Here is a 57,671-nt window from a genome sequence, read left to right as displayed (position 1 = left end):
CCAGGTCACCACAGCAGCAATGGGGCCTTGAGGCTCTGTTTGATCTTCAGCCTGCACGTCTCTGGGCATCCGCCACATGAATTCCCGCTGCTGCATGACTTCATCTATCGAACGATCCAAAGCCGCTGGCGCGACTTTCTGCTGCGCGTCGGTTACAGCGCGTGAAGGGCTGGCAATCAACAGTCCAAGCACAATCAAGCCGATGATGGCCAGCGACCGCCCGATCACCAATGCCTTTAATCCCAATTTTAAATCATCACCGGAATGAATAGCGGTCCCATAAAAACATCGCAAGGCGTAAACAGTTTTAACTAACGGATTCAGACATAAATAGGATATGCCGATTGTCACCACCCAGAAAGTGGTATTGATCACGTGAAATCCGCTGAGCGTAAACAAGGATTCGATTCCAAGATATTTTTTGACCAGATGTGGCACCATGTAAATGGCACTGGCGACATTTAGTAAAACGACGATACCAAAGACGAAGAAAATGGACATCAATATATGGTTCTGCCGCGGCCACAATTTGGCTTGCGACCAGGCCTTTTGGCATAGCGCTTTTGGTTTATACTCCTCGTTTGCCGCTTCGACGGTCACGTTTTGATAAAACGCATAGCACCAGCCAAACGGCAAAGCGACCACAGCGGCCAGCGGCAACACAATAAAAGCTGTCGCGTGAATCAGCGTTTGGGTTGTTACCAGCGACAGGACGCGTTGCTGAGACCATTTTTGTGGTGGTTCGCCGCTCAATGTCTTTTTTATTCGTGCGGCAAAAACCACATGCCAGCATTTCATCCATATATAGAGAAGCGCCATCCCCAGAGAGGCCACCGCATGATATTGGTGGGCATCAGCACTGCGGCTCATATCGGCCCAATAATAAAATAGCGCCAATACAAATGGCAGTGTTCCGATGGCGTAAGCAGAGAGTAAAGACAAGGGCGCTTTTCGCAAGAGATGGACGGCTTCTTCCACAAGCAGAATCGCACTTCGGCGATGTTCTTTGACCCTGGGCTTCATAGCTAATCCCACCACCCCTTTTCCCATAAGGTCCCTTCGTGAAACGCTGAGGGAAGAGAAAGTAAAATTTGTCCAAGGTAATAAAAAAACACCCACAGCACTGTTGTTCCGATTAAAAACTGCATCAAACGCATCATACTGCCAAAGCGGCTTTGATCTGAACTTTTGGCATCGGCATCTGTGCTCAAGCAAGTGGCGCACAATACCTGATCATCATGTTCTGTCACGCATTCACGGCAAAAATAACGCTGGCATTGGGGACAACGAGCAACGGCTTCCCGCAACATATGATTGAAGCAGCGTTGGTGCAGTAAATCTTCCATTAAGAAATCCTTTTGGGTGTAGCGTCAACAACTGGGGCGGCCGAATCGCCTGCAGCCGTTAAATTGGCACGCAGCGATTTTCGTAATAAGCAAAGTCCTGGTATACCGATGGCCACCGCACCGCTTAAAGCGATAATGTTAAGGGTCATCATCAAAGAGCTGTCCCAAGGCGTCATTTTGGAAAACAATTTGATCATTTCCCATTGATTGTGGACAATGTCGGGATTCTTGAAAGCCAGTCCCATACTAATGATATAGCTGCTGATAAACGAAAAACAGACATATCCCAATGCCGCCCATGTCATCGTGCGGACGGGGTGCTGTAAGTTGCTTTCATACTGTTTGACCAAGGCGATGACAACGCAGATTCCCATCATTAGCATTACGGCGATTCCCACAAAGGTCAAACCAACATGCGTTAGCATAAAACCGACCGCCACTATCAGGCCATGGAAACTCAACAGAACGAACAGCATCAGATGCACCCGCCCGCTTTCGTTTTTGCGGGCTTTCGAGGCTCTTTGCTCCAGACGCGTTGGAGGCCTCTGCTGCCCAGCGTTTGAAAGTTGTGCACTCTGTTGGATAAGGGTCTCATGCTGCAGAGGCCCCTGAAAACGTTCGATGATCGGTTTAACCTGATTCATGACCGCTTGCGCCGTGGATAAACGATTGAGCGAGTGTAGTTTTTCAGTTTGAACAGCTGTCAACAGATGGGTTTCACAGGTGGGCCCTTTGATGGCATTGACCAACAAAATAACGAGCATAACGAACGCTATAATGCCATTGAAAGGAATCCAGGCACTTGCCGAAGTCGCCGCCAGAAGAACGAAAAGACCTGTCAAAGCACCCATCACAAAGTTTTGAATTTTTCCGGTTTCGGTTCGGCGCGTGATGATCGCTTGAATGTCGTTGAAGTAATAGCGTTTATAATCTTCAGAACCCCAGCGCGCATAAATCTGAAGCAAGTGATCTTTGCCCCGCCATAGGGTGTGCTGCCCCATAACAAAGCCTTTTTTCTTGCCGGGCAGTCGATGGTAAGTTGGTGGTGGTGGTACAGCCATTTTTTCCCATTCACAACCTATCTCTTATACAGTCATTGCTAATATAGAGATTGGTTTGTTCCGAGTTTAATTAATCATTTTCGCGCAAAGCCCAATTGGACCACAAAGAAAAAAAAGCGTGTATCTTCTTTACGCTTTAGCGTCTTTGCGTAAGGCTATAATTCATCTTATTTAAAATAACCGCTTGCTTAGGCGGCCATCAATCCGCCGAAAAACAGAAGCCACCCTGCCAGTTGCAACCCGGCAATCAAAAATGCCATGACAAAACGAATTTTTGTGCGGGGGATAATGCTGCTGGGGGCGTTCCAGTATCGAATGACCATAAAAATAACGATCGGTGCAGAAAGGATGGTCGGCCATATAAACAGTGTTGAAATCAGCGCAATCGATAATGCCACCGTGTCATAACATACCCGATGATTCTCCAAATTTTTAATCTTGCGTTTGGTTTTACCGGTCTCGAGACACGCCGGACAAAGGTGCCGATCATTAAAGTCAACATCACACAACGCGCACAGGAAGCGACCGCAGGCCGAACAGGCCACAGCCGCTTTTTTGGCCGGATGATAAAAGCAACTGGCTTCTTCTTCATCCTGCAGCGGCGCACCGCCCTGGCCGGAAGGCAGCTTGCGAAATAATGCCGGATAAACATCTGCTCGAAAGGACTCATTGCAAGCCTTACACGAGTTCAACGCATACGTGTTGAGGGCTTGTGCATCAAGTGGTGTTTTGCACCGGGTGCAGGCAATCACGGATCGCTCCTTCAATTGCTAATTATGTCAACAACGGTAGTTCAAACTATAGAACCCGTGGCATATTCAACCGGAGTAATGGAGTAGCCTACTCCGCCGAAGTAGCCTCGGCTACGAAGGCCGGACTGGAGTGCTGGAGTATTGGGAAAACCTGAATTTTCAAAAATCCATTAATCCACTACTCCATTACGCCAACACTCCATAGTGCGCCTATATCTCCCCTGACTTGATCACACGGGTGTCACATATTCGGTCATGCAGCGAGCGCTTTTGGTCATCAAACCCGGCCATGATATAGCCGATTCCAAGAATCAACCCGCTGATATATTTAGCAAAATGTCTGCCGACAGATCTGCCATAACTGATCATCTGTCCGTCGGCGGTGACCACTTTTATTTTACAGGCCATTTTCCCCGGTGTCGCACCATATTTGCCCACAAACCAAATCTCATAGGCAGCCGGGAGGACAAAATTGAGAATTGTTGAAATGACTTGAAAGGTGACGAATACAGCCGGTTGATCAAAAGAAAAGGCACCCAATAGGGTTATCGGAAGATAAATTACCATGCTGATAATGCCCAAGATGATATAATCAATAAACCAGGCCCCAAAACGGAGCCAAAACCCGGCATAATCCATAGCACCGGAAATGGCGACACCCTCTTTGATCTTTTGAACAATAATCGGTTTACAGCCAGAGCACACCCAGACATCTGAAAACCGGATCATGTCATCTTCGGCAAACGCTTGACCGCATTCAGAACACAATGATTGTTGGGCCGGCGGCGCCGGTTCCCTCGTTGCGGCCTCACCTTGGGTTTTACGGCGCACAAAAATACCCAAGGCTTGCCACTCCGTCATGCCGGGCTGCCAGACAAGGGTATTGGCATCTATTTTTTTGGTTCTGATCAGGGACTGCAGCTCAGTTTTGCCAATCGGTCCGACCTGCCGATCACCATCAGCGTAATACAAATTCATGCGACACTCCGGTCGATTTTCACCGGTCTATTTTGTGGCTAATTTAGTGCTATATCGGCCAGATACACCTCAAACTTAAACTAGATGCGCCTGATTGAGACGTTGCCCTCAATCAGGCGTTAATTGTTAGGGATTATCGGTCACTTCAATTTAGAACTAAGAAAGATTTTAGTTCTTATCAAACGCTTAACCGACAACTCCCGTCATGGGTCTTATTTTAGCATAAATTGACTGATTCGGCTGTAATTTTTGGGAAAAAGGGTGAGGTTAGTGTAATATCTGGCTGAGAAATAGTTTGGTGCGATCGTGCTGGGGATTTTCGAAAAACTCTTCGGGCGTGTTTCCTTCCACAATCTGCCCAAAATCCATAAATAGCACCCGGTGGGCCACGCTCTTGGCAAAACCCATCTCATGAGTCACCACAATCATGGTCATACCCTCCTGGGCAAGGTCTATCATAACATCCAGAACTTCTTTGATCATCTCGGGGTCCAAGGCAGAGGTGGGCTCATCAAATAGCATGATTTTCGGCGACATACACAGACTGCGGGCAATCGCCACCCGTTGCTGCTGCCCCCCGGATAGCTGTCCAGGAAATTTTTGGGCTTGCTCGGCAATATGGACCTTTTCCAGATAATGCATGGCGGTTTCAACAGCTTCTTTCTTGGGCACTTTTCTGACCCAAATCGGCCCCAGGGCCAGATTATCAACAATGGTCAAGTGCGGAAAAAGATTGAAGTGCTGAAAGACCATGCCGACTTCGGTTCTGATTTTTTCGATATTTTTGAGGTTATTCGTCAGCTCAATACCATCAACGATAATTTTGCCGCGTTGATGCTCTTCCAAACGATTAATGCAGCGAATCAGGGTTGATTTACCGGAACCTGACGGACCGCAAATGACGATACGCTCTTTTTGTTGAATGGTCAGATCAATACCTCGCAGCACATGGAATTCCCCAAACCACTTGTGCATATCAATAATTTCGATAATGGGTTCCGTCTCTCTCTGTGTATCGCTGTTTGCTGACTTTTCCTCGGTCATTGGGTCCTCTCGTTCCAAATTCGAATGAAACGTATTTGTTAGACTTCTTAGTGTTCTTCAGTAGACAATTCCTTTTCCAGCTTACGGCTGTAATTGGCCATCGAAAAACAGCCTAAAAAATAAAGTATGGCAACAAAAATATAAGCCTCGCGGCTGAAACCCATCCATTCGGGATTTGATAGTGTCGCTTGGGTGGTTTTCAACAGATCCCAGAGTGCGATGATGACCACCAGAGACGTATCTTTAAAGGCGGAAATGAGGATGCTTACGGTCGGCGGTATTACAATTTTCAGTGCCTGGGGCAGTATAATCAGCCGCATGGTCAGAAAATAGTTTAGCCCGATGGACTCAGCAGCCTCGTATTGTCCGCGCGGCATAGCCTGCAAACCGCCGCGAACGACTTCGGCAATATAGGCAGCTGTAAACAAAATAATGGCTACCTGGGCCCGCAAAATTTGATTGATGGTAATGCCTTCGGGCAAAAATAGTGGAAAGATTATGGAGCCCATAAACAGCAGACTGATCAGCGGGACGCCGCGGATGAGTTCAATGTACACGACGCACAGCATGCGAATTGCCGGCATCCGAGACTGACGACCCAATGCCAGGACAACCCCCAGAGGATAGGCCGCAGTGAGCCCGAAAACGGATAGCAGCAGCGTCAGCGGCAGCCCACCCCATTGAGAGGTTTCTACCCCGGGCAACCCAAAGAGCCCTCCGCGCATCAGAAACCCCATAACCACCAAGCCGATCAGCCAGGCATAAGCCAAGTATTTATGCCAATGATTTCGGTCACGGCTGTAAAACAGCAAGCCAAATAGGAGCAGCATGGCAATCAAAGGCCGCCACTGCTGGTCATACGGAAAGAAGCCAAAAATAATGAAGCGCAAATTGGTCGTAATAATCGACCAACAGGCGCCGTCTATGTCCCGGCACACGGCTCCGGTGGTATTCCAGACACTGTCAATAAAAGCCCAGCGGATAAACGGTGGAATGATCTCCCACAGAATATAAAGTGTTACGATCGTCAGCAGGGAGTTAAACCAGCCGTTGAACAGATTGGCTTTCACCCATCCAAGGACCCCCACACTCGAAACCGGTGGTTTTAACTCCTCTACCGGTGTTTCCTGAACATAAGCTTCCATGGGCTTTTTATCTTTCGACCAGTTTAACCTTTTTGTTGTACCAATTCATAAATGCCGAAGTGGACAAGCTGAAAAACAGATAAACCGCCATGATCAGGGCCACGCCTTCAATAGATTGGCCGGTTTGATTAATAGTGGTATTGGCGACCGAAACAAAATCCGGAAATCCAATGGCCACCGCAAGCGAGCTGTTTTTGGTCAGATTCAGCATCTGGCTGGTCAACGGCGGTATAATCACCCGCAACGCCTGAGGTAAAATCACCAGATTCAATACCTGCGTCGGTTTCAAAGCAATGGACATGGCGGCCTCGCGCTGGCCTTTGCTCACCGATTGAATGCCAGCCCGCACCACTTCCGCAACGAATGCGGCTGTATACAGCACCAGGCCCAACAGCAGGGCTATGAATTCGGGGCTGAGCGTCGTTCCGCCTTTAAAATTAAAACCCGTCAGCACAGGCACATCCATTTTCACCGGAGCACCAAAAATCAGCCAGGTTGTCAACGGCAGGCCAATGATGGTGGCGATAGAGATACGGAACACCGGAAGCGCCTGTCCGGTTGCATCCTGCCGTTTTTTGGCCCAGCGCCGGAAAAAGTAAATGCCGATGCAAGCTAATATTAAAGCCAGAAGCATATATTTATGCGCAGGATGGCTTTCGGGAACCGCAAAGATAACGCCGCGGTTGCAAAGAAAGAGTCCATGAAAAGGATTGAGCGCCTCGCGCGGCGATGGCAGGCTTTCGTAAAAAATCGCATACCAGAAAAACAGCTGCAACAGTACCGGGATATCCTGCATCACTTCAATGTAGATCCCGGCGATTTTTGAAACCAGCCAGTTACTCGACAGACGGGCAATCCCGAGAATGGTTCCCAAAATCAAGGTGATGACAATGCCGATAAAAGCGACTTTTAGAGTGTTGAGGGCCCCGACCACCAGCGCACGCCCATAGGTGTTGGCGGCTGAATACGGAATCAGGGTCTCACCGATCTCGAAGGATGATTCCTTGTTCAGGAAGCTGAATCCGGTGGCAATCGCTTGCTTTTCAAGATTGATCAGGGTGTTGGAGATAAGATAGTAGGCCAGTAGCCCGAACATGCACAGCACGCCAATCTGATAAACAATGGCACGCTTTTGAGGATCAAGCCAGAAAGGAACTTTTTCAGACAGATCGGTGTCTGCCGGGATTGCTTTTCCGTCCGTTACCATGGCCATCTCTACGCTAAACGCTACGCTAATTGGATTCCAGTCAAATTGCAGCGCTCTTTACAATTCACGCGATAATGATAAGGCGCCCCACTTGAAACGTGGGGCACCTTTCTGACCGATTATCTGAACGGAGCGGCATACATGATACCACCTTCGGTCCACAATGCATTCAGTCCCCGTTCAAGGCCTAACGGTGTATTCGGCCCGACGTTGCGTTCATAGATTTCGCCATAGTTTCCGACCATTTTGATGATATTGTAGGCCCATTTTTCATCCAGGCCCAGGGCTTTACCCATACCCGGTGATACGCCCAGAAAACGTTGGATTTCCGGATTTTTGCTTTTGAGCATATCATCGACGTTTTTAGAGGTAATCCCCATTTCCTCAGCATTGATCAGGGCCATGACGGTAAATTTAACGATGTCATACCACTGGTCGTCTCCATGCCGCACAACCGGCGCCAGAGGTTCCTTGGAAATAATTTCAGGCAGCAGTACATATTCTGCCGGATTCGGCGAAACCGATCGCTGCGCCGCCAATTGGGACATATCTGAGGTCAGCACGTCACAGCGCCCGGCAAAAAAGGCTTTATTTAATTCGGCGGTTTGCTCAATAACCACCGGCTTCCATTTCAGGTTGTTGGCGCGGAAAAAGTCGGCCGCATTCATCTCGGTGGTTGTGCCCGGCAACACACAAACCGTCGCACCCCCTAATTCTTTGGCGCTTTTAACCCCTAATTTCTTGGAGATCAAAAAGCCCTGACCATCGTAGTAATTGACGGGGGCAAAATTCAAACCGTTGACGGTTTCGCGCGTGAGGGTTTGGGTGGTGTTGCGGCACAGCACATCAATTTCCTTGGCCTGCAGCGCCGGCAGACGCTGTACTGCCGTTAGTGCACTAAATTTGACTTTATTGGGATCAGCGAATACGGCAGCGGAAATGGCCCTGGCGGTGTCAACATCCAGTCCTTTCCAGACGCCTTTGTCATCCGGCATACTGAAACCAAATACGCCGCCGTTGACACCGGCAATAATATGGCCTCTGGCGCGAACCTCTTCGAGTGTGCCGGCCAGCGCAATGCCTGAGGTCAGCACCACCGCCAAAAAGACAGCTACAAGTAGTTTGAAACGTTTCATCATTTTGCCTCCTTTTTCTGGAATTAAAGGTTTCCCCGTCGTCATCCCTCGAAAACATCATCCAGTTAAAAACACGTCATAGAGAAGCGCCGGGTCATCAAAAACGCCATTCAAATAAAAGGTTTCCCAGTCAAGAAAAAATGAATCCGCCTCATCAATTAAACAATTGAAATTAAATAAAATGGCTATAACAGAAAGAAGTTGGGTTTGGCAATAAAAATCTATTCGGGTCATGGCCTGCTTTTCAGATGACCACCAGCGCCTATCAAAACCGGCAGTAGCAATAAAGTTTAACTATGCTCAGTGCCAACTCTTTGGAATTTTTATCCATTTCATTCCTTGAGAATCAAGTTTACGATAAATTTTGCCGATAAGGCATATAGCGACTGAGCAAAAGCCTTGATTTGCACGTTCAGTGAAAAGAGCGGAGTTCCGCCAAATGTAGACTTTCAGGGAGTAAATAATGAATCCATCTGATACCGCTGTTGGCAAATACCCGATCATCGCGCGCTTATTTGAGCTGATAAACCATATCTCAGAAGACCAGTTCATCCTTATTTTAAAAGATCTATTAAAAGAGCAATTTAGCGCTCAATTATTCAAGCTGGTCATCGACATGTCCGATGAGCATCAAGCTGCTTTGCTGAAGCATTTGCAGACCAAGGTTGACACTATCATCAGCGAAGACCGACGTAGATACACGCGCAAACCCTGTTTGATACCATTGACCTACATCGTTCAGGGTCGCCAGTTTGACGGGTATATACTGGATATCAGCGATCATGGGGTATTTATCGAAACCAGCAACGCTCTCTTCAGCAGCCAGGAAATCATCATGACATTTTCGGCTCCCAGCTATCAGAAACCACTGACCATCACCGGTGAAATTGTCTGGAGCAGCCAAAATGGAATTGGCGTAAAATTCAGCCAGCTTAACGCACACCAACATAAAGCCATCACAGAATTTTCGGCAAACAAGTCAGAAGTGGTCAAAATCAAAAGTTAACGCATTCCTTCAATTATATCCGAATCGCACACAACGCAAAATTTGATTTCATCTGTCAGGCTACTGGCTACTGGCAGCTGGTCACTTTCGGCCGGCAATCTGGACCATGAAACTCGCGACCTGCAATCCGTAACGCGTTCAAGGAACGCGCAACTCGTAACCCGCAACTTGCAACCCGGAAACCTGAATTATTCATTGACATATTTTGTAATTTTTCTTATTAATTCAAACGAATATTGATCGAATTAAAAACCAAGCCTTCTAAAAATAACTGTTTGCGGCCATCGATGTTTGTATCGCTCTGAAGTTTATAGCGAAAATACATGTTGCAGCGTTGGAAATCAACTTTGCCAGATGATGACAATTTTAGCGCACCAACGGTAGATGCCAAATGGACCAGAAAAACGAAACCCGACAGCAAAAAGATAACAGGACAGAAATGGGCGCATGGCGGGAGCGTTCTCTGCTAGAAGGCCGCTCGGATCGAGACTGCCACCAAAAGCTGAGCGCGGCATATTTTGAAAAAGGCGGCCTGGAAAGAAGAACGGGTAAGGAACGCCGCCAGGCTGCCGAACGCAGAGAGCGATGGCTGCGGGTCGGAAAATGGCGCAGCGAGTTGGTTTTTGACGAATAGACATTGTTTGTCGTTTTAATTTATAACTAATTAGAAGCCAACGGGCAGAGCCTTCCTAACTCTGCCCTTTTTTGTAAGGAGAGCAATGCAATGCTGACAACTGAAAACAGCGCACTGGTTTTGGTCGATGTTCAGGGCAAACTGGCCCAGGCCATGCATGACAAAGAAGGATTTTTCGATACAATCATCAGACTGGTCAAAGGCGCAAGAATACTGGAGCTCCCCATCTTATGGAACGAGCAAAATCCCGCCGGACTGGGGCCCACTATAACCGAAATTGCCGAACTTTTGCCGAATCAAAAACCACTGAGCAAACTCAGTTTCAGTTGCTACGGTAATGAGAATTTTGTCAAAGAACTCAAAAAGCTGAATCGCCCAAACTTATTGGTTGCCGGCATTGAGACCCATGTCTGCGTTTATCAGACGGCAGCTGATTTAATTGCTCAGAATTACGCCGTCCAGGTGGTTGCTGATGCAGTTGCCTCCCGCACAGCTGAAAATAAGCAAATCGGCCTTGAAAAATGCAAACAGGCCGGCGCCGGTCTGACCAGTACTGAAACCGTCTTGTTTGAATTGCTTAGAATCGCCAAAGGTGACAAATTCAAAGAAATTATCAACGTAGTCAAGTAACATAAGCTGATCATTTTTCTACTCTCCACCTTTCCAACCGCTCAAGGAAATTCCCTGCCAGGTTGCGAGATCATCCAAAGATGATCCTTCGCAAATCATTTTTTCCAAGAAAATGGCCTCATACGGTTAGGTTTAATTGACAAAAACGGCAAATCGGATTAGGATTGCCCCTTTTTGGCTTCATCTGTACCATTGGCTCAATCAGTAGAACGTCTTAATGTGCTCAGATTCAGATCAACAAATTAACCAATGCCAAACGCAAATTTAAACTGGAACAGCATTTATGAATTTTTAACCGGGCCGGCCCTCTGGTTTACCTTTATCTTTTTTGTCGGCGGGCTGCTTATCCGAATGGCTTTCTTATTTCGCCTGAGTCGTAAAAAAGATCGCGTCATTTACAATCATTTCAATGCGGACTGGGGATTGCGATCCATTGTTCACTGGATCATCCCCTTTGCCAGCGCCTCTATGCGGCAGCAGCCGGTTTTTTCGATTGTCGCTTTTATCTTTCATCTGTCGCTGGTGGCTGTGCCGTTGTTTTTAAGCGCCCACATTTTTTTATGGGAGGAAGCTTTCGGCATCACCCTGTGGTCTCTGCCCGACGGGTGGGCCGACGGGTTGACCCTGGTTTTTATTGCTGCGGCCCTGTTTTTAATTGTGCGTCGTCGAATCAGACCTGAGGTCAGAATCTTAACCAGTGCCTGGGATTACACGCTGCTGGTGATCACCATGCTGCCGTTTATTTCTGGTTTCCTGGCCTATCATCAATGGGGGCCATATGAAGTGATGCTGATCTTGCATATTGTATTCAGTCAAATTCTGTTGATTCTGATCCCGATCACCAAGTTGGCACACATGATCCTTTTCTTTTTCACCCGGGCGTTTATCGGCTTTGAGATGGGTGGGCGGAGAGGAGCCCGATCATGGTAAAAACTCGAGTGTTCTTAATTTAATGTAGGCTTGATATAGGTTTTACGAAAATGGAAATAAAGATGTTACCTCACGCAAAGCCGCCAAGCTCGCAAAGGTAAATGATTTTTAAATAATCTTTGCGCCTTTGCGTCTTTGCGAGAGAACTTCTTAACTCTCTCATATATTTCGGAGTTTAAAAATGGCAGACATTGCCGAAAAGAAGTTTGAATACGAGGATGATACCGACAAACCGGTAGATGTCAACCAGGTGCGCGCCATATTGAAGGCCAACGATGGCGCCCGTATAAAAACCTGGCTGAGCATTTGCTCGCGCTGTGGTCTGTGCGCTGAAAGCTGTTTTGTTTACGTGGCCAATGAGCGGGACCCCCATCTAAGCCCCGCTTATAAGTTCAGACACACGCTAGGTGAGATGTACCGGCGCAAAGGCAAGGTGGACCGCGCTTTTTTGAAAAAATGCTACCAAATCGCCTGGCTGCAATGCACGATGTGCAAACGCTGCTCAATGTACTGCCCCTTTGGCATCGATGTGGCCACCATGATTACCATTACCCGCAGCATTTGCCACTCCCAGGGCATCACGCCCAAGCAATTGGCTTATTTTTCTGACCATTGCGACAAAACGGGAAATCATATGGGCATACCGGTTGAAGAACTCGTCGACACCTGTGAGTGGATGGTTGAAGAGGTCGAAGATGATTACAAAGGGGTGGACATTCCCATCGACCAGCCCGATACCAAATACATGTACACCGTCAACCCGCGCGAACCGGTTTATTACCCTCAGGACATTTCATATGCGGCAATCATTTTTGCGGCCGCCAAAGAAAGCTGGACCATGCCGACCTTTGGCTGGGATTGCACCAATCTGCCGATGTTTGCGGGCAACCGCAAGCTGGCCGGTAAACAAGTCAAAAATGTATATGACAAAGCCCAGGAGCTAAACGCCCAGTATGTTCTGATAACCGAATGCGGTCATGCCTACCGCTCGATGGCATTTGAAGGCCCCTATATGGCTGGTTACCCGGATGGTAAACCGCCGGTTAAAATTAAGCATTATGTGCAGTTGATGCATGAATATCTGCGCGACGGCCGCATCCAGATCGATCCCGACAAAAAAATAAAAGAACCGATCACCTACCAAGACCCCTGCAACGTGTCGCGCAACGGCGGCCTGTGGGAGCATGCCCGCAAGATCATTCCTTACATTGCCGAAGATTTCAGGGATATGGCCCCCAACCGGGAACACAATCATTGCTGCGGCGGCGGGGGTGGTATTATGCCCATGGGCCCGGACTATAAACCCTACCGCATGGCATCCGGCAAGTTAAAGGCCGATCAAATCAAAGAGACCGGCGCTAAAATCGTGATCACGCCCTGCCACAATTGCTTTGACCAGATTAATGATCTGGGTGAAGAATTTGAGCTGAACATCAAAGCCCTATCACTCAAGGAGATCATTGTCGAATCCATGATTGTGCCAGACCACCTCAAGCTGGATCCCGAAAACCAAGATTAATTTATTTCTGTGAGCTGGCAATCAAGGCCGCCCCGATGGTTCCTATGAGCCGGGTTTTTTTCAGATACCTCGATGGCATGCCCCATTTTTGTTTCCAGAACGCTGACCACCATTAGGTCGATTTCACCGCACCGGCCGGCAGCCAGCCGTCTTCGACCACCGCTGCTTGGGTGGTGATCGACTCCACTTCAATACCTAAGGTGATCTTACGATCGCCTTTTCGATGACAGATTTAAAAATTGACCGTGTCAGTACCAGTTAATTTTCATTATTTTTGCTTGACTCTGATACAATGTAGCTTTAATGTAGCTCTACTATGTATTTTATCAAAACGAAGTCTTAATATTAAAAATGTAATTTCAAGACCTTATGAGACCTTCTATTTGCAGGTGACCCATCGGGAGCCGTTCTGAAAACCCAACCAAACTTTTTGAAACAACCAGCTTGAAGAAAGAGGCCTTTCATCGTGGCAAACGCAAAAAACGAAAATAAGAAAAAAGTTGATGATCGAAATAAATCCGCCGCTGCGACGCCGGATAACAGGGTGAAGTTTGAAATATACGGCGAAGAAATGATCGAAAAGCGAGTCAAATCAAGCGGTAACAGTGGTCGAGTTTATCTCCCGCCCAATTGGGTCGGTCATAAGGTAAAAATCATCAGAACCGATTAACCCTTCCAGCGATAAGGATTTTGCCCGTGGAGAATTTTCAAGTCAGACGTTTACAAGTGGAAGATGCAGAAACGATTACCCAAATTTACGCCGCTATTACACGCCGTCCGGTAGAACCGGATTTTAAAAGAGTGGTGGAGGGGCATGCCCAAAATGGCGAGGAAGCGTGCTATGTGGCCGAACATCAAGGCAAAGTCGTGGGCTTTATGATCAGCTATATCCTGACAGCCGGTTTTGGTGAAACCAAAAGTGCCTGGATTGCGACCGTGGGAGTGGATCCCGAATTCATGGGCCAGGGTATCGGGGCTGAAATGGCCCAAAAAATATTTGAAATTTATAAGGCGGCGGGTATTGAAAAAGTTTATACCTCCGTCCGCTGGGATTCAACCGATCTGCTTTCCTTTTTCAAAACCCTTGGCTTTGACCGCAGCGCGTTTATCAATTTAAAGAAAGCTATCAATTAGGCATTGGCGGCTGGCAACCGGCTTATTCAATCGGCAGGCGAGTATTAAGCCCGCCCCTACACAAAAACGTTTAATCGAACTTGTAGGGGCGGGGTTTATCCCCGCCCGCAAAATGTGCCAGATGATCAATGGTCGGCAGCCAGAAGCCAGCGGCCAGTAGCCAGAAACGCATCGCTTTTCTACGATGCTAGGTCTTGGAGACCTTCTTCAACAGTATCTTTGATGGGGATCATGGCCGTGAAACCGCTGACCTCAAAAATTTCATAAACATACGGCTTTAGAGCGGCAAGTGCTACTTTACCTTCCCGGCGCCTGATTTCTTTAGCAGCCCCCAGAATAACGCGCAAGCCACCACTGCTTAGATACTCAAGCGCACTCAGATCAAACAGCAGTTGCTTGGTATCATCCGCCATTGTTTCTTTTATGGTGTCTTCTGCTGTTGATGCTGTTGCCGCATCCAGCCGTCCTTTGATGGCAAAAATCAGGATTTCATTTTCCACTCTGTGCTCGATTTCCATTTTTAATTCCTTTCCGGCTTTATCAAAAAAATTAGACCCTTTTTTTTAAGGTCAACTTATTTCTACTGTCTTTTCTTTCATAGTGAAGTTCATCCATTAATTTTCTGACAATATGTATTCCGAGGCCGCCAATTCTGACATCTTTCAGATCGTCGGGGATTTCCGGATCTTTTTTTTCAAGCGGATTGAAAGCCACCCCTTCGTCTTCAATGACTACCGTCAGCACATCTTTGCTCAGCTGCAGTAAAAATAGAGTGAGATGCTCTAACTTGTCTTTAAAACCATAACAGACGATATTGGTGAACAGTTCATCCAGGCAGATATTGATATCGGTGAGGCAGGCCTCCGATAGCCCGGTATCCTGGCCAAATTTATTCAAATGCTGGCATAGGGTTTCCAGTTCGGACAGGTCGTTTTTGAGCTCAAACGAATATTGGTGTGATTTCATATGGGTTCCATTTGGCAAAAACCGTGTGAGCGATAATCAATCGAAAAATCAGTATAGAAGTAAAAAAATAAAAATTCAACAGGCATCTAATGCATCCGCTAATTGTTGAACGCCATCGAGATCAAAGTCTTCCGCCAGTTGAAGTATCTGTTTACTAAGCGGCTCACAGGCATCTGAATGCGTCTTGATTTCCTCCGCAACGGCATTCAATGTCATAACATCCCCCATCTCTGCTGCATCACGAATGCGTTTGGCAATATCTTGAGCAAATTCAGCAGGAATAGCTGCAATCTCATCATCGGACAGCTCACAGACGGATTCTTGAGCAGATGCGCCAATACTCCGAGCCGATTCAAGGGCTTGATTGAGCGCATTCTCAAGATCCGAGAATTTTAGATTCAATTTTTCGGCCGATGGTGTTTTATTTCCAATACCCTTGACAAGGTTTTCCAGATTAACTGCAGCGGACTGCAGGTCCGTGGCGGCCAGATTACCGGCAAGCCCTTTAAGATTATGAACCAGGCTGTGCGCCTGATCAAAATCCTTTGCATCGAGTGCCTTGCGGATGTCATTTGCGACCGTGTTGTAATCGTTTCCAAAGTTGAGCAGCAATTTCCGATAGAGCGTTTTGTTGCCCTGCAGTCGCTTTAGTCCATCTGCTAGATCAAAGCCCGGCAAAGCCGCCGGAAGCTCATCTTTTACCTCGACCGCCTGATCCGGCTCAGGTTTCTCAGCACCAATATCCGCTTGTTGGAGCTGGACGCGTTTCTCACTCGGCTTTATCCATTCCTGCAGCGTGGCAAACAGTTGATCCGGATCAATCGGTTTGGTCACATGCCCGTTCATACCGGCCTGCAAACTCTTATCCTCATCACCGGCCATGGCATGTGCGGTCATGGCAATGATGGGTAGTTCTGTGGACTGAGGACTGAGGGCTGAGCCTCTTTCTCTGTCTTCTGACCTCTGACCTCTGACCTCTGTTTCCCACTCGCGTATTTTGCGAGTGGCGGTATACCCATCCATAACCGGCATCTGCACATCCATGAGCACCGCGTCATACGCATTCTCCTTGACCGCATCAACGGCCTCCTGGCCATTGGTGGCCAGGGTAATCTTTAAACCGGCACCTTCGAGAATTTCCTTGGCCACCTGTTGGTTGATTTCATTATCTTCGACCAACAACACATGGGCGCCTGGCAGATTATTCAGCGCCTCAGCATCCTGTTCATGTCTTTGGGCAATTCGCGAGGTTTCGGGCAGCGCTTCGCCAAACGCCTGCATAATGGCGTCAAAAAGCATCGAAGGGCTGATCGGCTTCAGGAGAAAGCCGTCGAGTCCGAGCTCCTCCGCCTGCTGCATGACCTCTTCGCGGCCGTAAGCGGTCACCATAATGATGGCTGGAATGTTACTCAAATCCCTGTGCTGTTTAATGCGCTTGGAGGCCTCAATACCGTCCATATCCGGCATCTTCCAATCCATGATCACCAGCTCAAATGGTTTATCTTTGTTGGCGGCTTCAATTTCAGCGATGCCCTCTGGCCCGGATGCAGCCACAGTGACATCGAAGGTAAAAGATACCAGCATATCCTGCAGAATATCCCTTGACGTGGCGTTGTCATCCACCGCCAGCACTTTCATGCCGCGCATCGTAGAAGCGGGCTTATACTGCTTTTTAGCCATCCCATCGCCCAGGCCGAAGTTGGCGGTAAAACTAAATGTGCTGCCCCGGCCCTGCTCACTTTCCACCCAGATTTCACCACCCATCATCTCGGCCAGCCGCTTGCTGATCGTCAACCCCAGACCGGTGCCGCCGTATTTACGGGTAGTAGAGGAATCAGCCTGCATAAACGGTTGAAAAAGCTTGGCCGCTTGTTCAGGGGTCATGCCAATGCCGGTATCTTGAACCGAAAATTTTAGGGTAACCTGCTCCTCGTCTTTTTCAACCAATTCACTGGAGACGACGATCTCCCCCTTATCGGTAAATTTGACAGCGTTGTTTGACAAGTTGATGAGAATTTGACTCAGGCGCAGGGGGTCGCCGACCAGCGCCGACGGTACGGAAGGGTCGGTCTTAAACAGCAGCTCCAACCCCTTTTCCTGGGTCTTGATACCCACCAGCGTGGAGATGTTGTCCAGTGTATCCTCCAGTTGGAAGTCCACGGACTCCATATCCAATTTGCCGGCTTCAATCTTGGAAAAATCCAGGATATCGTTGATAATTCCCAGCAGGGACTTGGCGGAGATATCTACTTTTTTCAAATAGTCGTATTGTTTGGGCGTCAAATCAGTTTTTAAAGCCAGATGCGCCATCCCCATAATGGCATTCATGGGCGTGCGGATTTCATGGCTCATGTTAGCCAGAAATTCGCTTTTGGCCTTAGTAGCATCTTCAGCTTCATTTCGGGCCTCATCGAGATCTTCCATCATGTTCAGCATGGCCAGACGGGCGTCATCCAACTCATTGACACGGTTTTCAAGCGCTTCATTGGCGGCTTGCGATTCGGTAAATAAGCGTGCATTCTCTAAGGCAATCCCCAGATTGGCGGCAATCGTGCTCACCAGGCGCACATCATCCTGACTGTACCGATTCGCGTCGGGATGCTGCACGCTGAGAACACCGATTGCCTCTTTGCCGATTAAAATGGGCACGCCCAGATACGTCTCACATTCGCCGGATGCAATGACGACACCCTGGTCGTTCTGTTCCTGGCAGGTTCCGCACAACAGGGGCTGCGCCGATTCTATGACCTTTGAGGTCAATCCCTGACCCAGGGACATCGATGGCTGTTGTCTTTGTTGGTTGCCGGCCTTGTAATAGGGAAAACTAATCGATTGGCTCTGCTTGTCATACAGTGCAATATATAGGGTGTGGGCCTTGAGCATTTCGTTAAGCGTCTGGCTGGCGAGCTCAATCATCTTTTGAAAATCCAGTTCTCCACTCAGGTCCTGCACCACACGATTGATAATTGACAGTTCTGTGAAGGAATTCTTTAGCTGCCGGGCCATACTGTTGAAGGCGGCTGAGAACTCTCCCATAAAATCGACTTCGCGATTGAAATCCCCCTTGGCGATCTGCTGGGTCGTCCAGGTCAAATGTCTTAGACTGGCCTGCAAATTCTTTAGCGACTGCAGGATGAGCATTTTCCCTTTGGGTGCTTCAAAACTCAGATCGCCCCTGGCCAGCGTATAAATGAGCTCTGTCACGCCGTTATACTCAGCAATGAATTTATTGATGTAGCTGACCGCCTGTTTGATTTCATTGTCCGGATAATCTTCAGGCAGCTCGATAGATGTCGGCTTTTTACCCTTGAGAATCAGATAAAAAACCTCTGTTATTTTATCGATATCTTCCTCTTTTACTTTAAGCATTCGCTGAATCCTCAGGCAACTGATTTGGCTTCAAAGCGACAGACCCTATCACCGGAACACCAGCAGTCGATTTCCTTGGCGCTGAAATTTTTCCCGGTGTATTCAGAGAGCAGCCCGCTGATAAATCCCTCATCGTAGGTACAGATGGTTTCGTCACTAGCCGGCAGGCCGGAACAATCCAGATCTTCAGCAACCGTCAACATAAAGTTCATTTTTTCAAGATCAGCTTCTTCTATGCGTAAAATGCCGATTTTTAGCTTTTTTAGCAACTCCTGGAGCTCGACCACAAATGCATTAAAATCATCTTTGCGGGTGATCAACTCTTTGCAAAACTCTTTGCCGGCATGTTTGCCGGCCTCATAAAATATGTTATCTGCGGTTTCCGCATCGAATTGCTTGATGAGCACATCCCTGAGGGTAAACTGCATCAGCCGGTAAACGCTGACATCCATGGTGTTGCCGAGGTTGGGGCGCCCTTCCCCGATATTGCCAATCATGCTCCAATCGAATTTGAGCTCTTCTCTTTCTTCTTTGAACATATTTGCACCTCCTTATGCCGGCGTTTATGAAGATCATTCTACAATTTTATATTTTTCCCCTTGACCCATTTGGCTCATTAACGCGTTAATTTCCTGCTTGAGCTGGATCATCTTTTTTTCCCGCCCAAAGGCAACCTTGCTAAACCGCTCCAGTTCATCCACATTGCGTCTTAATTCTTCTTCCATCTGCTTGCGCTCGGCGATGTTGGTTGTCATACCAAATGAACCAACAACATTCCCTTCCTTATCTAAAAGGGGGGAGGCGTTCATCAAGCAAGGGACTTGCTGCCCATCGGATCGCATTAACGAAATCTCATACATACTATGGATGCCTTTTTTGCGCATCAGATTCTGCTGATGCACAATCTCCTTGTTTTCCTCATCGAGAAATTCAAAAAAATTCCGGTCGATGATCTCTTCTTTTGTCAAAGCCAGAATTTTGCACATGGCGTCATTGACTTCCATCATATTGTCATCAGGATCATTAAGCCAGAATCCCTGGGCGGTGGTTTTCAGGATGGTATCAAGCCGCTCTCTGCTTTCGCGAATGGCTTCTTCAGCTTTCTTTTTATCGGTAATATCATATCCTTCAGGGACCAAAAGAATTACCTTCCCTGAGTCGTCTTTGATAGGGCTGATTGAAAAGTCTACGAAATGAATTTCTCCGTCCGGATCCGGATGAGTTGTTTCCTCGCGTATGAATTCCCCACCGGCCGACCGTTTTATAGCGCCCTGCAACCACGTCTGGAGCTCCTTTGAGTGGGACCACCATGGCCCTTTCCAGAAGGCCTGGCCAATGATATCCGTCTCGCTGATGCCGCCCATTTCCAAAGCTGCTTTATTTACCCGAATGACAGTTCCGTCGGGTCTCATTAACCCGATCAACCCAAAGGTATGATCGAGAATGCCGGTGATTTGCTGTTCACGCTCCATTATGGCTTTTTCGGCCTTCTTGCGCTCGGTGATATCCTGGGCAAAAATGGCAACCCCCATGATAACATCGTCTTTATCCCGAACCGGATAATAAATATTATGAAATATCATTTCGTCCCGAACATCTTCAAAATCTTCAGGCTCACCGGTTTGCAAAACCTTTTCAAAATGTGCTTTCCGCAACGTGCGTACATTTCCAGGTAATAGATCAAAACGGTTGGTTCCGATGAGTTCTGCCGGTTTTTGCTGCAGTCTGTGCGCGGCGGTCTGGTTTACGGCAATTATGATGCCCTCTTTATCCAGCAGAATGAGAGATTCCTGGGTGGCATCCAACAGCCCTCGCGCAGTTGCTCTGCTTTCGAACAAAGCCTGCTCGACCTCTTTACGTTCGCTGATATCCAGCATCGAGGCCAGGACATTTTGAACGGAACCATCTTCATTGCGCACGCAAGTGACCGTCATGTTCGCATACACGATCCCGCCGTTCTTGCGGATGAAACGTTTGTCCATGGCGTAGTCGTCAATCTCACCGGCCATCATTCGCTCGAAGTTTTTCAAATCCGCTGCTAAATCGTCCGGGTGGGTCAGCTCAGCCCAGGTCATTTGGCGCAACTCGTCCAGGTTATACCCCAGCATCTGCTGTAACTGGCCGTTAACCTCTATCCACCCCTTATCCGGTGCGGTGACGGTCATACCGACCTGGCTGTGCTCAAAATAACCCCGAAAACGTTCTTCGCTCTCCATTAGCCGCGCCTGGTTCTCTTTCAGTTCAGCGGTTCTTTGCTCGACCCGAAATTCAAGCTCGTCATGGGATTTTTGTAAAGCGCGACTGGCGCGCTCCTCAATGAGCACCGCAAACGCCAACGAGCCCAGGGCCAACAAAACCGTAATCCCCAGCACGCTCAGGATCACCGTGCGTGTTGCAAAATAGGGGCCGAGGGCATCTGCTTCATCAATTTTGGTGGTCAGCCCGATTCCTAATTTATCATCCCATAACCAGGCGCCGTAAACCGGCACACCCCGGTAATCGCGGTATCCGGTCACATTCAGGCCGGCTTTTCCTTTGGTTGCTTCTTGGGCCATCAGGGTCAGCGGCTGCTGATATCTGGGAACCGCTGCAGAATAGCCCCTGGTCAAATCACCGCCGGGATCACGTACGCTGACCGCTAGAATGCTGCTTTCGTTTTTACCGAGCAGCCCAGCCCGACGCAAATCATCTTCAAAACGACTTTCGGAAAGCAGCTTGCCATAGCGGCCGAAAGCATAAGTTTCGCCGCTTTTACCGATGCGCCCCAGTTGAATCAGTCGGGTAAATTCCCCGGAAGGATCGATTTGCTGCGCAACGACGGCAATAATTTTTTCCTGGATATTTTTCACGGGTGCTGCCAGAAACATGGTTGGCGTATTTTTCGGCTTACCGTTAGAAGATGCTTTCAAAGCCTGATCAGACCATATCGGAGGCACCAATACAGCCGAACCCTTGAAAGCCTGGTTGAGAAGATCCAGGGCCTGGTTGGCAATCACGTTCTTGGCCCCGATGTTGCCATCACGCATGGTTGCGATATTGACCAAATCCGGGGAAATAATAAAAAAACTGCCGGCCTGCCCGAACTGATCACTTTTACTCCTGAAAAATTTACGCAATTTCGGTAAAGTTTGGCTTTTTAACAAGGTGTCTTTATTGCGGGGGACTTTTAGCTGGTCCTCGACCAAGGTCATCAATGTCGCGTCATTTGCGGTTTGTCTGATTTGGAATTTGTTGGATTCCACCCACAGGTTCAGGGACTCGTGGGTGGTTTGTAATACGATTTGCAGAGCCTCGCCGGTATCGGCTTGAATTTTAGCTTTGATCCGCTCAAGAGCGAACACGGCCAGAACAGTCACCAGTACAAGAAATCCAATGGCTAAAAGAAGCAGGATGCCTAATTTTTTAATGGATCCGATTTGAGATGCTTGGCGATCTTTTATGAAACCCTGCAGCAGCAAGCGGGACATAATATGCCTCAAGATAAAACGCAATTGGATTCGATCTACAAATTTTAGCTATGTCTAAAACACGGTTCAGAGCCACCTATGCCCTACCGCGTGACTTTGTTTGAACATTTCTGGATCACCACCGGGATGGAATACTTTGTATTTGTTTATTCGGAATCTGTAATAGATAATTGGGAAGCTGTGCACTAAATTTAGGATAAATGAAATGGGTGTTTAGGTTATAATATCCCCATTGCGCATCATACGAACTAAAAAACCGATCTGAAAATCGTTTAATTACAATAGGTTCGATATTTATCCACAAAATAACGCATCTAAATCAAATAATAATTTGAAAAACTGGTAGTATCCTAGGTTCAGGTATCCCGCCTTCGCTAAAGCGACGGCGCGGCAAGCAGGTGATAAATGTAAGGGTCAATGAGGGGGACTAACACCTGAAAACGATAATCCTTACAATTTAACAGATTTGGAAATCAATTTGTTGACTGCTTGTCCAGGCCAGCAGCCAGAAGCGAGAAGCCAGCGGCCGTAAAGTGGCACCTGACACCTGAAACCACCGGATAATCAAATATGATGCCGAAAAGCTGGTAAATAAATTTAAAAAAAATATGAATTCGGCCATATAAGATTAGCTATCATTGCGTTTCGGCCGCCAATACAGCGGCGCCAAACGCAGTGCCATATTCAGGTTCATCCGGGATATAGATGGTATCGACTTTCAATTCTTTTTTAAGCGCGGATATAAATCCGGGATTGTACCCCACACCACCGAACATGACGATATCTTCATTGATCCCGATGCGACGGACGATGGAAGCGATTCGGCTGGCGATTGCATCATGGATGGCTTTGCTGATCTCAGGCTTGGCGGTATTGGCGTGGATCAGGTTAACAACATCTGATTCGGCAAAAATGACGCACTGGGCATTCATGGGGATGTCTTTGTCCGATTGAAGGCACAAGGGCCCCATTTCTTCAACGGTCACATCAAGCGCCCGGGCCATGCCTTCGATAAATGTGCCGGCGCCGGCCGCGGATTTCTCATTAATCGCGTAATCCACCACGTTGCCGTGTTCGTCAATTTTGGCCGCCCGACCCTCTTCGGCACCGACATCGATGACGGTGCGGGAATTGTGAAAGAAAAAATGGGCGCCTTTGGCCATGGCCTTGATGTCACTGATGGTATCATCGGCAGTTTTTACCGCCCACCTGCCGGATCCGGTAACAGCAATTCTTTGGACATCGGCACGTGAAATGCCGGCATCCTCGGCTGCCTGCTTTAGGGAATCTATAACGGCTTTATCTTGATCATAGCCGGTGGTGAGCATGGCTTTGCCGATAATCTGACCTCGTTGCAAGATAATCGTTTTTGTGTTTTTGGCGCCACAATCAATTCCTGCTGTTATCATTTCAATTACCTCCGCTAAATAGAAGTGTTCAAGCGCCAAGTTTTAGAAAGGATGACATAATAATATAGCCTTTTATTGATTTTTCAATTTCTGGGCGCTGCAAGCGCACCGGTTGTATTTAGATATTAGCTGGAATTTGACTAATTTGACTGCTGAATGAGGTCAAGGAAAAAACGGATAAACAGCCTTCCAGGGCCTGGCTATCCTGTTTGAGACTGCACGGGTATGCCCTCATGGGGCTGGTAGGCGTCCACAGCTTGGACCCGTGTTGAAATGGTGAATTGATCGGCAAAACAGCGGCAGCGCCGAGCAGGAATCCATCGGTGGATTTTAGCGCGCCGTGAATTGTGATATAATGCCTTGTCAAGCCTGAGATTATGTGCTACAAAACGCCTGTTCCGCCTCAGGAATTTAATTCAAGAAGGGAAAAAACAGTTTATGTCCGAGAAGCATCCTGAATGTCCGCTTTATAATCCTCTCAACTGCAAAGAATATTACAATCCGAAATTGTGCGCATTTGTTAGAAAAGACAAAGACTGTTTGAAGAAAAAAAAAACCAAGGCCAAAGCCAAATCTAGTCAAGCCCGTCGCTAAAGATCACACCCTTCATCAAGCATGACCCGCTCTATCGGAAAGCAACCTCGGATCAATGCCCATCTTCTTGACAGCCTCTTTCCAACGATCTTCAACCGGCATCTTAAAGATGTTGTCTTCGAACACCGGATACGTCAACCAGGCATTTTGCTTAATTTCGGCTTCCAGCTGACCCGGACCCCAACCGGCGCAACCAAGAGATATAATAAATGCTTCCGGACCTTTATCCGATGCTATCGCCTCGATAACATCTTTTGTATTGCTCAGGGCAACCTCAGGGGTAATCTTTAAAGAGGCCTCCCAATCAAATGGGGGACCATGCAGCACAAAAATTTCAGCAATATGGACCGGACCGCCGAGGTGAATCGGAATTCGTTCGGCCCCGGGCGCGCAATCGATGTTGAGCTCTTCAAAAATATCCTTTGCCGTTAGGGCATGATGGACCCGATTGATGACCACCCCCATGGCGCCATCAGCGTTGTGTTCACACATACAGGTGACCGTCTGGTGAAAATTAGGGTCTACCAGACCGGGCATGGCCATCAGAAATTGTCCTTTTAAGAATCCCTGGTCGCCCGAATCTTTCATGCTTTTCTCCGTCGTGATCCGCTGCAAACGCTGGCGCTGTAACGCCTCTGCCTATTTTAGGGTTGGATGAATGTAAACAAATGCCTGTGGTGTTTGCCGGCGAACAGTAACGTTTTTGCAGATAACAATATGAAGTGCAAAGGTGCGCTAACGGGCGGCAATGACATAAGGTTTATCCGGCTTTTCACCGAGCAACTCATATACTTTCATATCGCCGAGCTCCTGAGCAAGGTCGCTTGATGTCTTGATTTCGCCGACATGAGGCCGAGTTCGCGCCGCTCGTAGCGTATTTTCGCTGATTAATATCCCATTCGGAAACGATTTTGTCAGGTTCTGTAACCTGAAGACGGTGTTGACGGGATCGCCGATTACCGTATAGTCCATTTTTTGTTCAAAGCCGATGTTGCCGACCACCACTTCACCGGTATGGATGCTAATGCCCATTTTGACGGTGGTATCAAATTTGCGCTTCAAATATCGATTGACCGCATCAAGGGATTTTTTCATTTCAAAACCGGCAGCGATAGCATTATCCGCATCCTTGGTACTGGACACTGGCGCTCCAAAAAGGGCCAGAAAACCATCGCCTAGGTATTTGTCCACAATGCCGGAATGTTTGAAGACAACGCCACCCATAACCGAGAAAAAACTGTTGAGAAGCGAGACCGTTTTTTGCGAGCCGATCTTGCGGGAAAGATCAGAAAAACCCCGAATGTCAATATTAAGCAGGGTCAGGGTTTTCAATTCTTCAACCACCGGCTTTTCATTTTCGGAATCATAAATAATTTTATCCAGAACTTCTTTGGGGACAAACTTCTGGAACATGTGCCGAATATCGCGCTCTTGTTCAGCCATGCTGACGGTTTCTTTGTAAAGCCGGGCGTTTTCCAAAGCAATACACACCGATGTGGCAATCGATTGCAACAAATCTTTGTCATCGGTATCGAATTCCCCGTTTATTTTATTGAGAACCTCGATAACGCCAATGACCTTGCCCTGTGATACCATGGGCACGCAAAGTGCAGACTCGGTTTTAAATCCTGTAGACTCATCCACCATCGGAAAAAAATGAGGGGATTTTTCAATCTCGTTGACCAGTATGGATTTGCCTCTGGCAGCCACGTAACCAGCAATCCCCTGCCCGATTTTGAGGCGAAATTTTTTCATGGATTTGATCTTGATATTGAAGGCAACCGCAACCTCTAGTTCATCACTTTCCAGGAAAAGCAATGAACCGGCTTCGACATTCATCACCTCGCGAATCATATCCATCGTGTATTTTAAAACCTTACTGATATCAAAAGTTGACGACGCGAGTGCGCTGCCAACCTGACGAATGGTATCCAATTCCTGGTTTCGTTTGACGACCGCAGCTGACAGCCGGTTGCGCTCAATTGCCAACGAAAGGCCATTGGCAATCCAGGTAATGAGCTTGTGCGCATTGTAAAACATATTGGCATCGTGTGCGGCTAAGGCCAAAACCCCGGTGACGCTGCCATCACTTTTTAAAGGAGCCAACAGACAGGCGGTACAACCCTGATCGGCAAAAAGCTCACGATCTAGCGCATTGGCCATCGAACAGGTATTATCCACCAGCAGACTGCTTTCCTGCTTGAATACTTTGCCCAGAATGGAGTCTCTGATGGGATAACTGGTGCCTCTGACCAGATTTGAGGGACCGCTGATGAGCAAATCGAAAATCTTTAAATGCCCGGGCTGTGAGTCATCCTGGGTCAGCACGAAGGCCAGGTCAAACGGAACGACGCTTTGAAGCTCATTAAGAACCGCATGCAGCAATTCGGTGTCTCTGAAGCTGGACGTCAGAATTTTAAATATTTTTTCAATAGATCTTAGGTGCAGCGCGTTGCGATCATTTTCTTTTAGCAGACGCAAATTTTCATAGGTAAAGGCCGCATTGCTCAACAAAGGGGTCAGAACCTCAACATCCTCTTGGGTATAAATGCGATCCTGTCGCGAGGAAATGGTCAGAACCCCGAAAATCTCCTTGCTGGTTTTGATCGGCATGCAGACAAAGGACTTGGTGCCATAGTGGGCCAGATTGGCTCGACCGAAGCGATTGTCCCTTTCGATATCTTCGACAACGAGCGGGGACTTGTTGATAACGGCATATTTGGCGATGCTGGTTTCAAAATCAATACGGTCGCCGGCTTTGACAAATTTTCCCAGACCTACGGTGGCTTTGACCACAAATGTCTTGGGTTCGACTTTGTTGACGGTCAGAATCGATCCCAGGTCCGAGTTGGTCAGCATCAGCGCACGCTCGAGGGTTATGTGCAGGATCTCTTCAGCATCAAAAGTAACATAACATAATTCTGACAGCTCTTTTAATATGGATATTTCAGAAGCCTTTTTCTCAAGGGCATGAAACGTGTTACCAAAACGCTGTTCAATGGCGCTAAAAGACTGCACAATGTTTTGCAGCTCATCGGTGCCCGAGGAAAGCGTGTCATCCGGAAAGTCTCCCAAATAATTGGATGACATCTGCTCGGATATATTCGAAATTTTATCGAACAATTTCTTTAGTATGGAAAAACCGGCAAACGAAAAAATCAGGATGCCCAAAAAAAATAAAGGGACATACTTGTCCGAAAGCATGTCGTATTTTATGCTAAAAAAGATAAATCCCAGAACCGGAAAGAAAAAGAAAAGGCCAAATACCAGGTTCAGTTTCGTATATAAGTTTTTTTTCTTCAAATATCCGTCTCCCAGCCGGCTGCGGATCGCCCTTCACAGCTCGGCGTGCTTTTGATGAAAGCAGTGCTCAATCGTTGATAATATACCTAAACTATTTATATTATAAAAATAAAGTTTCTTCAACCCATAAGAATTCAACGGCCCGGCGGTTGAAGGTGCCTTGCATGCTACCGAATCATACGGCATTTCGAAGGGGTATCTTGACATACCTGCCCGCCTACCGTAAAGGGTAAACTTATTCTTAGCTGTTGGTTAGGCGGTCAGATTGTGAGATAATACGTTAAATAGGCTGACAAAATAGCCTTTTCTGAAATTTTACTAGCTTTTTCAGCAAATTATAGGCCTCTGTATTGAAAGCATAATCGGGATGGCGACCCATGCGTGCTGTTATTCAAAGAGTTGAGCAAAGTTCGGTTAAAGTCGATGACCAGATTGTAGCCCAAATCGGAAGCGGTTTACTCATATTGCTGGGGATTGCCAAAAACGACACTGCCCAGGATGCCGATTATCTGGTTAACAAAATTATTCATCTCAGGATTTTTGAAGATGCGAAGGGCAAGATGAACCGCTCGCTGTTGCAAACCGGTGGTGAGCTGCTGGCGGTTTCTCAATTTACCTTATTGGCGGATTGTCGCAAAGGCAGACGGCCTTCTTTTATCGAGGCGGCTGAACCCGAGAAGGCGACTGAACTTTACGAGGCCTTTGTTGAGAGGGTGCGCCACCACGGTATCAGGGTGCAAACCGGTCATTTTGGCGCTATGATGGCAGTCGCTTTAGTCAATGACGGCCCGGTAACCATTATTATTGAGAGCCCACAGTAGCGACCGCCGACATGTGAAGCCGCAGTGGATCAGTTTAGAGCAGAAATTCAGTCTTTTGTTAAAATCATGTGGTATTCATTTGATTAAAGATAGTTTGGCCCCACGACAACGGTATTTTTAAAGCCCATGAGTCGATTCGTTATTTTTCAAGCCAGGCTTCACAAGCATCGAGTGGTTGCATATTGTCTGCAGCGGCTCATCTTCCTCGTGCTTCTCGCAGCCCCCGTCTCTGGGATGGCCCAGAATTTTTCTGAACTGGAAGCCTTGATCGGGCAAAATGATTCCATTTTGATCACCGATGCCCAGGGTCAAATCCTATTTTCGAAAAATGCCGACAAAAAGCGAATACCAGCCTCGATTTTAAAAGTATTTACCTCCCTGGTGGCTTTGCACTATCTTGGGGACAATTACCGATTTCCGACCGAGTTCTATTTGGATCAGCAATCAAATCTTATAATCAAGGGGTATGGCGATCCCCTGCTGATTTCCGAGAACATTGCAAAAATCTCACAGATCTTGGCAGTCCTTTTAAAAACATCAAACCCGCTGAACGATCTGATTATGGACGACTCCTATTTCCAGCAGCCGTTGACCATTCCTGGAATTACCTCATCAGCCCAACCTTATGATGCTCCCAATGGCGCACTGTGTGTCAATTTCAACACGGTGGCCTTTAGACGCACCGCAAAGGGGTATGTCAGTGCCGAACCCCAAACACCCTTATTGCCCTCGGTGATCAAAAGAATCAAGGCCTCAAAACTTAAAGCCGGCCGCATCGTTTTTTCCCATCATAAAGACGAAATATCGCTCTATGCCGGCCAGCTTTTCCAATATTTCTTGAAACAGCAGGGGGTGCGCTTCAAGGGCAAGATCAAGCTGGGAAAAGTTGATACGGAAGTTGACCGATTGGTATATCGATATGAATCCGTTGCATCACTCGATCAGAATGTTGTCAGACTTTTGGAACATTCCAATAATTTTATGACCAACCAGGTGTTAATCGCCACCGGCGCCCATATCATCGGATCTCCGGGCACCCTTGCCAAAGGGGTCACCATCGCAGGCGATTATGCCGAAGAGGTATTGGGCTTGGCGGACATGAAGATTGTCGAAGGGTCTGGAATATCCCGTGACAACAAAGTGTCAGCCAGTCAAATGGAACGTGTTCTGCAAGAATTTTTGCCCTACCATTATTATATGCGCCGGGCGGGCAGAGAATATTACAAGACCGGAACGCTTTATGGTATCAGCACGCGCGCCGGTTATATCAAAAGAGCCAACGGTAAGCTCTGCCGCTATGTGATCATGCTCAACAGCCCGGGCAAATCCACCGAGCCCATAGCTTTAAGGCTTCTACGCATCCTCGATTAATCCTCATCAACCCATTTGACTTCATATTCTATCGTTCGCGCATTGCTTGATGCGTTTTCTCTCAAAACCGTATTGAAAATTATGGGGGATAGTGAATTCGAAGATATAAGAGAATTATAAAAACTAAATTTGGCTTTTAAAGGAGGTATTTTGTCGATGAGCAAGGCCGCACAAGGATTTCAGCTCGAGGCGTACTTGAAGTACGTTGAGGGCTGAAATCCGCGGAGTACACCGCTCATCGGGAAAATAACCATTTAAAAGTCAAATTATTAGTCGCTGGTGATATGCGCGTAAGCGCTGTGGTTGTGGATGGATTCAAAATTTTCAGCGCTGACTGAAAACCAGGTAATATTGTCGTCTTCTTTTAGTTTCTTGGCAATATCGCGGACAATATCTTCTACAAATTTGGGATTCGCAAAGGCCGTCTCGGTAACGCTTTTCTCATCCGAACGCTTCAAAACAGAGTAGACATCGGTGGAGGCGGTTGCCTCGACCAATTCAATCATGTCTTCCATCCAGATGAATTTTCTAAAGCGGGTTGCCAGATGCACCTCTCCGCGCTGATTGTGAGCTCCGGTATCGCTGATTTCCAATGAACAGGGGCAAACGGATGAAATCGGCACGATGACTTCAGAAACCAGATCGATTTTGCCCTCTGGATCACTGGTGCCGACAATGCGGCAGGTGTAATCCATCAAACCTGGAGATGAGCTGACCGGTGCTCGTTTTTCGATAAAATAGGGAAAAGTCACCTCAATGTGTGCGGAGGCAGCATTGAGGTGTTTTTTCATGTTGGTTAATATTTCCGAAAATTTTTGCAGTGAAATCTCCGGCTGCAGAAGATGAAGCATCTCGACAAACCGGCTCATATGGGTGCCTTTATACTCATGGGGCAAATCGACATACATGTTGATAGTGGCTACTGTGTGTTGAGTGCCTTCCCGGCGGTCGCCTACGGTAATCGGATATCGCAAATTCTTAATCCCCACCTTATCAATGGGGATATTGCGGTAATCGCGTTGGTTTTGGGTATCTTTCATGTCATTTAAGAAGATAGGCTGTTTTAATCCGACTCATCGCTCTGAAGATATTGCCCTTTATCTTCGGGTTATTGCGATAAAGCTGTTTTAGCATCGTTTTTATCTCCTGCCGCTTTGAGTTGTTGGCTGAAGGGCACGGATTGATAAATTCGGGAAATTTCCGCTCCCGGGCAAGATCTCTGATGAGGTCCTCATCGGCATACGCCAGTGGCCGGATTATCGTGAATCTGTCCTTGAATATCGTTTGGGAAGGCAGCATCGTGCTGACTTCGCCTGCATAGCAGATATTTAAAAATAGGGTCTCGATGATATCATCTTTGTTGTGACCCAAAGCCAGTTTATTGCAATCCAATTCCTCGGCAATTTCAAACAGCCGTTTGCGACGCAAGCGGGCACATAAGAAACAGGGATTTTCGCGATTGCCTGAGCTGTGACCTACGACACCATAATCAGTATGTTCAACCCGCAAACTGAAACCCGCGTTTGCGCTGTATGTTTGCAATGCCTGACTAAACCCGCCTTCAAAACCCGGATCAATATGAACAGGAAACAATTCAAAATGAATCGGTATGCGCGGCAAGCGCTCGGCCAGCATCCACATCATCGTCAAACTATCGGCACCACCGGAAATGCCGACAACAATGCGATCGCCGTCCCGCAGCATGTCATAACGATGCACGGCTTTACCCACAGCACGGTTTACTGCTTTATATTTAGGGCTACCTTTTGGCAAAAGGTTTTAGGTTTCGGCTTCCTCAGTTTCGTCTGTATCAATCGGCACCAGTTTTCCGGCTGCCGCCTCCCTCAGGGCCACAACGATATCTTCATTTTTGGGAGAACTGACCAGGTAATCCGAGCCTTCGCGAATCTGCCGAACGCGCTGAGAAACAATGTTGACCAGTAAAAATCGATTGCTAATTTTCCGAAGACAATCTTCGATCGTAATTCGTGCCACGTAGACACCCTCCATTAAAAAATGTTTTATTTGTTAGATTGGTCTCATTGGTTCGTTTTTGCAAACCGCAATAAGAAACAGCAGAATTTAACAAATTTAACCAATCAAACCAATTGAACAGATTATAATATTTCAACAAGCTCGTATGTTCGCCTGCCGCCGGGCACTTGAAGCGAGAGTTCATCACCCGGTTTGCGTCCGATAATAGCCCTGCCTAGCGGTGATGAGACGGATATGCGTCCATTTTCAATGTCAGATTCATCCGGGCCCACCAGTTGATAGCTGACATCTTCGCCGGTTTCTATATTTTCAAGGACAACTTTGCTGCCGAACACAGCCCGGTCTTTGGGCAATTTATCGGTTTCAATAATATCAATATTGGCCAGTTTGAATTCCAGGTCATTGATGCGCCCTTCGATAAAGCCCTGGCGATCTTTGGCAGCAGCATATTCGGCATTTTCACTCAAGTCACCGTGGGCCCTTGCTTCTTCAATCGCTTTTATATTTTGTGGGCGCTCAACCTTTTTCAAATTTTCGAGCTCTTTTTTAAGAGTCTCAAAGCCTTCTTTTGTGACGGGAATTCGTTCCAATTTCATACTCCGAACCCAGTTGAGTGCGCATCACTCAATTGGGTGTTATTGGTTAATGGTTTAATAGTTATTTAGTTCCTGAATTTCTAAAATTCTTATAAGTATTCTTTCGCAAGGATTTTAGCAATCTGAACCGTGTTGGTGGCCGCACCCTTTCTGATGTTGTCCGCCACTATCCACATATTGATGCCGTTGGGAACTGATTCATCCTGGCGAATGCGCCCGACCAAGGTTAAATCTTGCCCGGCCGCATCGGTTGCTAGTGGATACACATTTTGGTCAGGGTCGTCCATGACTTTAACTCCGGGCGTGTTTGCCAGCAGCGCCTTGACTTCTTCTGCGGATACCGGTTCATGGGTTTCAATGTTAACGGATTCAGAGTGGCCAAAGAAAACCGGTACCCGAACCGTTGTGGCCGTAACTGCAATGCTGTCATCCTCCATAATTTTACGGGTTTCATTGACCATTTTCATTTCTTCTTTTGTATAGCCGTTATCCATAAATTTATCGATGTGTGGCAAACAATTAAAGGCAATGCGATGCGGGTAAACGCTGCTGTCGTAATCAAGAAAGTTAATCATCGCACGGGTTTGGTCCAAAAGTTCATCAATAGCCTTTTTGCCCGTACCCGATACGGCCTGGTAAGTTGAGACCACGACGCGTTTGATCCCGAATTTTTGGTGAATCGGATTCAGGGCAACGACCATCTGAATCGTCGAGCAATTCGGATTGGCGATGATGCCCTTTTGCGTATACTGGCCAATGGCATGGGGGTTGACCTCGGGCACAACCAACGGGACCTGCGGATCCATCCGCCAGGCGCTGGAATTATCAACAACCACACACCCGTCCTTGAAAGCAGCTGGGGCATAGGTTTCACTGGTACCGCCACCGGCTGAAAAAAGCGCAATATCGATGCCCTTAAAGGAATCCTTATTAAGCTCCTGGATGTCGATCAGATCCCCTCTAAATTTGAGTTGGCGGCCGACAGAGCGTTTAGAGGCCAAAAGGGCAACGGATTTTATCGGAAAACCCATTTCTTCGAGACAACGAATCATCTGATTGCCCACGGCACCGGTAGCGCCGGCAACTGCAATGTTAAATTTTTTTTGAGCCATACTGCATTCCCCCAGAATAAGCAATTGACGATTTTAAGATAGCTGACTGCGGTAACATGAGGTGCATGCTATAGACCGCTTTTTTCAATATAATCAACGACCAGTTCTCCAATTTCGCTGGTTGAATACCCCATTTGGCCGGCCGCAACATCTTTGATATCCTCTCGCAAAACTTTGGCAACACCCGCTTCAACGCACAAGGCTGCTTTTTTTTCACCGATGGTATCCAGCAGCAGCTGGACCGCTAAGATGGCGGCAATCGGATTGATCTTTTGCTGCCCGGTGTACTTGGGGGCTGAGCCGCCAATGGGCTCAAACATCGAAACCCCGGCCGGATTGATGTTGCCGCCCGCGGCGATCCCCATGCCACCTTGAATCATTGCACCCAGATCGGTGATAATATCACCAAACATATTGTCGGTCACAATGACATCAAACCATTCCGGATTTTTGACCATCCACATGCAAAGCGCATCCACATGGGCATAATCGGCTTCAATATTCGGGTATTCTTTGGCAACTTCATAAAAGGTTCTTTCCCAAAGATCAAACGCATAGGTCAACACATTGGTTTTGCCACACAAGGTGATTTTGCGGTCTTTGTTGCGTGCTTGGCAATATTCAAATGCAAAGCGAATGCAACGCTCCACACCTTTGCGCGTATTAATGGATTCTTGGATAGCAACCTCGTCCGCGGTGCCGTGCTTTAAAAAACCACCGGCACCGGTATATAGGCCTTCGGTGTTCTCACGAACCACGACAAAATCAATATGCTCAGGCAACTTTTCTTTGATCGGTGTATAGACACCTTCATATAATTTAACGGGGCGCAAGTTGATGTACTGATCTAACGCAAACCGGGTTTTGAGCAAAATACCCTTTTCCAGAATGCCGGGTTTTACCTCTGGATGGCCAATGGCACCCAAAAAAATGGCATCTTTTTCGCTGAGCGATGCGAGCTGCTGTTCTGAGATGGTTTCACCGGTTGCCAGATAATGATCACCACCGATATCATAAGTGGTTAGTTGACACTCGAAATTATATTTAGCCGCCACTGCTGCTAAGGTTTTCAATCCTTCTGCAACAACTTCAGGGCCAGTCCCATCGCCGGGGATGACAGCAATGTCATAGGTCTTTGTCATGCCGCTACCATTTCTGTTTTACAAATGTTGATATGAGTTATAAAAAAACCGCCGATTCACAGATACCTTCCTAGAATCCGGCGATGATTGAAAAATCAATTTACTTACGGCCTCTTAAGAAAGAAAGCGCATATCATCACGTTTGGTTCAGCTTGCCTCAAGAATGAGCTCAGACAAACTGCCCGATCAAGGAGGTTCCCGCCTTTACCTTTTCACCAACCGTCACCTTGACATGCGTGTCTTCAGGCAGATAAACATCCAGCCTGGAACCAAAACAAATCAATCCGTAACGCTGTCCTTTTACCAAATCCATTCCGGGCTGTGCATAGCATATGATTCTTCGGGCAATCAAACCGGCAACCTGGACAACGCATATCGGTGTGTTATCCGGAGTTTGCAGGAAAACAGCGTTATGTTCATTTTGCGAGGATGCTTTATCCAGATTCGCTGAAAAAAATTTACCGGGTTGATGACTGATCTTTTCGATGGCACCGTCAAAAGGAATACGATTTACATGAACGTTGAAAACGGACATGAAAATGCTGATTTTTTTACAGCGACCATTGAAGAAAGGCGTATCATCAATGGTCTCCACGACAATAACTTTCCCGTCGGCCGGTGAAACGATGCCTCCCGGTTGATTGGGAATAACCCGATCCGGATCTCTGAAAAAGCCACAAAAACTAAATGTCACCACAACGCCGATCAACGTTGCCGTGGTCATATCCAGCAGCGCAAAAATCAAAGTGACAAATGCCGCCGCTAATATGAGCGGATAGCCGGCTTTTGCCACCGGAAAGGCCGTCTGACCCGGTGGATCAGACCATGAATATGTCTTCATCTAATCGTTATCCCAAGTGAAAGCCACGCCAACAATTGACGCCGTCAGTCTGCTCAAATTTAAAATGTATTTCATAACAATATCCATATGGATTGTCAATAATTACCACAAGATGATCGTAAACAGCGCAACGGTGATGGACACCGCTGATGGTTTCATCATTTAACTGTATTTGCTGGATGCGGGGCACGCCTTCAGCAGGGCTAATGCGGTGATTATCATTGGTCGTTTTTTGGCATGACCGGATACGGGCTTTCAAAAATTATTTTTGGGCGATTTGATTTGAGGTCTGGCGGCAACGCTTAACTCCGCATCGGATTTGCGGATATATCGCGGAACCAAGTCAGCAACGCCATCGGTATCACTGGTTTTGAATCGATTCATGCTTAAAAATGCAATGCTGGATGCCTTGATCAGATTCTGGTCATCAGGCATGAAATGCGCATTGGGGCCCATTGATTTTTCGATGGTTTGTCGATAAAGCTGCGCACCACAGCCGACAAATATACAGGGTTCTTTAATTTTTCGAATAAATGCTTCCGGTGCTGATGCCATAGCAGGTGTTTGCTCAACCAGACAGTTGTCGATGAAACGGTAGGTCGCACCATAAATCTCCGCCTTGCGAGCATCCAGCAACGGGCTAATTAAAATGTTTCGATGTGCACATTGCCAGGCAAGGGTTTCAAGACTGGAAATGCCAACGACCGGTTTATCCGTCGCCAACGCCAAGCCTTTTATAGTACTGATTCCGATCCGCAGTCCGGTAAATGAACCGGGTCCGATGGTAAGGGCAAAACCGCCGAGATCGTCAATGTGCAGTCCGGCAGACTCTAAAACCGAATCGATCATCTGCATCAAATGCTTCGAGTGCGTTTGGTTTTTGCGTGTTGTCAATTCAGCGTATGTGCGCCGCTCATCCGTAATGGCAACGGAGCAGCTGGCTGTGGCTGTATCGAGCGCAAGTATTTTCATAAGTATCTAGTTCATGCCGGAGTGATTTATTTGCTTTTGGTTTTGGCCCGCTTTGAACGCGCATTTAATTTTGGCCCAATGATGGCCTGCCTGACCACTTCCGACATGTGCTTTACCGGTATAAATTGAATTTTGCGTTTTAAGGGTTGCGGAATTTCAACCAGATCCTTTTTGTTTTTAGCTGGTATGATGACCGTTCGGATTCCGGCCCGCAGCGCACCGAGCGCTTTTTCTTTTAAGCCGCCAATGGGCAAAACCCTGCCCCGTAACGTAATTTCACCGGTCATGGCTACATCGCTGCGCACGGGTCTATGGGTGAATGCCGAAATCAATGCTGTCGCCATGGCAATACCGGCTGAGGGACCGTCTTTGGGGATCGCGCCGGCCGGCACGTGGATATGAATATCGCACTGATCGATTTTTTTATCCTTCACGCCCCATGACGCCAGATTGGCCCGTGCATAGCTTAATGCCGCCCGGGCAGACTCCTGCATAATGTCCCCCAACTGACCGGTCACAATTAATTCCCCTTTTCCATTGATCAAAGACGCTTCAACATACAGCAATTCGCCTCCGGCCTGCGTCCAAGCCAAGCCAGTGGACAAACCCACCTGATTTTCTTCCCTGTCCATTTCAGGGCTATATTTGGGAATACCCAGATATTTGTGCAGATTGCCACGGGTTACGCTAAATGGTTCCTTTTGCTGCTCGGCAATTTTGCGGGCAACCTTACGGCATACAGCAGCAATCTCCCTTTCAAGATTGCGCAAACCGGCCTCGGATGTATACTCGGTTATCATCTGTTGCAATGCACCGCGGCTAACTGAAACGGATCGACGCTTGAGTCCATTTTCTTTAACTTGTCGCGGTATCAGATATTTTTGGGCGATAACCATTTTTTCTTCTTCCGTATATCCCGACAACGAAATAACTTCCATGCGATCCAACAAAGCAGAGGGAATGGTGTCCGTTAGATTTGCCGTCAGAATAAACATCACTTTGGAAAGATCAAAGGGGATGTTGAGAAAATGATCACTAAAAGCCATATTTTGCTCTGGATCCAGAGCTTCCAAAAGAGCTGCCGAAGGATCACCGCGGAAATCGGCGCCTAGTTTATCAATTTCATCCATCATAAAAACCGGATTATTGCTACTGCATTGCTTTAAACCTTGCAGGATACGACCGGGTAGCGCCCCAATGTAAGTGCGCCGGTGGCCCCTGATTTCCGCTTCATCGCGGATACCTCCCAAAGAGATACGAATGAATTTACGTTTTAATGCCCGCGCAATTGATTGACCCAGAGAGGTTTTGCCGACACCGGGTGGGCCGACAAAGCACAATATCAGTCCTTTCATCCTAGGATTCAATTTGCGGACGCTCAGATACTCAAGAATCCGATCCTTAACATTTTTTAAACCATAGTGATCCTTTTCAAGAACTGATTTGGCTTTGTTGATATCAAAGCTATCCCGAGACGATTTGTGCCATGGCAGCTCCACCAGCCAGTCCAGATAAGTTCGCGAAACAGTTGCTTCCGCAGAATCCGGGTGCATCTGCTCAAGACGTTTGAGTTGCTTGATGGCTTCTTTGTCTGCTTCTTTGGGCATCTTGGCGCGCTTGATCTTTCGGCGGTAATCTTCAACTTCAACTGTTTTGTCATCTTGCTCGCCCAGTTCTTTGTAAATCGCCCGCACTTGTTCGCGAAGGAAATAGTCACGTTGCGATTTTGAAATCTCATCTTTGACATCGGATTCAATTTTGGCCTGAACGGTTGAGAGTTCAAGTTCTCTGGAAAGCAGATCGTTTACCTTTTTGAGACGTCTAACCGGATCAATGCACTCAAGAAGTTGCTGGGATTCTTGAATTTTGAGCTTTAAATTAGATGCCGCCAAATCCGCCAGCTTGCCGGGATCTTCAATACTTTCCAAAATGGCGCTGATATCACCGGAAAGTTCACCTCGTAACGAAAGGATTTTTTCTGTATGTTCCCTAGCCGTTCGCATCAGGGCTTCTATTTCCAAATTTATTTCTTCAACAAACGGCTCTTCAACTTTATCAATTTTAACCCGATAAAATGAGCGTTTCCTCAAGTAACGTACAATTTTAGCCTTAGCCACACCTTGCACCAACGCTTTAACACGACCATCGGGCAGCTTTAACATGCGCAGGACGCGACTGACGGTGCCAACTCTATAAATTTCGTCAGCAGTAGGATTTTCGATTGCCGGATCCTTTTGCGTCACCAGCATCAAAAAACCATCTTTGGCCACCCCTTCTTCAACCGCACGGATCGATCTGGTGCGACCGACAAACAGCGGCATCACCATATCACTGAAAACAACGATATCTCGAACCGGCAACATGGGAAGTGTTGATGGAATGTCCGCATTGGAGCTGTCTTCTTCAATCAGACTGATGAGGTCATCTTTATCGCTTTGAGCCATTTTTGCTCCTGAGCATTGAACTAAAATTTAAGCTTGGCTTTATTTTGCCGAAAATAATTCTAATTCAGCAACTTAAAACCATCTGCAATGTAACTCGTTAATGTAAGCCTTAATTTTTCTTTGACAATGTCCAGTTATATTTTTTATGAACTACTGGCTTAAATAACAACATAATGGCGTTAACCGTTTTTTAAAGACCCACCATACGGAGGGTGCATCCAGAAAACGGTTGGCTGAATCGAGTTAACTGCCGATTGCAGACCAACACTTAACCCAACGGGACTGATAAGTGATGAGCGCAAATTATTTAATTGAGTTGTGCGTTTTTCTTTTTGGCATTTGTATCGGAAGTTTCTTAAATGTATGTATCTACCGGCTTCCGGAATCGAAATCAATTGTCCACCCGCGTTCGATGTGTCCGGGCTGTGGTACCCTGATCCGTTTTTACGACAATATACCGATTGTTAGCTACATCCTCTTGAGAGGAAAATGTCGTCATTGTGAGGCACGCATCTCTTTTCGCTACCCGGTTATCGAATTTATCAGCGGCATATTTGCTGTGGGCGTATTCTGGAAATTTGGTTTGGGTTTTGAATCTCTGATTTACTATACTTTCATTGCCACTTTGTTGGTCATAACATTTATCGACATTGATCACCAAATCATTCCGGATGTGATTTCCTTACCGGGAATCCCGCTCTTTTTTGCCGCCAGCCTTGCCCTGCCAAAGGTGACCTGGATTGAGTCCCTGCTGGGCATATTGATCGGCGGTGGCAGCCTGTGGCTTGTCGCTCAATTGTATTATCTGCTGACCCGCAAAGAAGGGATGGGTGGCGGTGATATCAAGCTTTTGGCTATGATGGGAGCCATTATCGGTTGGAAGGGGGTTTTATTTACCATATTTGCGGCTTCGGCCGTCGGGACCATCGCAGGCTTGCTTGTCATTTTAAAGGCTGGAAAAACCATGAAGCTCAAGATCCCATTTGGTCCATTTCTGGCCATTGGCGCCATCACGTATATATTTTTCGGTCCCCAATTGATGGCCTGGTATTTTAATCTGCTGCGGGCTTAGCTATAAATTTAAATGGCATGCCAGCCCATGTCAGTATATCAAGGAAACGATGGCCAAGTGATCAAATTATCTCAGCATAAGCCCACTAGCGAATGCACATCAATGCGCATTCAGGTGGACGCCGGATTTTAGGTGAGGCGTTGCCAATGAAAATTGCCATTATTTCCGATATCCACGGTAATAAGGAGGCCCTTGAACAAATTTTGGCTGAGATCGATAAGATCGGTATCGATGACATTATTAGTCTGGGCGATCATATTGGATATGGCCCGGAACCGGAACGTGTCATCGAACACATCCGCCAACGCAACATTTGTGCAGTACAGGGTAACCATGAATTGGCCTTAATTCAACCCACCTATCTGGATTGGTTTAACCGTGCTGCCCGTAAATCATTGAATATCACCCGAAGATTATTGTCATCTCAATCCGTCGACTATATAAAAACCTTAAAAACCCACATTATTGCGCATGGATGCCGCTTTGTTCATGGATTTCCGCCGGACTCTGTTTTGACCTACCTGTTCCAATTGCCCGAAGAAGCAAAAATTTTAGCGTTAAAAAAATTAAAGGAACAACGTTGCTTTATCGGTCATACCCATACTCTGGACATTACCAGTTACGGCCGGCATGGTTTTGAAAGCGGTCGGCTAAAGAAGGGCCTCAACCAGCTGAACGCGCGACAAAAGCATATCATCAGCGCCGGCAGTGTCGGGCAACCCAGAGATGGAAACAATCAGGCAAAATATATTATCTGGGACTCTGAAGAAGATACGGTTGAAGTCAGGTCTGTGGCGTATGATATTGAAGCGGTTGTTATGAAAATGAAGGCCATCGGTCTTCCGCCAGAACACGCTAAACGCCTGTGGTAAAATCGCTCTTCCATGAGAAACATAAGTCGTTTTAGTAAAACGGACATCCAATGAATCGTAAACCGAAGTAAGGTTGTAATGCAGTGTTACAATACTGAAAATACCAGTGATATCAATTCATCCTGAATATAAAAACAAACAAAACCGACTTAAGGCCGTTAGATTTTATTCGAGTGCAGGGCGCAATTTGATTTGAAAACGGAGCGTATATTTAAATACGCGAGTATTTCAAATCGAATTGCTGAACACCTTAGTATTTTTAAGAAAAGATGTGAAATCCCGCATTTTGCGGGGGAACACAGCACTCGGATAAAAGATAATGGGCCAAAGCCGGTTTTTAGTTTTTTATGGCCTCCCCTAGCTCTATCCCGATATCTAGCGCCTTGCGATTCATATCCAAAAAATCGGCCGGAATACGGTTTTCCAGTGCTTTCATGATGGACTCGGGTTTAACCAATTCTGTTATGGCAATAACAGCCCCGAGCATGCAAATATTGAAAACGATGGGTTTGCCGATTTTATCCATAACGCTTTCATACATCGCAAGTTCTTTTTGCTGGGCATCAACCTTTTTTTCGGTTTTTACATAGCGTGTATCGCTGATCAGCAAGCCGCCCGGCCGAATAATCGAGTAAAATTTATTGTAAGCGTCCTGGGTCAGACAGACGAGCACATTGGGCTGGATCACTTTGGGATAATGGAGAATCGTATCGGATATAATAATGTCCGAGCGGGTTGCGCCCCCGCGGGCCTCAGCTCCATAGGATTGGGATTGGACTGCATTTAGCCCGTCGTGCAGCACTGCTGCTTCGGCCAGGATAATGGCTGCGGTGATAACACCTTGTCCACCCGAACCCGAAAATACCATTCTGCATCTTTCCATTTTTAACGACCTTTCATTACCTTTTGAACCATCTTGTCGTATTCGTTGCAATATTCCGGTTTTTCTGTTTGCACAAAAATACCACGCTCAATCAGATCCGGGTTCTCTTTTTTGGATTTGGAGCCGATCGGAGTCGTATGTTTCTTGAAATAGGCGATCATGTCTACCGCATCACCGGCTTTGTTTTTACGGCCAAAGTACGTGGGGCACTGGGAGAAAATTTCCACCACTGAAAAACCTTCATGCAATATGGCTTGTTGAATGATATCAGTCATTTGCTGAATGTGATAGGTTGTGGTTCGCGCCACAAAAGTGGCGCCGGCTGCTTTGGACAGCTCCACAACATCAAAGCTGGGGTCAATGGTTAAATAAGGGGCGGTCGTCGCGCGAACATCTTCGCCCGATAATGGCGAAAACTGTCCACCGGTCATTCCGTAAATGCGGTTGTTCATGACAATGGCGGTTATATCGATATTGCGGCGCGCCGCATGAATAAAATGATTTCCGCCAATGGCCAGGGCATCGCCATCTCCCATAGGTACAATCAAATTGAGCTCCGGACGGGCCATTTTTACACCGGTTGCAAAAGCCAAGGCCCGGCCATGAATCGTATGCAAGGTGTGAAAATCTACATACCCGGTAATACGCGATGAACAGCCGATACCCGACACCATAACAATCTCGTTTCTGCTCAGACCCATTCTTTCGATTGCCTGCAGCATACCGTTTAAAACCATACCATGACCGCAGCCCGGACACCAAAGATGCGGAAAAAATCGTTCTCGCAAATATGCTTTTATCGCCATATGGTTAAACCCCCTTACCTTGGATCAACCGCAGAATATTCATGATATCAGCGGGTCTGATAAAGACGCCATCAATGCGATTGGCCAGAAACACCTTATCCGGCTGATCCACTGCAGCTTTTACGGCCTGCAGTATTTGACCCATGTTCTGCTCGACCACGACAACCGATTGGGCGGCAGCACATTTTTCGCGCACGATATCATAAGGAAACGGCCAGAGTGTCTGCAATTCCAACAAGCCTAGCCGCTCGCCGCGGGATCGTCTTTTTTCCACGATATGCCGGGCCGAGCGCGCCGACGATCCATAGGAAACCAGCAGATGCTTGGCGTCCTCGATATAATATTCCTTGTAGCGGGCGAGCTGATTGGTCCGGTTTTCGATTTTATCGACCAGATGGCGCAGCAAGCCGTGCACCGCCCTTGGTTCACTGGACGGAAACCCCCACATATCATGAAAAAGTCCGGTGACGTTATATCGATGAACACCACCAAAATCAGACATTGGCAAGCGACCATCTTCACGGGGCAGGTACGGATGATAATCAACACCTTCTTTGACGGCGGTTTTTAATCGTTCCACCAAGGGCATTTCGCCGCGTTGTGGAACCACAAGACGCTCACGCATGTGGGCCACAACTTCATCGAGAAGCAATATAACCGGCGTCCGATAAATTTCAGCTAAATTAAAAGCTTCAACTGTGAGTGCGAAAATGTCTTGATGATTGGACGCCGTTAGAGCGATGATGGCATGGTCACCGTGCGTTCCCCAACGGGCTTGATTGACATCGCCCTGACTGCCGTGGGTTGGCAATCCAGTAGAGGGCCCCCCGCGCTGCACATTGACGATCACACAGGGTATTTCTGCCATAATGGCATAGCCTAACGCTTCCTGCATCAATGAAAAACCCGGACCGCTGGTGGCAGTCATCACCTTGCAGCCGGTCAAAGAAGCGCCAATAATAGCACATACGGATGCGATCTCGTCTTCCATTTGCAAAAATTTCCCCCCGAGCTGCGGTAGACGAAAGGCCAATAATTCCGTGATTTCCGAAGATGGCGTAATCGGATAACCGGCATAAAAATTTAGCCCTGCATACAAAGCGGCTTCTGCACAGGCTTCATTGCCTTGAATAAATTTTATATTTTCGCTCATCGTATTGCCTATTTTTCAGTTTCGATTTCAATTGCGATATCCGGGCATCGGAGCTCACACAATCGGCAACAGATGCAATCTTTGGCACGGACAACACTGACTTTTTCTTGATCATCTATTGCCAGAACTTTTTTCGGACAGAGCGCCACACAGATGCCGCATCCTTTGCACCAGGTTTTATTGATGTTATGCTCTTTTAATTTAGGCTTTGCCATTTAGGATTCCTTACAGATCTAATAACGTGATATTATACTTAAAAGATTTTTTTTGCAAACGCTCAAAATTATGGGGTTTGGGGATACATGTCAAGTAAAACCAACAAATCAACCGGTCGAACTTTGACAACAGCACACTATATTTAATATGCTTAAAAAATAGCCCAGCAACTATAGCGAGTGATTCAGAGGTTAAATTAGAACCAACGACCATAGGATCTGGCAACCCGGAGGGCAATCAAACATTGAAAAAAATCCTGCTGTTAACAGCCATTGTCATGGTGTTGATGATCGGTGGTGTCGCATTCTTTTTGCTACATCTGCAGCATTATGCTCAGACACCTGCCAACCAGACATCCGAAAATACAGTCATCACCGTACCAGCCGGCCAATCATTTAATACGACCACCGCGGCGCTTGCCAGCAGCCGCATCATTAAAGATCCATTTAAGTTCAAAATCGTTGCCCGTCTGAAGGGATATGACAAAAAGCTCCAAGCCGGAGAATATGTATTGTCGGCAGCCATGTCACCGATACAGATTCTGCAAAAAATGGCTACCGGAGAAATCAAGCTCTACAAGCTGACGGTACCAGAAGGACTTAATCTTTACCAGATCGCCGATCTGGTAGAAGCGGCCGGTTTGGCCCCCAAAAACAGTTTTGTCGCAGCAGCCACCAACGCCGATTTGGTGCACCAACAAAATCTGCCTGCCAAAACCTTCGAAGGCTATCTGTTTCCGGAAACCTATTTTTTCCCCAAAAATGTACCTACCAAAACGATCATCGTCACCATGGTAAACCGCTTCCGGCAGATATTTAATGCCGCCTGGCAACAAAAAGCCCAACAGCTGGGTTTTTCAGTGCACCAAATCGTCATTCTGGCATCGGTTATCGAAAAAGAGACCGGAGCGTCTTTCGAGCGGCCGATCATTTCATCGGTTTTTCACAATCGTCTGAACAAAAAAATGCGACTGGAATCAGATCCAACAGTCATCTATGGAATAAAGGACTTTGATGGCAATTTGAAGCGTAGGCACCTTGAAACCCCCACTCCGTATAACACTTACAAACTCAGCGGTCTGCCGGCCGGCCCCATCGCCAATCCCGGGAAGAAATCACTGGAGGCTGCCCTCTATCCGGCGGACACTGACTACATTTACTTTGTATCAAAAAAGGACCAAACCCATCAGTTCTCCACAAATTATCAAGACCATCATCGTGCTGTCCAAAAATACCAGCTGCGGCGCAAATCATCGGCGAAAAGAAAAAACTAAAATGAACAATTAGATCGCTGCTGGGTATCCTGTGCACTCGAAAGCTCCCCATCTACTCGCCTTGACATTGGGACCACTAGAAGCTAGCTTATAGCTAAAAATGATAGACCACCAAAAAACGTGCTGGGTGGTATCGAGGAGGAACCTATGGCAAAAGCTGACAAAAACCGGTTTAAAACCATTATTGACCTTGAAACGCTTAATCGCATCAATGAGGAAGGCTGTCCGGCCTGCGGTCGAAAGTTTACACTGGGCGAACCGGTGGTACTGGCCTGCGGTGCCTGGGAGGGGGAGCCCAAATTCGTTCATGAAAATGAGGCCACCTTTGATGCGGCCACAGCGACCTACATCGAAAACCGCTGTTATGCGTCACGCAAAGGGTAAACTCACCAGACTCAAACTTGAACGCTTGAAAAATCCTTAGGCCACCGAAACCCCCTCTGATGTTCTGAGGCATCTGATGGTTACCTTCAAACAGACCTGCGGCACCCGTATGACAGCCAATGCCGCTGATAGGTGCGCCAATTTCAGGCATCATGTGTTCCGAAGGTTTCCATACAGGATGAATTGAAGGCCTGGGTTGTTTTTTTCCCAGCTGTTACCCTTGATCACCGACCCAAAAACCTCACCACTAGACCTGCCGGTTTACATCTTAAGTTTTAGCCCCAATTGACCGATATATATCAAGGTTATTTTTGAATTTGGCAGTGCAGTCGCAAACGTCTGCAACCAAATCAATTGCCCCTGATTTTTACCTTAATTTTAATTTATTTCAATTGCTTATAGGTTTTAGAGGCGAGGAATGAGCAAAAAAAAGCGGTTGATGAACCTGGACAATATGGGTCTGATTATCATTGGGGCGGGTGTTTCTCTGTTCTATTATTATTTTGAAAAGACCATTTTAGCCAGTGAAACACTGGCCATTGTCATCACGGCCGGCATTATTTTGCTCATCAGTTTGTGCACCCAGCTACTGGTAAACAGCATCAACAAATCCAAAGAAGCCCTGCGCGAAGCCAATGAAACGCTGGAAATCAAGGTCAAAGAGCGCACCGCCGAACTGCGTGAATCCGAGATGAAATATCGGACCATATTTGAAAATACCGGGACCGCAACGGTGATTGTCGAAAAAGATACGACCATCTCTCTGGCAAATTCAGAGTTTGCCAGTATGACCGGATTCCAAAAAAAAGAAATAGAAAGTTTAAAGTCCTGGCTGCAATTCATGGATGAAAAAACGCAGCGCAAAATACAAAATGGTGAAGTCATACCGGAACATTCAGATTATCATCCGATGGCGCCCCACTTTGAATGTACCTTCATCGATAAAGAAGGCAAACAAAAGGATATGTTGTGCTCATTGGCCAATATCCCGGGCTCTGATAAAAGCGTCGTCACCTTAGCCGATATTACTGAGCTCAAGGAGGCTGAACGTCAAATCTATCATCAGGCATTTCATGACACGCTTACCAATTTGCCGAATCGGGCGCTTTTCATGGAACATTTAAACATGGCGCTCAAACGCGCCAAACGTCGCGATGATTATTATTTTGCCGTTTTATATTTGGATATAGATCGCTTTAAGCTGGTCAATGACAGCCTCGGCCACAGCGTCGGTGACCAACTCATCAAGGCCTTTGCCAATCGGATCAAAGATTCGCTCAGAGACCTCGATATCTTGGCACGCTTTGGCGGAGATGAATTTGTCATCCTGCTTGAAGACATTGAAAATAGCGAATACGCCAGTGGCGTGGCTGATCGGCTACAGCAAGAGCTCAAGCGTCCGTTTATGATTGAAAACAAGGAGGTTTTTGCACCGGCCAGTTTCGGTGTGGTACTCAACACCCGGGACTACGATGACGCTGAAAACATCATCAGGGACGCAGATGCCGCAATGTACCATGCCAAAGAAAACGGCAAGGCCCAGTATAAAATCTTTGATAAAACGCTGCACAAAAAAGCGCTGCACTTGTTGGAACGAGAGACGGATTTGCGCAAAGCCGTCAACAAAAACGAGTTTGAAAATCATTACCAGCCCATAGTGGATTTGCAGACCGCATCGCTGGTGGGCTTTGAGGCCCTCATTCGCTGGAACCATCCCCAACTGGGCCTTATATATCCCGGTTCATTTATTTCAATTGCTGAAGAGACAGGCTTGATTGTCCCCATCACCCAGCTAATTGCCCAAAAGGCTTGTGAGGATCTGTGTCGCTGGCAGGACCAGCTTAAAGACAAGCTCAAACTGACAATGAATATCAACCTCTCCAGCAAACATTTTCTATCCCCTACCCTGCTGGATGATATTAAAGAGATTCTAAACCAGACCGGTATGCCACCCCAGCAACTCAAACTGGAAATCACCGAAACGGCCCTGATGGAGGATGCAGATGAAACCATCCGACTGGTGCACCGGCTAAAGGACCTGGGTTTACACCTGGTGATCGACGACTTTGGAACCGGCTACTCTTCTTTAAGCTATCTGCAGCGTCTGCCAATTGATACCTTGAAGGTGGATCGCAGTTTTGTATCAAGAATTAAATCTGAGCCGGACGGCAACCGCAATATCGTTGAGGCCATCATCTCGCTGGCGCATCGTTTAAAAATGATGGTGGTTGCCGAAGGAGTGGAGACCGAAGAACAATTTGCTATTTTGCTAGAGATGAATTGTCAATTTGGGCAGGGCTATTTGTTTTCCAAACCACTGAGCAAAGCCGATGTCGATAAGCTGATTGATAACATCTTAAAATTGGCGCAGGAAACCCCGGGCACCCCATTTTCGCTGCCGGCGATGCTGTCAAATTGATTCTAACCTACCCAATCCGCACAATTATGGTATAATCAAAGCGTTGGTTGACGAATGACTCTGTATTGGAGTAATGGAGTACTGGAGCAATGGAGTCATATAGAGAATTAAACCATCAATATCAGGGCAGTTTTCCTATCCAATACTCCAGCACTCCAGTTAAATTTTAATCTTTTCTAAAATTTATAAAGACACAGCCACTATGAACATAGAAGATTTATCCATAGAGCAGCTGGCCGGTCAACGCCTGATGGTCGGATTTGAAGGCAAGCAATTTAATCAGGACCTCGAGCATCTCATTGGAGATCTCAAGGTTGGCGGGATCATTCTATTTTCACAAAATACCGAAACCCCGGCACAGGTAAGACAACTGTGCGATGACGCTCAGGCATGTGCCCGCGCCAACCAGCAGCCACCGCTGATCATTGCCATCGACCAGGAAGGCGGCCAGGTCGCCAGACTGAAGGCGCCCTTTACAGAATTTCCCGGAAATCCGTCAATGAACGATGTCGATGATGCCATATTTTTTGCCGACACGACAGCAGCCGAATTAACCCGGGCCGGCATCAATATGAACCTGGCCCCCGTATTAGATGTCGCTCCGCGGGAAGTCAGCAGTATCATGGCCGCGCGCGCCTTTGGCCACGATCCCAGATGGGTTTCCAAGATGGGGCTGACCGTTATATCACATTTGCAGCAACACCACATCATGGCGGTGGCGAAACACTTTCCCGGAATTGGACGAACAGTTGCAGATTCGCATGTTGAGCTTCCCACCTGTGACCATAGCCTTGCTGAAATAAAATCCTGCGATCTGATACCCTTTGCCGATAGCATTGCACAGCAAGTCGCGGGGGTGATGCTATCGCATGTGATCTATCCGCAAATTGATACCCGATGGCCGGCCAGCCTATCTGAAGAAATCGCCCAAAACCTGTTGCGCGAGCAAATGGGCTTTACCGGCATCTCAATGACAGATGATTTGGACATGGGCGCCATTGTCGAGCATTATGATATCAAAACCGCGGTTCGCCAAATTATCCGGGCCGGTATTGATATTGCCCTGATCTGCCACAAAGGTCCTAACATCGCCATTGCCTATGAAGAAATTGTGAATGCTGTAGATCGTGCAGATGAAATCAAAGACATGGGGTTGGCTTCGGTGAAGAGAATTTTGACCCTCAAACAGAATTACATCCAGATTTAAAAATTGAGGATGTTTTCGGATCTTGCCATTTGGCGGATTAGCGACTGCGGCTGAAAACATCATCGCTCAGCCGAACCTGCATACCCGCCTTTAAGTAGTGAAAACCAGTTGCTGCAATCATGGCGGCATTATCGCCGCACAGGTTAACGGCAGGAATGTGGACTTTCAACCCCCTGCGGTCAGCATCTCGTCGGACGGTCTGTCTTAAACCGCTGTTGGCAGCCACTCCGCCAACCACCGCAATATGCTCACAATCCTTGATGCGAGCCGCATGAATTAACTTGTAAGCCAGTACTTCCACCACTGCCGCCTGAAAACCGGCTGCGATATCGGCAATCCGACTGTTCACGTCAGCTCGATGTTTGTCGACATAATGACGAACGGCAGTCTTGATGCCGCTGAAGCTAAAATCAAAATCGGCTTTATTCAGATACGGACGCGTAAATGCGATCTGTTGCGGGTCGCCGTCCTTGGCCAGGCGATCGATCACCCCGCCCCCCGGGTAGCCCAACCCAAGTAACTTGGCAACTTTATCAAAGGCTTCGCCAGCGGCATCATCACGTGTTTGCCCCATCAATTCAATGGCAGTGTGAGAGGTGACATAATAGATACCCGTATGCCCACCGGATGCCAATAAAGCCACAAATGGAAATGGCGGGGGGTCAGGTTCCAGAAACACCGAGTTGATGTGGGCTTCCAGATGATTCACTCCAACCAGCGGAACGCCCAGACCATAAGCGTATGCTTTGGCAAACGAGAAGCCCACCAGCAAAGCACCGACCAGTCCGGGACCACGGGTGACCGCCATGGCATCGATCTGACGGATTTTTAGGCCCGAATCGCTGATTGCCTCTGCAACGACGGGGACAATGGCTTCAATATGCTTTCGGGAAGCAAGTTCCGGCACGACGCCGCCGTATCGATGATGCACTTCCATCTGAGAAGATATCGTTGATGACAAAACTGCGGTTCCGTTCTGAACGACGGCTGCGGCGGTTTCATCACAGGATGATTCGATACCGAGGATATACATACATCTCTCACTAGTTGATCCGGAGTCGTGTTGGTTGCCTGCCGGATGTGAAAACAGGCCGTTTGATTCATTTCTTAGCGACGGGTGGCAGGAAAATTTTTACGGTCATCCTATCGGTTTTTGTCCTCAGGCCTTTACGGTTTGCGTTTGCGAAGCAATACTCTCCGAGTATCGGTTTTACCGCCACCTCACCCCTTGCAGAGCGCACCACTGGTTTGCCCCTCCGCAATCCAACTGAACAACCGACCAATTTTATTTAGCCCCTTCAGTCGTCTGCCAAGGGGGGCCCGTTTTGCATTCTGGTGGCGGGTCATATTCAATCCCATATCAAACGCCGGCCTGTTTCTTTACAGTCAAGTATTTCCCCGATAATATAGGCACGCTCGTCGAGCGCTTCAATGCGTTGCACAACATCTACGACGGCATGATCGGGTACGACAACAATCATGCCGATACCCATATTAAATGCGCGGGCCATTTCCTTTTTGGTGATATTTCCACCCTGCTGCAAAAAAGCAAAAACCGGCGGAATATCCCAGCTTTCTTCGCGAATCAGTATGCTGCAAGCCTGGGGAACAATCCTGACGATATTATCTGATATGCCGCCACCGGTAATATGCGCGATTCCATGGATCGGCAGGTCCTTTATGAGGGCTGCAATGACAGCAGCGTAGATCTTGGTGGGGATCAACAATTCTTCGCCAATGGTCCTTCCCAGTTCCGCAACGTGTTCGTCAATTTTTAAACCCAGGGTTTCAAAGCAAACCTTGCGCGCAAGAGAGTACCCGTTGCTATGAAGGCCGCTGGAGGCAATGCCAATCAGCTTATGCCCAACCCGTATCTCTGTTCCGTCGATGATCTTGCTGTTGTCCACAACGCCGACGGCGAAACCGGCCAAATCATATTCATCGGCCGTATAAAACCCGGGCATTTCAGCGGTTTCACCCCCCAATAAAGCGCATTGCGCCAACTGGCATCCCTGAGCAATACCGGTAATGACATCGGTGGCGCGCTGATTGTCGAGTTTTCCCATGGACAGATAATCGAGAAAGAAAAGTGGCTTTGCACCTTGAACTATGATATCGTTGGCGCACATCGCCACCAGATCAATGCCGACGGTATCGTGTTTATCGAGCATAAACGCGATCTTAAGCTTGGTCCCAACCCCATCGGTCGAGCTTACCAAAACTGGTCTTTCCAGATTCGCCAGATTTAGCGAAAAAAGACCGCCAAAACCGCCGATATCGCTCATGACACCGGCACGCGCCGTTTTTTTTGCAATCTCTCCGATGGCATCAACCAGCTTATTGGCCTTGTCTATGTCGACACCAGCGTCAGCATATGTTAACGAATCTTTCATGGAGATCTCCTGTGTTTTGCGACAATTACATGGATCGCGGTAATTCGGGTCAGTTCAAAAATGCTACTGGGCTTTAATGAGGTCTCGTTAAAATTAAAGAAAAACCCTTGAAAATTAATCCGATCCAGCATAAAAGTCAAAGCAATTTTTTCGGTTCAAGTGCTGGATCGCAAGTAAAATCGTTGTTTTGAGACACCTGCTGGAGGCGTTATATGACATCAGGCGTCACAAACCGAATTTGGAGCAGCCGATGTTTACATTTGCGCGATTGGACCGCTTGCCGCCGTATGTCTTTGCAACCGTCAACGAGCTAAAAATGAAAGCCCGGCGAGCGGGCGAAGATATAATTGACCTGGGTATGGGAAATCCGGACTTGGGAACTCCGCAGCATATTGTCGACAAGCTGATTGAATCCGCCCAAAAACAGCATAACCATCGATACTCCGCTTCAATGGGAATTACTAAACTGCGAATGGCCATAGCAGACTGGTACGGGCGCAGATTCAATGTCGATATCGACGCGAACACAGAAGCGATTGCGACCATTGGCGTCAAGGAAGGTATGTCGCATTTAATTCTGGTCACGATTCGGCCCGGGGATGTCGTTTTTACGCCCAATCCAACCTACCCCATCCATCCATATTCAGCCATCATTTCCGGTGGTGATGTCCGAGGGATACCGCTGGGACCCGAGGCCGATTTTTTTGAGAACCTGCTTGCGGCCACCAAAACCACCTGGCCGCGACCCAAAGTGTTGACCATCAGCTATCCGCATAACCCCACCACCGAGGTTGTTGATTTGGCTTTTTTTGAAAAAATTGTTGCATATGCCCAAGAGCACAACATTATGGTGATCCATGATTTTGCCTATGCAGACCTGGTGTTCGACGGTTATAAGGCACCGAGCTTTCTGCAGGCCAAAGGCGCCAAAGACGTCGGTGTCGAGTTTTTCTCTTTGTCAAAAAGCTACAGTATGCCGGGCTGGCGCGTTGGGTTTTGTGTGGGCAATGCCCAAATTGTGGCCGCCTTAAGCCGCATCAAAAGCTACCTTGATTATGGCATTTTTCAACCGATCCAAATTGCTTCGATCATTGCCCTAAACGGACCTTATGATTGTGTTGAAAACATCCGTGATACCTACAAGGAAAGACGGGATGCACTGGTGAATGGTCTCAATCGTATCGGTTGGAATATTCAGACGCCCAAAGGCACTATGTTTGTATGGGCAAAGATACCTGATAAATTTTTAGAAATGGGATCGGTCGAATTTGCCAAGCTCCTGATCCAAGAGGCGCAAGTGGCGGTTTCACCGGGTCTAGGATTCGGCGAATACGGAGATGCATATGTGCGATTTGCGTTGATTGAAAATCCGATGCGGATTAGTCAGGCCATCCGCGGTATCCGCAAAGTGATGTGATGCTGGCTCCCGGCCACTGGCTGCTGGTTTATTACGTCAGCGGGCGGGCATTAAGCCCGCCCCTACACCAAAATGTTTGATCGTTCTTGTAGGGGCGGGGTTTATCCCCGCCCGCAAAACATGCCAAATTGTCAGCAGTCGGCAGCCAGAAGCAAGAAGCCAGTAGCAATAAATCTGAAGAACCGAAAATGACCAAAAATGTTTAGATCGAAAGATAAAGGAGTAATTTAAATGAAAACGATAAACATAGGTTTGCTTGGTTGCGGCACTGTGGGCACCGGGGTAGCAAAATTACTGCTTGAAAGCTATCCGGTGATTGCCTCACGGCTGGGCGCGACGCTGCACCTCAAACGGATCGCCGATATTGATATCGAAACAGACCGAGGGCTTTCGTTTGCACCTGGTGTGTTGACCACAGATGCCCAGGCGGTCGTTGATGATCCCGACATCGATATTGTCGTTGAAATGATTGGCGGCGAAGGCATTGCCAAAGAACTTATTTTAAAAGCCATAGAAAACGGCAAACAGGTGATTACGGCCAACAAAGCGCTGTTGGCCAGTCAGGGCAATACGCTGTTTGCGGCGGCTGCAGAGAAAAACGTTGATCTGGCATACGAGGCTGCAGTAGGCGGGTGTATGCCGATCATCAAATCGATGCGCGAATCATTGGTTGCCAATCAGATCCATTCAATGACCGGTATTCTCAACGGGACCTGTAATTATATTTTAACTAAAATTTCCGACGAGAGAATGCCGTTTGACGAAGCCTTGGCGGAAGCGCAGCAAAAAGGCTATGCGGAAGCCAATCCTTCCCTTGATGTCGATGGAATCGACACAGCGCATAAAATCGCTATTTTAACAGCGTTGGCATATGGAATGAACATTAACCTGCCAGACGTTTACATTGAAGGCATCTCAAAAATTACACCGCTGGACGTAGAATTTGCAGAGCATTTTGGATATCGTATCAAGCTGTTGGCTATCAGCAAAAACAAAGGCAACCAGGTAGAGGCCCGGGTTCACCCAACCATGATTCCGTTTGACAACCTGCTTTCAAGTGTGAGCGGCACAGTAAATGCCGTCATGGTTTCCGGTGATGCGGTCGGGGATATCATGCTCTATGGCCGAGGCGCCGGCATGATGCCCACTGCCAGTGCCGTCATCAGTGATGCGGTGGATATCGCCCGTAACCTAATGGCCGGAACGACGCGCCGCATTCCAGCCCTTTCAGTGCAAAGAGAGCATATTGAAAACATCACCATCATGCCAATGGATCAAATTATCACCCATTATTATTTTCGTTTTGCGTTGCTTGATAAGCCGGGTGTATTGTCGGCCATCTCCGGAATTTTGGGCCAAAATGACATCAGTATTCAATCGATGCAGCAAAAAGGAAGGAAAACCAATGGGTCTGTGCCGGTTGTTATGGTCAGTCACCAGGCCAAAGAAGCGGATGTCCAAAAAGCGCTGGCTGAAATCGACCGTTTGGATGTGGTCAGCCAGCCGACAATGCTGATTCGAATTGAAGACGAAAAATTAGATTAACGCTTACTTAAAACGGTTAACAGAAGCTGGAAAAACCCTATGTATATCGTATGCGCTGATATGGAAGGTATTTTTACACCGGAAATCTGGATTAATGTGGCTGAAAGAACTGGCATCGATGAGCTCAGGCTAACGACCCGCGATATATCCGACTATGACGTGTTGATGAAAAAGCGGCTTGCCATTTTGGATAAACACGGTTTGAAACTTCAGGATATCCAGGCGGTCATCGCTAAAATGGCGCCATTGGAAGGCGCCTTGGATTTTCTGAACTGGCTCCGATCTCAGCTTCAGGTTATTATTGTTTCGGACACCTATGTGGAATTTGCCAGCCCATTGCTTGAGAAGCTGGGCTGGCCAACGCTTTTTTGCAACACCCTTTCGGTTGCAGCCGATGGAAAGATTTCCAATTATGTGCTGCGGCAAAAAGATGGCAAAAAAATGGTGGCCAGTGCGCTTCAAAATCTGAACTATAAGGTGATTGCCATTGGCGATTCATATAATGACATCACCATGCTCCAGGTGGCTGAAAAGGCCATTTTGTTTCGCCCGCCTGATAATGTAGAAGCAGAATTCCCACAGTTTCCGGTAACGACAACCTATGCTGAAATAACGCATGAAATCCAAAAAATTATCAATTGACAGGAGCCTTGATATCGAGGACAGTCATGCTCACGCATAAAACCACCTGCCGTGTGATTTATGGCGACACGGATAACATGGGCCAGGCATATTATGGCAACTACTTCAGATGGTTTGAAATGGGTCGTAACGAACTATTCCGATCCATGGGTCTTACCTATCTGGAGGCTGAGAGTCGGGGGTTATTTTTACCGGTAGCAGAAACCTATTGTAAATACCTGTCACCGGCAAAGTATGACGATCTTTTAGTCATCGAAACGGTGCTGGACACCGGCCTAAAAAGCGCTATTAAATTTGACTATCAGATATTCAACCAAGACGATCAAACCCTTCTGGCCCAGGGATATACCAAACATGCCTGCCTGAATCGTGACGGCAAAGTGGTTCGCCCACCCAAGTTTATCAAAGAAATCATTGAGAAAAATAGTCAAAAACCTTAAACTAAGGTGGATGTCGCCATATCAGCGCATCGTTAGCATTAAATTTCATTTCCCTGGAAACCCGACGAAATGACAATCGATATGAAAAAAATGGCAGGATGTCGCATCCTTGTAGTGGGCGATTTGATGTTGGATGCCTATCTTTGGGGCCAAGCCCAGCGCATTTCACCGGAAGCGCCTGTTCAGGTGGTATCGGTTACCAGCGAGGAGCACACGCTTGGTGGCGCTGGTAATGTCATCAGCAACCTTGCAGCCCTGGAGGCCAACGTCTCTGCCGTCGGTGTGATCGGTTCCGGATCTGACGGTCAACGGGTTCTTGACCAGTTGAATCGCTTGGCTGTTGACACCGCAGGAATCATCCGGGACGCGCAGCGACCGACGACGCGTAAAACCCGCGTCATTGCCAATCATCAACATGTGCTTCGATATGACAAAGAAGTTAAAACTGAAATCAGTCAGCCCATAGGTGACCAGGTTTCGCGCTGTGCGCAAGAAATGATGGTCGGATGCGATGTGATCCTGGTTTCTGATTACGGCAAGGGGCTTGTTACCAGCGCGCTGATGAAACAATTAGCTGCGGCTGCGCAACAGCACGGCAAACTGCTTATTGTCGACCCGAAAGGTCTTAATTTTGAAAAATATGCCGGGGCATCCGTCATTACACCCAATCAAAAAGAAACCGCCCTAGCGGCAGGTATCGATATTGTTGATGAACAGACCCTGACAGAAGCTGCCAGGCGTCTAATGGATAAAATCGGCATCGATAGAATTCTGGTCACCTGCGGCAAAGACGGCATGGTCTATTTTGAAGGTATGGCTCGCCCTTACCGCATCGGCACAAAGGCCCGCCAGGTGTTCGATGTGTCAGGTGCCGGTGATACGGTGTTGGCTGTTTTGGGCCTGGGAATTGCAGCTGGTTATACACCCAAGCAAGCGGTTGCACTGGCAAACACAGCTGCTGGAATCGTTGTCGGCAAGGTGGGCACCGCCACCGTTTCGGCCGCGGAGCTGGCCGCCGAACTGAATTTGATTCCAGATCCCACCTTATCCAAACAAAAAACGGTGGCAGAGCTTTCAGCTGTTGCGCAAAAACTTCATAAAACCGGCAAACGCATCGTGCTGACCAATGGATGCTTTGACCTGCTGCATGTCGGGCACATTAAGCTACTGTCTGCATCCAAGCAACTGGGCGATGTACTGGTGGTCGCCATTGATGACGACGCTTCCATAGAAAAACTCAAAGGCCCCGGACGCCCGGTGATCAAAGCATACGAGCGTTTGCGAATCATCAGCGCTCTGGACAGCGTGGATTATGTGGTTGCCTTTTCATCTGACCAATTGGGCAAGCTGATTGAAACCCTGCGCCCGGCTGTGCTTACCAAAGGCAGCAATTACGAAGCCGACGCCGTTTTGGGGCGTGACATCGTGGAACGTTTCGGTGGGCGCATAGAAATTATCCCTGTCACCGAAGACATCTCCGCCACCCGCATCATTAACGAGATCAAAAATAATTAATCAGATGGTTTTTCTTAGGGAAAATCCGCAAGGCATATTATTTAAAGTTCTTGTTCAACCCCGATCGTCAAAAAACATGATCGTTGGTTTGCATGCGGACAGTATTAAAATCAAATTGACGGCCCCTCCGGTTGACGGGGCAGCCAACAAAGCTTGCCTTAAATTCTTGGCCAAGTGCCTGTCAGTAGCGCCTTCTTCTCTGGAAATCGTATCCGGAAAACATCGCCGGACTAAAACGATTCTGTTAAAACCCAAACAGACACCCCCATCTGAAGCAGAATATGCCGATCTAAAAAAACGCATCCATCGACTGACAACATCGCCGCTATAGCAGAACGATTGCATAACCGCATCAACGACCCAAAGAAAGCGCTTGACTAATTCCCCAGAAATGACTATCTATTTCCACCTTAAAAATAAACTGATGCGGGGTGGAGCAGTCTGGTAGCTCGTCGGGCTCATAACCCGAAGGTCGGTGGTTCGAATCCGCCCCCCGCTACCAAAATAATA

Annotated in this window: 53 protein-coding genes and 1 tRNA gene (1 of these 54 running past the window's edge); 22 read left to right on the top strand and 32 right to left on the bottom strand. The window is 47.5% G+C overall.

Translation table 11 applies throughout. The features are described from left to right. The 9 genes from QNJ26_07505 to QNJ26_07465 form a co-directional block, all read right to left on the bottom strand. Positions 1–1,023, bottom strand: partial view of a hypothetical protein gene (locus tag QNJ26_07505; protein MDJ0985374.1) — the 5' portion only. 618 nt of this gene lie to the left of the window's left edge; 1,023 of the gene's 1,641 nt are visible here — the first part of the coding sequence; its start codon is at positions 1,021–1,023; the stop codon falls past the left edge of the window. A gap of 2 nt (positions 1,024–1,025) precedes the next feature. Further along, positions 1,026–1,346, bottom strand: coding sequence for a hypothetical protein (locus tag QNJ26_07500; protein ID MDJ0985373.1), 321 nt, complete (start codon positions 1,344–1,346; stop codon positions 1,026–1,028). Then, positions 1,346–2,407 carry a hypothetical protein gene (locus tag QNJ26_07495; GenBank protein MDJ0985372.1) on the bottom strand — a complete coding sequence of 354 codons (1,062 nt, stop codon included), beginning with the start codon at positions 2,405–2,407 and terminating at the stop codon, positions 1,346–1,348. Before QNJ26_07495 ends, QNJ26_07500 begins: the two co-directional genes overlap by 1 nt. Before the next feature lie 188 nt (positions 2,408–2,595). Next, a complete protein-coding gene (locus tag QNJ26_07490; GenBank protein MDJ0985371.1) occupies positions 2,596–3,159 on the bottom strand; it encodes a hypothetical protein in 564 nt (187 codons plus the stop codon). A 210-nt stretch (positions 3,160–3,369) separates the two neighbouring features. Beyond that, on the bottom strand, positions 3,370–4,137 hold the full coding sequence (locus tag QNJ26_07485; GenBank protein ID MDJ0985370.1) for an RDD family protein: 768 nt from the start codon (positions 4,135–4,137) through the stop codon (positions 3,370–3,372). A 267-nt stretch (positions 4,138–4,404) separates the two neighbouring features. Beyond that, positions 4,405–5,130, bottom strand: coding sequence for an amino acid ABC transporter ATP-binding protein (locus QNJ26_07480; protein ID MDJ0985369.1), 726 nt, complete (start codon positions 5,128–5,130; stop codon positions 4,405–4,407). Positions 5,131–5,228: 98 nt separating this feature from the next. Then, positions 5,229–6,326 carry an amino acid ABC transporter permease gene (locus QNJ26_07475; protein ID MDJ0985368.1) on the bottom strand — a complete coding sequence of 366 codons (1,098 nt, stop codon included), beginning with the start codon at positions 6,324–6,326 and terminating at the stop codon, positions 5,229–5,231. Positions 6,327–6,333: 7 nt separating this feature from the next. Then, the gene (locus QNJ26_07470) at positions 6,334–7,533 is read right to left on the bottom strand and encodes an amino acid ABC transporter permease (protein ID MDJ0985367.1); all 1,200 of its coding nucleotides are present in this window, start codon (positions 7,531–7,533) and stop codon (positions 6,334–6,336) included. Positions 7,534–7,652: 119 nt separating this feature from the next. Further along, positions 7,653–8,672: an amino acid ABC transporter substrate-binding protein gene (locus QNJ26_07465; GenBank protein MDJ0985366.1), complete on the bottom strand. Its 1,020-nt coding sequence runs from the start codon at positions 8,670–8,672 to the stop codon at positions 7,653–7,655. Between the two features lie 460 nt (positions 8,673–9,132). Here QNJ26_07465 and QNJ26_07460 point away from each other — a divergent pair, with 460 nt between their 5' ends. The 7 genes from QNJ26_07460 (at position 9,133) to QNJ26_07430 (ending at position 14,522) form a co-directional block, all read left to right on the top strand. After that, on the top strand, positions 9,133–9,675 hold the full coding sequence (locus QNJ26_07460) for a PilZ domain-containing protein (GenBank protein MDJ0985365.1): 543 nt from the start codon (positions 9,133–9,135) through the stop codon (positions 9,673–9,675). A gap of 391 nt (positions 9,676–10,066) precedes the next feature. After that, a complete protein-coding gene (locus QNJ26_07455) occupies positions 10,067–10,309 on the top strand; it encodes a hypothetical protein (GenBank protein MDJ0985364.1) in 243 nt (80 codons plus the stop codon). Between the two features lie 90 nt (positions 10,310–10,399). After that, on the top strand, positions 10,400–10,939 hold the full coding sequence (locus tag QNJ26_07450) for a hydrolase (GenBank protein MDJ0985363.1): 540 nt from the start codon (positions 10,400–10,402) through the stop codon (positions 10,937–10,939). 249 nt (positions 10,940–11,188) lie between these two features. Beyond that, on the top strand, positions 11,189–11,869 hold the full coding sequence (locus QNJ26_07445; protein ID MDJ0985362.1) for a nitrate reductase: 681 nt from the start codon (positions 11,189–11,191) through the stop codon (positions 11,867–11,869). A 181-nt stretch (positions 11,870–12,050) separates the two neighbouring features. After that, positions 12,051–13,388: a (Fe-S)-binding protein gene (locus QNJ26_07440; protein MDJ0985361.1), complete on the top strand. Its 1,338-nt coding sequence runs from the start codon at positions 12,051–12,053 to the stop codon at positions 13,386–13,388. Between the two features lie 571 nt (positions 13,389–13,959). Further along, the gene (locus tag QNJ26_07435) at positions 13,960–14,058 is read left to right on the top strand and encodes a DUF2080 family transposase-associated protein (GenBank protein MDJ0985360.1); all 99 of its coding nucleotides are present in this window, start codon (positions 13,960–13,962) and stop codon (positions 14,056–14,058) included. A 26-nt stretch (positions 14,059–14,084) separates the two neighbouring features. After that, on the top strand, positions 14,085–14,522 hold the full coding sequence (locus QNJ26_07430; protein MDJ0985359.1) for a GNAT family N-acetyltransferase: 438 nt from the start codon (positions 14,085–14,087) through the stop codon (positions 14,520–14,522). Positions 14,523–14,701: 179 nt separating this feature from the next. Here QNJ26_07430 and QNJ26_07425 read toward each other — a convergent pair whose 3' ends face one another. The 8 genes from QNJ26_07425 to QNJ26_07390 all read right to left on the bottom strand — a co-directional run bounded on the left by QNJ26_07425 (position 14,702) and on the right by QNJ26_07390 (position 27,630). Continuing rightward, positions 14,702–15,040 carry an STAS domain-containing protein gene (locus QNJ26_07425; GenBank protein MDJ0985358.1) on the bottom strand — a complete coding sequence of 113 codons (339 nt, stop codon included), beginning with the start codon at positions 15,038–15,040 and terminating at the stop codon, positions 14,702–14,704. Between the two features lie 31 nt (positions 15,041–15,071). Further along, positions 15,072–15,488 carry an ATP-binding protein gene (locus QNJ26_07420; protein MDJ0985357.1) on the bottom strand — a complete coding sequence of 139 codons (417 nt, stop codon included), beginning with the start codon at positions 15,486–15,488 and terminating at the stop codon, positions 15,072–15,074. 75 nt (positions 15,489–15,563) lie between these two features. Next, entirely contained in the window at positions 15,564–18,857 is a 3,294-nt protein-coding gene (locus QNJ26_07415) for a response regulator (GenBank protein MDJ0985356.1), read from the bottom strand. A gap of 11 nt (positions 18,858–18,868) precedes the next feature. Next, positions 18,869–19,396 (bottom strand): 4-vinyl reductase, encoded by a 528-nt coding sequence (locus tag QNJ26_07410; GenBank protein ID MDJ0985355.1) that lies wholly within the window; start codon positions 19,394–19,396, stop codon positions 18,869–18,871. Positions 19,397–19,429: 33 nt separating this feature from the next. Continuing rightward, complete coding sequence (locus QNJ26_07405) at positions 19,430–22,324, bottom strand: PAS domain S-box protein (protein ID MDJ0985354.1); 2,895 nt, start codon at positions 22,322–22,324, stop codon at positions 19,430–19,432. 635 nt (positions 22,325–22,959) lie between these two features. Beyond that, the gene (locus QNJ26_07400; protein ID MDJ0985353.1) at positions 22,960–23,733 is read right to left on the bottom strand and encodes an acyl-CoA dehydratase activase; all 774 of its coding nucleotides are present in this window, start codon (positions 23,731–23,733) and stop codon (positions 22,960–22,962) included. Positions 23,734–24,342: 609 nt separating this feature from the next. Further along, complete coding sequence (locus tag QNJ26_07395) at positions 24,343–24,915, bottom strand: YqgE/AlgH family protein (GenBank protein ID MDJ0985352.1); 573 nt, start codon at positions 24,913–24,915, stop codon at positions 24,343–24,345. Positions 24,916–25,062: 147 nt separating this feature from the next. Next, complete coding sequence (locus QNJ26_07390) at positions 25,063–27,630, bottom strand: GAF domain-containing protein (GenBank protein ID MDJ0985351.1); 2,568 nt, start codon at positions 27,628–27,630, stop codon at positions 25,063–25,065. Positions 27,631–28,007: 377 nt separating this feature from the next. Between QNJ26_07390 and dtd the strand changes: the two genes are divergently transcribed. Both dtd and QNJ26_07380 read left to right on the top strand, forming a co-directional pair. Beyond that, positions 28,008–28,451 (top strand): D-aminoacyl-tRNA deacylase, encoded by a 444-nt coding sequence (gene dtd / locus QNJ26_07385; GenBank protein ID MDJ0985350.1) that lies wholly within the window; start codon positions 28,008–28,010, stop codon positions 28,449–28,451. 234 nt (positions 28,452–28,685) lie between these two features. Beyond that, positions 28,686–29,822 carry a D-alanyl-D-alanine carboxypeptidase gene (locus QNJ26_07380; GenBank protein ID MDJ0985349.1) on the top strand — a complete coding sequence of 379 codons (1,137 nt, stop codon included), beginning with the start codon at positions 28,686–28,688 and terminating at the stop codon, positions 29,820–29,822. Between the two features lie 269 nt (positions 29,823–30,091). Here QNJ26_07380 and folE2 read toward each other — a convergent pair whose 3' ends face one another. The 9 genes from folE2 to lon all read right to left on the bottom strand — a co-directional run bounded on the left by folE2 (position 30,092) and on the right by lon (position 38,924). Next, positions 30,092–30,862, bottom strand: a complete 771-nt coding sequence (gene folE2, locus QNJ26_07375) for a GTP cyclohydrolase FolE2 (GenBank protein MDJ0985348.1) — start codon at positions 30,860–30,862, stop codon at positions 30,092–30,094. A gap of 1 nt (position 30,863) precedes the next feature. After that, positions 30,864–31,553: an ATP-binding protein gene (locus QNJ26_07370; GenBank protein MDJ0985347.1), complete on the bottom strand. Its 690-nt coding sequence runs from the start codon at positions 31,551–31,553 to the stop codon at positions 30,864–30,866. Positions 31,554–31,601: 48 nt separating this feature from the next. Further along, positions 31,602–31,817 (bottom strand): DNA-directed RNA polymerase subunit omega, encoded by a 216-nt coding sequence (rpoZ, locus tag QNJ26_07365; protein MDJ0985346.1) that lies wholly within the window; start codon positions 31,815–31,817, stop codon positions 31,602–31,604. Between the two features lie 122 nt (positions 31,818–31,939). Further along, positions 31,940–32,407: a transcription elongation factor GreA gene (greA, locus tag QNJ26_07360; GenBank protein ID MDJ0985345.1), complete on the bottom strand. Its 468-nt coding sequence runs from the start codon at positions 32,405–32,407 to the stop codon at positions 31,940–31,942. Between the two features lie 95 nt (positions 32,408–32,502). Further along, positions 32,503–33,525 carry an aspartate-semialdehyde dehydrogenase gene (locus QNJ26_07355; GenBank protein MDJ0985344.1) on the bottom strand — a complete coding sequence of 341 codons (1,023 nt, stop codon included), beginning with the start codon at positions 33,523–33,525 and terminating at the stop codon, positions 32,503–32,505. A 68-nt stretch (positions 33,526–33,593) separates the two neighbouring features. After that, positions 33,594–34,667 carry a 3-isopropylmalate dehydrogenase gene (locus QNJ26_07350; GenBank protein ID MDJ0985343.1) on the bottom strand — a complete coding sequence of 358 codons (1,074 nt, stop codon included), beginning with the start codon at positions 34,665–34,667 and terminating at the stop codon, positions 33,594–33,596. A 169-nt stretch (positions 34,668–34,836) separates the two neighbouring features. After that, entirely contained in the window at positions 34,837–35,508 is a 672-nt protein-coding gene (locus QNJ26_07345; protein MDJ0985342.1) for a phosphatidylserine decarboxylase family protein, read from the bottom strand. 255 nt (positions 35,509–35,763) lie between these two features. Then, positions 35,764–36,480, bottom strand: a complete 717-nt coding sequence (tsaB, locus tag QNJ26_07340) for a tRNA (adenosine(37)-N6)-threonylcarbamoyltransferase complex dimerization subunit type 1 TsaB (GenBank protein ID MDJ0985341.1) — start codon at positions 36,478–36,480, stop codon at positions 35,764–35,766. Between the two features lie 26 nt (positions 36,481–36,506). Next, positions 36,507–38,924, bottom strand: coding sequence for an endopeptidase La (lon, locus tag QNJ26_07335; protein ID MDJ0985340.1), 2,418 nt, complete (start codon positions 38,922–38,924; stop codon positions 36,507–36,509). A 292-nt stretch (positions 38,925–39,216) separates the two neighbouring features. Here lon and QNJ26_07330 point away from each other — a divergent pair, with 292 nt between their 5' ends. Further along, on the top strand, positions 39,217–39,996 hold the full coding sequence (locus QNJ26_07330) for a prepilin peptidase (GenBank protein ID MDJ0985339.1): 780 nt from the start codon (positions 39,217–39,219) through the stop codon (positions 39,994–39,996). Between the two features lie 146 nt (positions 39,997–40,142). Continuing rightward, positions 40,143–40,868: a metallophosphoesterase family protein gene (locus tag QNJ26_07325; protein ID MDJ0985338.1), complete on the top strand. Its 726-nt coding sequence runs from the start codon at positions 40,143–40,145 to the stop codon at positions 40,866–40,868. Between the two features lie 337 nt (positions 40,869–41,205). On the opposite strand, the gene QNJ26_07320 is transcribed toward QNJ26_07325, so the two are convergent. From QNJ26_07320 to QNJ26_07305, 4 genes are read right to left on the bottom strand one after another with little or no spacing between them, the layout of a single operon-like run. Continuing rightward, entirely contained in the window at positions 41,206–41,751 is a 546-nt protein-coding gene (locus QNJ26_07320; protein MDJ0985337.1) for a 2-oxoacid:acceptor oxidoreductase family protein, read from the bottom strand. A gap of 2 nt (positions 41,752–41,753) precedes the next feature. Next, the gene (locus QNJ26_07315; protein ID MDJ0985336.1) at positions 41,754–42,557 is read right to left on the bottom strand and encodes a 2-oxoacid:ferredoxin oxidoreductase subunit beta; all 804 of its coding nucleotides are present in this window, start codon (positions 42,555–42,557) and stop codon (positions 41,754–41,756) included. Between the two features lie 4 nt (positions 42,558–42,561). Then, positions 42,562–43,710 (bottom strand): 2-oxoacid:acceptor oxidoreductase subunit alpha, encoded by a 1,149-nt coding sequence (locus QNJ26_07310; GenBank protein ID MDJ0985335.1) that lies wholly within the window; start codon positions 43,708–43,710, stop codon positions 42,562–42,564. An 8-nt stretch (positions 43,711–43,718) separates the two neighbouring features. Continuing rightward, positions 43,719–43,925: a 4Fe-4S dicluster domain-containing protein gene (locus QNJ26_07305; protein MDJ0985334.1), complete on the bottom strand. Its 207-nt coding sequence runs from the start codon at positions 43,923–43,925 to the stop codon at positions 43,719–43,721. Positions 43,926–44,170: 245 nt separating this feature from the next. Between QNJ26_07305 and mltG the strand changes: the two genes are divergently transcribed. The 4 genes from mltG to nagZ all read left to right on the top strand — a co-directional run bounded on the left by mltG (position 44,171) and on the right by nagZ (position 49,209). After that, complete coding sequence (gene mltG / locus QNJ26_07300; GenBank protein MDJ0985333.1) at positions 44,171–45,199, top strand: endolytic transglycosylase MltG; 1,029 nt, start codon at positions 44,171–44,173, stop codon at positions 45,197–45,199. Between the two features lie 147 nt (positions 45,200–45,346). After that, on the top strand, positions 45,347–45,583 hold the full coding sequence (locus tag QNJ26_07295) for a hypothetical protein (GenBank protein ID MDJ0985332.1): 237 nt from the start codon (positions 45,347–45,349) through the stop codon (positions 45,581–45,583). 418 nt (positions 45,584–46,001) lie between these two features. Beyond that, positions 46,002–48,002, top strand: coding sequence for a bifunctional diguanylate cyclase/phosphodiesterase (locus QNJ26_07290; GenBank protein ID MDJ0985331.1), 2,001 nt, complete (start codon positions 46,002–46,004; stop codon positions 48,000–48,002). Between the two features lie 202 nt (positions 48,003–48,204). Continuing rightward, the gene (gene nagZ / locus QNJ26_07285) at positions 48,205–49,209 is read left to right on the top strand and encodes a beta-N-acetylhexosaminidase (GenBank protein MDJ0985330.1); all 1,005 of its coding nucleotides are present in this window, start codon (positions 48,205–48,207) and stop codon (positions 49,207–49,209) included. Positions 49,210–49,246: 37 nt separating this feature from the next. On the opposite strand, the gene tsaD is transcribed toward nagZ, so the two are convergent. After that, positions 49,247–50,242: a tRNA (adenosine(37)-N6)-threonylcarbamoyltransferase complex transferase subunit TsaD gene (tsaD, locus tag QNJ26_07280; GenBank protein MDJ0985329.1), complete on the bottom strand. Its 996-nt coding sequence runs from the start codon at positions 50,240–50,242 to the stop codon at positions 49,247–49,249. Positions 50,243–50,558: 316 nt separating this feature from the next. Further along, positions 50,559–51,602: a phosphoribosylformylglycinamidine cyclo-ligase gene (purM, locus tag QNJ26_07275; GenBank protein ID MDJ0985328.1), complete on the bottom strand. Its 1,044-nt coding sequence runs from the start codon at positions 51,600–51,602 to the stop codon at positions 50,559–50,561. Positions 51,603–51,852: 250 nt separating this feature from the next. Here purM and QNJ26_07270 point away from each other — a divergent pair, with 250 nt between their 5' ends. The 7 genes from QNJ26_07270 (at position 51,853) to QNJ26_07240 (ending at position 57,663) form a co-directional block, all read left to right on the top strand. Then, positions 51,853–53,019 (top strand): aminotransferase class I/II-fold pyridoxal phosphate-dependent enzyme, encoded by a 1,167-nt coding sequence (locus tag QNJ26_07270; GenBank protein ID MDJ0985327.1) that lies wholly within the window; start codon positions 51,853–51,855, stop codon positions 53,017–53,019. Between the two features lie 231 nt (positions 53,020–53,250). Next, entirely contained in the window at positions 53,251–54,564 is a 1,314-nt protein-coding gene (locus QNJ26_07265) for a homoserine dehydrogenase (GenBank protein MDJ0985326.1), read from the top strand. Between the two features lie 39 nt (positions 54,565–54,603). After that, positions 54,604–55,206 (top strand): bifunctional phosphoserine phosphatase/homoserine phosphotransferase ThrH, encoded by a 603-nt coding sequence (gene thrH / locus QNJ26_07260; GenBank protein MDJ0985325.1) that lies wholly within the window; start codon positions 54,604–54,606, stop codon positions 55,204–55,206. Positions 55,207–55,232: 26 nt separating this feature from the next. After that, complete coding sequence (locus QNJ26_07255; GenBank protein ID MDJ0985324.1) at positions 55,233–55,646, top strand: thioesterase family protein; 414 nt, start codon at positions 55,233–55,235, stop codon at positions 55,644–55,646. Between the two features lie 81 nt (positions 55,647–55,727). Next, on the top strand, positions 55,728–57,161 hold the full coding sequence (rfaE1, locus tag QNJ26_07250) for a D-glycero-beta-D-manno-heptose-7-phosphate kinase (GenBank protein ID MDJ0985323.1): 1,434 nt from the start codon (positions 55,728–55,730) through the stop codon (positions 57,159–57,161). Between the two features lie 4 nt (positions 57,162–57,165). Beyond that, positions 57,166–57,492 carry a DUF167 domain-containing protein gene (locus tag QNJ26_07245; GenBank protein MDJ0985322.1) on the top strand — a complete coding sequence of 109 codons (327 nt, stop codon included), beginning with the start codon at positions 57,166–57,168 and terminating at the stop codon, positions 57,490–57,492. A 94-nt stretch (positions 57,493–57,586) separates the two neighbouring features. Further along, positions 57,587–57,663, top strand: a tRNA-Met gene (locus QNJ26_07240). Positions 57,664–57,671: the final 8 nt, after the last annotated feature.

This window comes from Desulfobacterales bacterium (assembly GCA_030066985.1).
Lineage (GTDB): Bacteria > Desulfobacterota > Desulfobacteria > Desulfobacterales > JAHEIW01 > JAHEIW01.
Note: the sequence above shows the minus strand (reverse complement) of the source record. Positions and strands in the feature narration are given on the sequence as shown.

Excerpts from the sequence above, each read along its gene's own strand:
- QNJ26_07500 (MDJ0985373.1), bottom strand. The coding sequence starts at position 1,346 with ATGGAAGATTTACTGCACCAACGCTGCTTCAATCATATGTTGCGGGAA.
- QNJ26_07495 (MDJ0985372.1), bottom strand. The coding sequence starts at position 2,407 with ATGGCTGTACCACCACCACCAACTTACCATCGACTGCCCGGCAAGAAA.
- QNJ26_07485 (MDJ0985370.1), bottom strand. The coding sequence starts at position 4,137 with ATGAATTTGTATTACGCTGATGGTGATCGGCAGGTCGGACCGATTGGC.
- QNJ26_07475 (MDJ0985368.1), bottom strand. The coding sequence starts at position 6,326 with ATGGAAGCTTATGTTCAGGAAACACCGGTAGAGGAGTTAAAACCACCG.
- QNJ26_07470 (MDJ0985367.1), bottom strand. The coding sequence starts at position 7,533 with ATGGTAACGGACGGAAAAGCAATCCCGGCAGACACCGATCTGTCTGAA.
- QNJ26_07465 (MDJ0985366.1), bottom strand. The coding sequence starts at position 8,672 with ATGATGAAACGTTTCAAACTACTTGTAGCTGTCTTTTTGGCGGTGGTG.
- QNJ26_07460 (MDJ0985365.1), top strand. The coding sequence starts at position 9,133 with ATGAATCCATCTGATACCGCTGTTGGCAAATACCCGATCATCGCGCGC.
- QNJ26_07455 (MDJ0985364.1), top strand. The coding sequence starts at position 10,067 with ATGGACCAGAAAAACGAAACCCGACAGCAAAAAGATAACAGGACAGAA.
- QNJ26_07450 (MDJ0985363.1), top strand. The coding sequence starts at position 10,400 with ATGCTGACAACTGAAAACAGCGCACTGGTTTTGGTCGATGTTCAGGGC.
- QNJ26_07445 (MDJ0985362.1), top strand. The coding sequence starts at position 11,189 with ATGCCAAACGCAAATTTAAACTGGAACAGCATTTATGAATTTTTAACC.
- QNJ26_07440 (MDJ0985361.1), top strand. The coding sequence starts at position 12,051 with ATGGCAGACATTGCCGAAAAGAAGTTTGAATACGAGGATGATACCGAC.
- QNJ26_07435 (MDJ0985360.1), top strand. The coding sequence starts at position 13,960 with ATGATCGAAAAGCGAGTCAAATCAAGCGGTAACAGTGGTCGAGTTTAT.
- QNJ26_07425 (MDJ0985358.1), bottom strand. The coding sequence starts at position 15,040 with ATGGAAATCGAGCACAGAGTGGAAAATGAAATCCTGATTTTTGCCATC.
- QNJ26_07420 (MDJ0985357.1), bottom strand. The coding sequence starts at position 15,488 with ATGAAATCACACCAATATTCGTTTGAGCTCAAAAACGACCTGTCCGAA.
- QNJ26_07415 (MDJ0985356.1), bottom strand. The coding sequence starts at position 18,857 with ATGCTTAAAGTAAAAGAGGAAGATATCGATAAAATAACAGAGGTTTTT.
- QNJ26_07410 (MDJ0985355.1), bottom strand. The coding sequence starts at position 19,396 with ATGTTCAAAGAAGAAAGAGAAGAGCTCAAATTCGATTGGAGCATGATT.
- QNJ26_07405 (MDJ0985354.1), bottom strand. The coding sequence starts at position 22,324 with ATGTCCCGCTTGCTGCTGCAGGGTTTCATAAAAGATCGCCAAGCATCT.
- QNJ26_07400 (MDJ0985353.1), bottom strand. The coding sequence starts at position 23,733 with ATGATAACAGCAGGAATTGATTGTGGCGCCAAAAACACAAAAACGATT.
- QNJ26_07395 (MDJ0985352.1), bottom strand. The coding sequence starts at position 24,915 with ATGAAAGATTCGGGCGACCAGGGATTCTTAAAAGGACAATTTCTGATG.
- dtd (MDJ0985350.1), top strand. The coding sequence starts at position 28,008 with ATGCGTGCTGTTATTCAAAGAGTTGAGCAAAGTTCGGTTAAAGTCGAT.
- QNJ26_07380 (MDJ0985349.1), top strand. The coding sequence starts at position 28,686 with ATGGCCCAGAATTTTTCTGAACTGGAAGCCTTGATCGGGCAAAATGAT.
- folE2 (MDJ0985348.1), bottom strand. The coding sequence starts at position 30,862 with ATGAAAGATACCCAAAACCAACGCGATTACCGCAATATCCCCATTGAT.
- QNJ26_07355 (MDJ0985344.1), bottom strand. The coding sequence starts at position 33,525 with ATGGCTCAAAAAAAATTTAACATTGCAGTTGCCGGCGCTACCGGTGCC.
- QNJ26_07350 (MDJ0985343.1), bottom strand. The coding sequence starts at position 34,667 with ATGACAAAGACCTATGACATTGCTGTCATCCCCGGCGATGGGACTGGC.
- QNJ26_07345 (MDJ0985342.1), bottom strand. The coding sequence starts at position 35,508 with ATGAAGACATATTCATGGTCTGATCCACCGGGTCAGACGGCCTTTCCG.
- tsaB (MDJ0985341.1), bottom strand. The coding sequence starts at position 36,480 with ATGAAAATACTTGCGCTCGATACAGCCACAGCCAGCTGCTCCGTTGCC.
- lon (MDJ0985340.1), bottom strand. The coding sequence starts at position 38,924 with ATGGCTCAAAGCGATAAAGATGACCTCATCAGTCTGATTGAAGAAGAC.
- QNJ26_07330 (MDJ0985339.1), top strand. The coding sequence starts at position 39,217 with ATGAGCGCAAATTATTTAATTGAGTTGTGCGTTTTTCTTTTTGGCATT.
- QNJ26_07325 (MDJ0985338.1), top strand. The coding sequence starts at position 40,143 with ATGAAAATTGCCATTATTTCCGATATCCACGGTAATAAGGAGGCCCTT.
- QNJ26_07320 (MDJ0985337.1), bottom strand. The coding sequence starts at position 41,751 with ATGGAAAGATGCAGAATGGTATTTTCGGGTTCGGGTGGACAAGGTGTT.
- QNJ26_07315 (MDJ0985336.1), bottom strand. The coding sequence starts at position 42,557 with ATGGCGATAAAAGCATATTTGCGAGAACGATTTTTTCCGCATCTTTGG.
- QNJ26_07310 (MDJ0985335.1), bottom strand. The coding sequence starts at position 43,710 with ATGAGCGAAAATATAAAATTTATTCAAGGCAATGAAGCCTGTGCAGAA.
- QNJ26_07305 (MDJ0985334.1), bottom strand. The coding sequence starts at position 43,925 with ATGGCAAAGCCTAAATTAAAAGAGCATAACATCAATAAAACCTGGTGC.
- QNJ26_07295 (MDJ0985332.1), top strand. The coding sequence starts at position 45,347 with ATGGCAAAAGCTGACAAAAACCGGTTTAAAACCATTATTGACCTTGAA.
- QNJ26_07290 (MDJ0985331.1), top strand. The coding sequence starts at position 46,002 with ATGAGCAAAAAAAAGCGGTTGATGAACCTGGACAATATGGGTCTGATT.
- nagZ (MDJ0985330.1), top strand. The coding sequence starts at position 48,205 with ATGAACATAGAAGATTTATCCATAGAGCAGCTGGCCGGTCAACGCCTG.
- tsaD (MDJ0985329.1), bottom strand. The coding sequence starts at position 50,242 with ATGTATATCCTCGGTATCGAATCATCCTGTGATGAAACCGCCGCAGCC.
- purM (MDJ0985328.1), bottom strand. The coding sequence starts at position 51,602 with ATGAAAGATTCGTTAACATATGCTGACGCTGGTGTCGACATAGACAAG.
- QNJ26_07270 (MDJ0985327.1), top strand. The coding sequence starts at position 51,853 with ATGTTTACATTTGCGCGATTGGACCGCTTGCCGCCGTATGTCTTTGCA.
- QNJ26_07265 (MDJ0985326.1), top strand. The coding sequence starts at position 53,251 with ATGAAAACGATAAACATAGGTTTGCTTGGTTGCGGCACTGTGGGCACC.
- thrH (MDJ0985325.1), top strand. The coding sequence starts at position 54,604 with ATGTATATCGTATGCGCTGATATGGAAGGTATTTTTACACCGGAAATC.
- QNJ26_07255 (MDJ0985324.1), top strand. The coding sequence starts at position 55,233 with ATGCTCACGCATAAAACCACCTGCCGTGTGATTTATGGCGACACGGAT.
- rfaE1 (MDJ0985323.1), top strand. The coding sequence starts at position 55,728 with ATGAAAAAAATGGCAGGATGTCGCATCCTTGTAGTGGGCGATTTGATG.
- QNJ26_07245 (MDJ0985322.1), top strand. The coding sequence starts at position 57,166 with ATGGTTTTTCTTAGGGAAAATCCGCAAGGCATATTATTTAAAGTTCTT.